The following is a 53,035-nucleotide window of genomic DNA, read 5'->3' on the forward strand; positions in this document are numbered from 1 at the left end:
GTCACCTGCGAGGCCGCCTTCGACAAGGTGCCCACAGGCAACGCCTGCTCGTACGCCCTGCTCTTCGGCTACCGCAGCGACACCGCCACCGACACCCACTACCGGGCCCGGCTCTCCTTCACCACCAAGGGCGAGGTCGACCTGCGCGTCGAGAAGGTGACGGGCGGCAAGGCCACAGTGCTGGCCACGGCCGGCCCGCTCGCCACCGGTGTGAAGGCCCACAGCACGTGGCGGATCCGGGTGCTCCGCAAGGGCGCGACGGCTCAGGTCAAGGCATGGCCGGCGGCCGAGCCGGAACCGGCGGACTTCACCGCCGGGTTCGAGGACGCCGACCCGGTCTTCCGCAGGGGCCGGGTCGGCGTCCGCGGGTTCGCCTCCCACGGCTGTACGAACCTCCCCGTCACCCTCACGGTCAGCCGCTTCGAGGTCACCGCGGCCACCTGGGAGAACCCGCCGGCCGTCACCCACCGCGACTGGGTCCGGATCCTGGACGCGCCCTTCGACGGGGAATGGACGCCGGCCCTCGAGGCCACCGTCCGCGGCTGGGCCGGGTCGATGGCCCCCGACGTCTTCTCGTACGCGGCCATGTTCCTGCCGGGCGCTCCGCACATGAGGGGCGCGGACCCGCGGGCGGCGGGTGCGGACGTGCTGGGCAAGGCGGGGTACGGGAAGCCCGACAGCCAGGGCCTGCGCCCCGTCGGCGCGGACTTCCACGACTACATGGGGCGGTCGTGGACCTTCCCCGACGGCACGAGGAAGCCGGAGGAGGGCCAGGGCGGGAACCTGGACTGCTCGGGCTACGTACGCATGGTCTACGGCTTTCACATGGGCGTGGAGATGTGCGCCGGAAAGGACACGTCGAAGAAGGCGCTGCCGCGCAAGTCCGGTGCCATGGTCGACTTCGCGCCCGGAGTCCGTATCGCCCAGCGGGCGCAGGACAGCACCACCGCGCCGGCCGCGCCCCTGCTCCAGCCGGGCGACCTGGTCCTGTTCGACGTCAACGACAAGGAGGAGGCTCCGGTGGAACCGGACGAGTACGCCGTCGACCACGTCGGCATCTACCTCGGCCTGGACACGGCGGGCAAGCGGCGCTTCCTCTCCAGCCGCAAAAGCTCCGACGGCCCGACGATGGCCGACGTCTCGGGCCCCTCCACCCTGGACGCCCCCGGCATCTACGCGGACTCCCTCCACACGGTCCACCGCGTCTGAACCCGCCCAGGCGGCAGGCTGGAGCATGTCACCGGGCCTGGGGCAGTGGGGCAGCCGGCGCGCGCCGCTTGTGCCCGCGAGTATCGTCGCGGGGTGTTCGAGCTGCTGCCCCGCACGGGGATCGTCCTGCCGCGCGGCGCCGGAACGCTGTCCTTCGCGATGGCCGAACGCCCGGCGCAGTGGGCGGTCGCCACGCTGTGCGATGTGCGTCAGACGTGGGTGTGCGGACTGGAATGGTCGTTCGCCGCCGAGTACGGGGGCGTCTCCCTGCTGGTCGGCGGCGGGCGCGAGGAGGGGATGAACCACGTCGCCCTCGACCGGATCGGCGACGCGCCGGGCACGTCGGCCACCACGCCGGTCGTCTGGCAGGACATCGACCTCTTCGGCTACCCGCACCAGGAGGTCACGCGGGCCCTGGGGGAGATACCCGCCGACATGCGGCTGGTCTTTCCCGCACCGCCCGGCACGCACCTCGTGGGAGTCCGGCTGCACGCCGCCACCGCGTGACCGGGGGCGGCGGGCGCATGTCTGTCCGACATGGGGGTACTCGGCAGCCCCCGCCGTGTCCGCGGCGGGTCGACGGATGTGCCGTACGAGCGGGAGGTGGGCGGAATGGCCCGGGACAAGCGCAAGAAGACCGGTTCCGATCCCTACGAGCGAGCGCGGAGCGACGAGGAACCCGGAGCGCACTCGGGCAAGGAGAGCCGCGCACGTGAGCGCTCCATTCCGGGAACGGCCAGCGCCCGTGAGGGCTACCAGAACGAGGGCGGCACCGCACGCGGAGACGCCCTCGGCGGCGTACAGGGACGAAGCCGGGACACGGAGGACAAGCGCCCCGGCAAGGGCAGGACCGGCAAGGACCGGTCGTCATGACGGACCGGCGCCGGGGCAGCATCCCCCGCGACATGCAGGACCAGCAGGAGCGTGGCGACCGCCGGGGCACGGCACCTGAGAGCGGCAAGAAGGCCGACGACCGGCGCGGAGCCAGGGCCGCCGGCACCAAGGACACCGACGAGAAGAAAACCCGGCGCCCCGACGACGCCACCGGCACGACGGCCCCGCCCCCGAGTGAGCCGCCCGACTGACGACTGGCATCAACGTCACCGCCGCTGTCTCGTGAGGCCGCTGGAGCACACCTCCTCCAGCGTCCGGTCCAGCAAGGCGACGCTCCGCTCATAGGGCGCACACCCGTTCGTCCGCAGGATGCCCGTGCCCGCCAGCAGGCGGGTCACCCTCGACGTGATCAGGCAGAACCGAAAGGCGGCGAAGACCTCGTAATAGGGCAGCTGCCGCATCGGGCGGCCGAGCAGGGACTCGTAGCGGGAGACGGTCTCCTGCCTGTCCGGCAGTCCGGGAAGCCTGGGCAGCTCACGTCCTTCGCTCAGATAGCGGTCGGTGTACAGGTACCAGGCAAGGTCGCTCTCCGGGGCACCGAGCGTGGCCATTTCCCAGTCCAACAGCGCGACAGGCGCTTGGCCCGTGTAGATGATGTTGCCGATGCGGGCGTCGCCCCACAGCAACCGCGGAGATTCCGGTTCCGCTGGGCGATGGGACCGCAACCAGTGCAGGGCTCGGGCGACGACGGAGCTGTCCTGGGCGCCGTAGAAACCCAGGTGGGCGGCGCACTCGCCCAGTTGGCGGCCGATGCCGACGGGACCGTGGCGGGGGTTGTCCAGGAAGGCCAGGCCCAGGGCGCCGGGGTCCAGGCGGTGGACTCTCGCCATCAGCTCCAGACCACCGTTCCACACGTGCGCACGTGCGGCGGGCTGGAGCTCCGCCAGCCACCCCGTCCGGTGGTACGACGGCAGGTCGGGCGGCACACGGCCCGGGATCCGCTCCATGACGATGAACGGAGCTCCCAGGAGTTCGCCGGACGGCTCGGCCCCGTGGGTCTTCGCCACCGGAACATCGGTACCGGCCAGGAGCATCTGCAGTCGGGTGTGGGCGTCCCAGTCGTACTCCGGCAGGAGTTGGTGCCCGGTAGGCGCCACCCTGATGGCGAGCGGGAGGATTCGGCGCGCGCCGTGGTGATTCCACTCCGCGTCGCACAGGAGCGTCTCTCCGCTGAATCCCGTTCCCGCGGGGATGCTGATGGGGCCGACCGTGGGGGTGCCCTCCCCGGGAAAGCGGTCCGCGAGCCATCGCGCGATCACTTCACGGGCCAGGCGCTGGTCGCGTTTCAGGGGTACGGGCATGACCTCTCCGGTCTCTTCAGGTGGACGGTGGGCCCTGTGCTCACGCGTGGCGTGATTCGTCTGCGGGGATCTCGGCGGGGAAGCGGCGGGGGGCCGCGCACAGGACGACGAGGAACCCCAGGGCAGCGGCGATCGAGGCACCGAGGTACACCTGATCGACGGCGCCGTCGATCGCCTGGTGGAGGTAGTGGACGCTCTGGGGGCTGAGCGAGGCGGGGTCCCGCAGAGCCTTGGTCACGGAGTCGAGCTCGCTCGGCACACCGGTGGTGATGCTGTCGGGTGCCTGATCGAGGCGTGTGCGCAGGGCGTTGTTGGCGAGGGCGCCGAAGACAGCGGCTCCGAGGCACTGGCCTGCCTTCCGGCAGAAGAGGAGGGAGGCGGTCGTCGTACCGCGCTCGAAGGGGGCGACGCTGGATTGCGCGCCCATGACGAGCGGCAGGTGGACGAGGCCGAGGGCACCACCGAGGAGCAGCATGGCCAGGGTCGGGCACCACACCCGGTCGGGGGAGGACAGCATGCCGAGGGCGAGCAGCGTCAGTGACGCCGCACCGATCCCGATGAGCGCGGTCCGCCGCAGGCCGATCCGGCTGTGGACGTGATGTGCCAGGTGCGCCGAGAAGGACCAGGCCAACAGCATGGCCGATACGCCCAGTCCGGCAGCCACCGGGCCGAGCCCGAGCACGGACTGTCCGTACATGGGCAGGAACACCACCGGCACGGAGATCAGGAGCCCCACCAGTCCGAGGGCCACGTTGACGACCACGATGACCCGCCGGCGCCACACCCAGCCGGGCATGACCGGATCGTCGGCGCGATGCTCGATGACGACCAGGGCGACGGCGAACAGCAGGCACGCGCCGAGCAGGGCCAGCGAGGGGAACGACAGCCAGGGCCAGGTGACGCCCCCTTGGACGAGAAAGGTGAGCAGCGCGGCACCGCAGGCGAAGACGGCGAGGGCCCCTCCCCAGTCGGTGTCCCGGGCCGACCGCCGCCGTACCCCCGGCACGGCCGGTCCGGTGCGGGCGGGATCAGGGAGGTGACGGGTGACCAGCCACAGCGCCGTGACGGCCACCGGCGCGTTCACCAGGAAGATCCAGCGCCAGCCGACGCAGGTCGCGAGGAACCCACCGAGAAGGGGGCCGCAGATGGCGCATACCGACCACACGGTGGAGAGCCGTGCCTGGATCCTGGGCCGGTCCTCGAGGGAGTACTGGTCGGCGATGATCGTCTGTACGGTCCCTTCGACGGCGGCGATGCCCAGGCCCTGGACCATGCGGAACGCGATGAGGCTGGTCATGTCGCCGGCACCGGCGCACAGCAGCGAGCCGGTCAGGAAGAGCACGATCCCCGCGATGAGGACGGGCCTGCGGCCCAGGTTGTCGGACAGCTTGCCGTAGACCGGCAGAGTGGCCGTGGTGGTGAGCAGGTAACCGGAGAACAGCCAGGTAAGGGCCGAGAAGCCGCCGAAATCAGCGACGATCAGGGGAATGGCGGTGGAGACGACGGTGCTGTTGAGGGCCCCGACCGCCGTGCCGAGCACCAGCGTCGCGGAGACCGGCCCGCGGCGCGCCGGGGCGCTCGGCTTTCCGGGAGCCGGGCTGCTGCCGTCGGTGAACGTGGCCTGGGCTCCGTGCGTCATCGTCCTCTCCCCCGTGGGACACCGGACCTCCTCCGTACCGCGGTTGTCGCGTGCCCGGAGGCGTTGCGGAGGACGTTGGCCGGCAGACCGCCGCTCGAAGCTGCGACATGCCGCTCGAATGGACTAACGCGACCGTAGGATCTTGGTTACGTACTACGGACGGATACGCCCGCGCCGCCTTGACGGTGCGGCTGCGCCGGTACGGAACCGGCGCGCTCGTCGCGGCGTCGCAGGCGGTCTGAGCAGGGCGCAAGCTGGAGGGTGGCCCACTTCGCCTGATGAGGACAAAGAGCCGAGGTGACGACGATGACGAACCTGCCCGACGTGGTGTCGCGCGAGGAGTGGCTCGCCGCCCGCAAGGAGCTGTTGGCCGAGGAGAAGGAGCTCACCCGGGCGCGCGACCGGGTCAACGCCGACCGGCGGCGGCTGCCGATGGTCCGCGTCGACAAGCCGTACACCTTCGAAGGCCCTGACGGGGAGGTGGGCCTGCTCGACCTGTTCGAGGGCCGTCCGCAGCTGGTCATGCATCACTTCATGTGGACCTACGACATCGACGCCGACGGCACCGAACACCCCCGCGACACCGGCTGCCCCAGCTGCTCCTCCGCGGCCGACGGGATCGGCAATCCGCGGCAGCTGCACGTCCGCAACACGACGCTGGTCGCGGTGACACGGGCGCCGTACGCGAAGCTCGCCGCGTACCGCGAGCGGATGGGGTGGACATTCCCCTGGTACTCCTCGGCCGGCAGCGACTTCAACTACGACTTCCACGCGACCGTCGACGACCGGGTCGCGCCGGTGCGGGTCAATCACCGCACGGAGGCCGAGCTCGCCGAGGCCGGAACGCCGTGGTCGGAGAGCATGCGCGGCGACTATCCGGGCATCAGCGCGTTCCTGCGCGTCGGGGACGAGGTCTTCCACACCTACTCCACGTTCGGCCGTGGCATCGAGGAGTTCCACTACGGCATTCCCTACCTCGACCTCACCGCGCTGGGCCGCCAGGAGGCGTGGGAGGAGCCGAAGGGCCGCGCGGTCCCGCTCGGCCTGCATGCCGGCGGCCCTGCCCTGCGCCTCCCCGACGAATACGACGCCTGACGATCCGACCCGGCGCGTACGACGCGTACGACGCGTACGACGCTCACGATCCGACCGTGCGTCGCCCGTCCCGTCCCCGAAAGTGGCCCACGTACAAGGCGCCCGATTGTCCCGGTCGACAGAGCCAATGTCTATGTACGGTCAAGACATGCCGCATCTGTTGCTCCCCGCCGGGCCTCAACGCACGCTCGCTCTCGCCCAGTTGAGCAACTCCGTGGGTGACGGCGCGTACTACGTCACCTCGGCTCTGTACTTCAGCCATGTCGTCGGTCTGGCACCCGCCAGGATCGGCCTCGGCCTGACGGTGGCCTGGGCGGTGGGCTCGGTCGTGGGGGTGCCGCTCGGCCGGATCGCGGACCGGCGTGGCCCGCGCGGCACGGCGGTGCTGCTGGCCCTCGCGACCAGCTTCGCCGTCGCGTCGTTCCTGGTCGTACGGGACTTCCTGCCGTTCCTCGTGGCGGCCTGCCTCTACGCCACCGCGCAGTCGGGCCTCGCCGCCGCCCGGCAGGCGCTGCTCGCGGGCCTGGTCGCCAAGGAGGAGCGCACCGGTGCGCTCGCCCACCTGCAGGCGACGCTCAACGCGGGCCTTGCCGTGGGCGCCGCACTCGGCGGGCTCGCACTGTCCTACGGGACGAGGTCGGCGTACCTCGGCGTCTTCGCGGTCGATGCCTTGAGCTTTGTCCTCTGCGCGCTGCTGCTGTCGCGGCTGCCGGCCGTCGCGCCCGTGCCCGCCGTGCGGGGCGCGAAACTCGAAGTCCTGCGGGATCGGCCGTACGCCGTCGTCACGCTCCTCAACGCCGTTCTGCTTCTTCGGATGCCGCTGCTCAGCCTCGGACTGCCGCTGTGGATCACTGAACGCACCGACGCTCCCGCGTGGCTGGTCTCCGCGCTCTTCGTTCTCAACACCGGCGCCGTGATGCTGTTCCAGGTCCGTACCGCCCGCTCGGTGACGGGGCTTCCCACGGCAGCCCGTGCCATCCGTCGCTCCGGCGCGCTCATGCTCGTGACCTGTGGTGTCTTCGCCCTGTCGGCCGGGCGTTCACCCTGGATCGCGGTCACGGTCCTGGTCGGCGGCTCGGTGCTCCTGGTCGCCGCCGAGATGCTCCAGTCGGCCGGCTCCTGGCAACTCGGCTTCGACCTGGCACCGGTGGGACGCGTCGGCGAGTACCAGGGCTTCTTCGGTACCGGCACCACGGTCGCCCGCACGCTCGGGCCGCTGGTGCTCACAGGGCTGCTGGTGGGGATGGGCGCGCTGGGCTGGGTGCTGCTCGGCGCGCTGTTCCTGGCGGCCTCGTACGCGCTGTCACCGGTGACCCGATGGGCGGCGCGGACGCGTCCCGAGCAGCACTCCCCTTCTCTAGGTCGGGTGACCTATATTTGCCTGCCATGAGCGACCAACTGAACTACGAAGCGGCTGGGCCGGTCCTGTTGGCAGGCGGCTACGGCACTGTCGGTGCCGAGCTGGCGCGGCTGGCCGCGCCGTCCTGGCCCTTGCTTCTGACGGGCCGCACCGTGGAGAACGGGCGGGCGGTGGCGGAGGAGACCGGGGCCCGGCTGCGGCGCTGGGATCTGTCGGACCCCCGGCCGTTCGAGGCCGGCGTGCGGGCGGTGGTGGGGGTGGTGAACGACCCGGACGACCGGGTGCTGCGGGCGGCGGTGCGCGGAGGCGTTCCGTATGTGGACATCACCCGGTGGACGGTACGGCTGCAGCGGGCCGCGACGCTGGCGGCGCTGCTGGACCCGGCGGCGCCGGTGCTGCTGTCCTCGGCGTGGATGGGGGGTGTGAGCAGTCTGGTGACGGCGGCCCTGGCGCACGGCCTGGGTGGCGCGGAGCGGGTCGAGACGGCGATCCGCTGGGATCTGCGGGACCGGGCCGGGGCGGACTCCGTGGAGTTCATGGACCGCCTCGGCCTGGACTTCGAGGTCGTCGAGGCCGGTCACCGGCGTACGGTCATGCCGCTCAGCGACGTCCGGCGGGTGCGCATCGGTACGGCGACCACGAAGGTGGCCCGGATCGACACGCCCGAGCAGTTCACCCTGCCCCTCACGCTCGGCTCCGCCTCCGCGATCACCCGGATCGGCTTCAGCTCGGCGGCGTCCACCTCGGCGCTCCTGGCCGCCAAGCGTCTGGGGTTCTTCCGCTGGGGGCGCGGCGAACGCTTCACCACCGCCCGGCGCGCGCTGCTCCACGCACCCGGCGAGGGCGGGATCGCCGAACTCCGCGTCGACGTCACCCACCGGGGACGCACGCGGACCGCGACCGTCACCGACACGGCGGGCCAGGCCCATCTCACGGCGGTGGGTGCCCTGCTGGCGCTGCACCGCGCCCTGGGAACGGACGGCGCGGCAGCCCCGCGCGGTGTGAGCTTCCCCGAGATGCCCCCCTACCCGGACCGGGTGCCGGCGCTGCTGGCCGAGCACGGTGTCCGCGTACGGATCGATGACAGCGAGGCTGATACCGCCGCTGACACCGGCGTCCACTCGCCCGCCCCGGACCGGGCCGCATGAGCGCCGCCACACCGCCCCCGAAGCGGCCCGCGGCAACCGGCAAGGGCGCCAGGAAGCGCGCCGAACTCCTCGACACCGCCGAGGAGATCCTGCTGGCCTCCGGCCATGCGGAGCTGTCCCTTCGAGCCGTCGCCACCGCTGCCGGAGTGCGCCTGGGCCACCTGCAGTACTACTTCCCCACCCGCGCCGACCTCGTCTCCGCCGTCCTGGGCCGCGCCCTGGACCGTTCACTGGAACGCCTGCGGCCGCTGCTGGCCGGGCGGGACACGGCTGCCGGCCCGGAGCCGGAACCGGTGGTACGAGCCCTGCTGGCCGAACACGACGACGTCCACCTGGTCCGGCTGTTCGCCGAACTGTGGGCGCTGGCCGCGCGAGACGAGGCCGTCGCGGCGGCCGTCCGCCGCTTCTACGGTGACTACCAGGACCAGGTCGCCGCATTCCTCCGCACACGGAACCCCGGCCTGACCGACGCGTTCTGTCAGGGCCGGGCCCGGGTGTTCGTGATGCTCATGGAGGGCGCCGCGCTGTTCCGTTCCGGCATCGCCGCAGACCGCACGGAGACGGCCGACACCCAACTCGTCGCCGTGGCCACCGCCCTGCTCCACGGCTGTGAGTGAGGGCGAATCCGGCCAACCGCCAATCCGATCAAGACAAAACCCTGCCCATGGATGTCGTGGTGAGCACGGGAACGCACGTGGCCTGTTGGGTTGGGTGACCGTCTGTCGTCCTGCGTACACAGACCTCAGACGAAGATCCCTTGAGAGAGGAATGACGCACGCCCATGAATCTCAGCACCATGGTGTCCCGTGCCGCGACCGCGACCGCGCTGGCCGTGGCACTCGGACTGGGCTCGGCCTCCGGTGTCCAAGCCGCACCCGTGACCGGCAAGGTCGGCACGGCCGGCGCGACCGGCCGTGCCGACGACGGCGGCTGGCAGGGCGAAGGCGGCCTGACCCTGAACGCCGCGGACAACGCGCGCGTCGACGCGTTCGCGGAGGAGGCCAGGAAGGCCGAGCGGTCCATCAGCCCGCAGGTGCGGGCCGCGGCCAGGTTGACTTCGGCGGAGCTGGTCGGCTTCGACCAGCGGCTGAAGTCACCGGACTCGCTCAAGCGCAAGGTCGCCACGTCCATGAAGGAACATCCCGGCCAGAAGGTCAACGAGGCTCTGGCCGGCATCAACGACTCCGTGCGCTACACGCTCCAGTGGCCGGACGGCCGCTACACCACAGGTGTCACCCTCGCCTCGCATGCCCTGTCCGTGTGGGGAAATGACAGCGTCAAGTGGTCCAACACCTGGGGCCGCGCCAAGGGCTACAAGGCGATCAACTCGGCCTGGCAGGCGCCGCGCTCCCAGCACCGCTTCGAGGTCCAGTTCCACACCCCGGCCGGCAAGCACGCCCAGGAGGTCACGCACAAGCTGTACGAGGAGCAGCGCCTGCCCGGCACCAGCCCGGAACGGGCCAGGGAACTCCAGGAACAGCAGGACGCGATCTTCGCCGCCGTCCCCGTCCCGGCCGGCGCCGACCGCCTCTCCGCCCCTGTCACACGGCGGCCCGCCCCTGTGGGCTGAGCGAAGACCGGACACGTATTCATCAGCGCTTGGGCCAGTACCACAACGGCTCGTCCAGCAGTCCTTCGCGCCCCGCCACCGTCGTCTGACCGCCCGCGTCCTTGACCAGGGCTATGGAGTTGACGTCGAGCCGGTGGCGGACGGCGTGGCGGGCGAGTTCTTCGGCCAGGACCGGGGCGTGGGTGACCACGACGATCTGGGTGTCCTTGGCCGCGGTGAGGATCAGATCGGCGAGGGGAGGCAGCAGGTCGGGGTGGAGGCTGGCCTCGGGCTCGTTGAGGACCAGGAGCTCGGGCGGCCGGGGGGTCAGCAGGGCCGCCGCCCACAGGAGGTAGCGCAGGGTGCCGTCGGAGAGTTCGCCGGCGCTCAGCGGGCGCACCAGGCCGTGCTGGTGCAGCTTCAGCTCGAAACGGCCGTCGTGGCTTTCGACCTGTACGCGGCTGCCGGGGAACGCCGCGTCCACGGCGCGGTTCAGTGCGTCACGATCGCCGATCTCCCTGATCGTCTCGAGAGCGGCGGCCAGGTCGCCGCCGTCGTGGCTGAGGACGGGGGTGCGGGTGCCGATCCGTGCGGTGCGGGCGGGGGCGTGGGCGTCGGTGCGCACGTGGTCGTAGAACCGCCAGGACCTGATGAGCTCGCGCAGTCGCAGCAGGTCGGGCGCGAGCTGTGGGTCGGCGAGTTCGCTGAGCATGCTGTCGTACGGGCGGATTCCGTTGACCGAGCGGTGCCAGCCGCCGTCGGCTGTGCGGGTGCGTACTGCGGGGCCTGAGCGGTCGCAGAGCAGCGCGGCGGGGCGCAGCACCGGGCCCGTCCACGTGCACTCGCGTTTGATCTCCGGGTCCAGGTCGAAGAGCGACCTGTCCGGGATGGGGTGCCCGAAGTCGACGGCGTAGCCGAAGTCGGTTCCGGCGAAGCCGAGCCGCAGGCCGGTGGGGTCGGCGCGGCCCGCGCCCCGTGCCGGCTTCTCCTCCCCGGCCCACAGGACGGAGGGCAGCCCGCCTTCGCGTGCCAGCGCCGCGACCGCGCCGCCCCTGGCCGCGTCGGCGAGCAGCCGCAGGGCGCGGTAGAGGCTGGACTTGCCGGTGCCGTTCGCACCCGTGACCACGTTGAGTCTGTCCAGCGGCACGATCAGGCGGCGCAGGGAGCGGTAATTCTCGACGGCGAGTGTGGTGATCATCAGTCTCACTGGGGCTCGATGGTTCTGTCCCGGTAAGTGTGCTGGGTGGGTCTGACAATCCGGCCGGGCCACCGGTGCCCCTACCAGCTCCGCCCCTCCGGAAGGTCGGCCAGGCCGGGTGCGGACAGGTGCAGGACCTCGTAGTGCTCGGTGGCCGTCTCGTCCGGTGCGGCGGCGTCCTTCCAGAGAACGAAACGCATCAGTTGCCAGTGGTGGGGGTCGACGGCCAGGGCGGCGGTGTGGACGTCGTCGCGGCGGGCGAGCTCGCGCAGGTCGCCGGTCTCCTGCTCGATCAGTGCGGACAGGCCCAGGCCGGTGCCGTCCGGGTCGGCGTCGGCGGGCAGCGGGGTGAGGCGGCGCGAGGCCGCTCGGGGGAACGCCGTGCGGGCGGGGCCGGCGTGGCAGGCGATGCCGGTCCAGTGGCGTGCGACCGGGCGCCCGAAGTCGCGGATGATGTTCTGGAACCCGGCGCCGCCCACGAGGAAGCGGGCCATCGCGCCCGTGTCGTTCCACAGGTAGAAGGGCGCGTACTGGTTGACGGGCGAGCCGTCGATGCCGCGTTCGCGGATCACGTACGCCTTCAGGCCGAGTCCGGCGCGGTCGTCGAGGACGTGGCCGCCGTCGGCCACCCGCTTACGGATGATCTTCATGTCGTAGTCGGCGGGCAGGGTGATCTCGTACTGCTTGGCGTACATGGAACGTGCTGCCTTTCTCAATGGCTCACTCGGTGGCACCGCGCTGGGCGGGCGCGTGCGCGGCCAGCAGGTCCAGCACGCCGGTGACGGCTTGGTCGAACGGGGCCGGGGAGTCGGCGGCGCGGGCCAGTACGTAGCCGCCCTGCATGACCGCGACGATGGTCGCGGCGGTGGCCCGGGGGTCCAGCGCGGCGGCCAGTTCGCCGCGCTCGCGCCCTTCGGCCAGTACCTCGGCGAGGCGTTCGCGCAGCCAGGCCATCGTCTCGGCGACCGGTGCGCGCAGTGCCGGGTCGGCCATGACGTCCGGGTCCTGGGTGAGGCGTCCGATCGGACAGCCCTTGAGGACTTCCCGTTCGCGGCGCAGGTACGCGGCGATCCGCTCGACGGCGGAGCCGGGGCCGGTGAACTGCGCCTCGGCCTTGGCGCGCATCTCTTCGGCGGTGCGGTTGATCGCGGCGAGCGCGAGATCCGACTTGCCGGTGAAGTGGTGGTACATGCTGCCCTGTCCGGCTCCGGCGCGCTGCTGGATCACCTTGGGGCTGGTGCCGGTGTAGCCGCGTTCCCACAGCAGTTCCCGGGTGCTCTCGATGAGGCGTTCCGCAGTGCTCATGCGAGCACTATACATACTAGTAGGTACAGATCCGTCGGAAGCTGTTCCGGGCAAGAATGCGGCAGCGGCCGCGAGGTGAATGGACGTCACCATCCCTCGCGAACCGCTGCCGTTGTCCCGCTGGGTGGACCGGTCAGGAAGAGGCGGCGAAGTTCTGCGTCCACCAGGGGCCGTTCGAGCTGAAGTTGATGCCCACTCCTATCTCCTTGTAGGCACAGTTGAGGATGTTGCTGCGGTGCCCCGGGCTCTTCATCCAGCCCTCCATCGCCGTCCGGGCGTCCTTGGGGCTCTTGAAGATGTTCTCGCCGTAGGTGCTCCAGCGGTATCCGGCAGCCGTGATCCGGTCGCCGGGCCCCTTGCCCTCGGGGCTGCGGTGGTCGTAGTAGTCGCGGGCGGCCATGTCGTCGGAATGCCCCTGGGCCGCGGCCTGCAGCTTGCTGTTGACGGTGACGGGTGAGCAGCCGTTCCGGGCTCGCTCCGCGTTGACCATCTCGACGACCTGCTGCACGTGTCCGCCGGCCGCACCGCCCGACGTGTTGCCGGTGCCGGGAGCCTTACGGGCGCTGTCGGCGCCCTTGTTACCGCCGCCGGCGCTGTTGCCGCTGCCCTTGCCGGTGTCCGTGGCCGGTTCGGTGCGGGTCTTGGCGGACGTCCGGGGAGTGGGCTTCCCGTCCTTCCCGGCCGGGGCCGCACTCGGAGAGGCGCTGCCGGCGGCAGCCGAAGCCGAAGGGGACGTCACCGCGGAGGGCGCGGCGGAGGCTCGCGCGGACGGCGCGGCGGCCCGGGGCGCGGCCTGGACCGACGTCCCGGTGGCGTCCGTGCGTGTGTCGCTTTCCTTGTGGTCGGTCAGCGACTGCGCCACGCCATAGCCGCCACCGACGACGACTATCAGCCCGACCGTGCCGCCCACGACGGCCGCCCGCCGGGGGCGCCTGTCCCGGCGCCGGCGCGATCGACGGGTCTCGTCCGACGTGGTGGCGTGGGCCTGCGTCTCGGGTTCACGGTTCATGTGGATCACTTCCGATGCGGGGCTGCTGAGTACTGGTCCGACACTCAGGAGACCCGCGGCGGGGACGCCGATAACAAAAACTTGCGCGCGCGTTCGTCCGCCGCCCGGACGGGCCGGCCGCCGGAGAACATGCCCTCATACCTCTCCTCGAAGGCCACACTCCGTGACACCATGTCAAGTTATGGCGACGGGAGAGGGCGGGTTACGCCACAACGTGCGCGTCTCCGCGACCGGACAAGTGCAGGAAAAGGACGTCCAGTCCCTGGAGACGTGGCTCAAGGGCGAACCGGAGTTGAAGGACCTCGTACAGGTGAAGCGAGGCGCCCGGCCGGCGGAAGCCGGCGTTCCGATGGGCCCTCTTCTCGACATCGTGCTTCAAATAGCCGAGTGGAGCGGTGCCGCGGCCACCGGCGAGGTCGTGCGGCGGACAACGGAATCGATCAAGGAGTGGCGGACGAGTCGGCGTGCCCTCGGGGATCCCAACCCTCCCGATTTCCGGGCACGGCCGGACGACGAGCAGGGCCGGCACGATGGCCGGAGCTGAGCAGCGCGAGGAAACCAACCGCGCTCTGCTCGTCGGCGTGGTGGACTACACCAGCAAAAGACCGCTGAGAATCGCCAAGGATCTGGGAGACATCACCGCCGTTCGGCACAACGTGGAAGGGCTGCGGAAGGCACTGTGCGAAGGCGGGGTCTTCGGCGACGACCCGATCAAGCCCCTCTACTCGCCCGGCGTCGAGCAGTTCGAGAATCGCCTGGGCTACGCACGGGACCATACGGACGGGCTGCTCCTGGTCTACTTCGCCGGTCACGGCATCGTGGACACGCGTACGGGCGGGCACGGCCGCCTGCTGCTGGGCCTGCGGGATGCCAAGGTGGAGCACGGTCCCGGCTTTCCCGGGTGGATCCGCTGGGACGACGTGCTCAACCGGCTGTGTTCCGGCGAGAAAAGACCCCGGCACACCGTGGTGGTTCTCGACTGTTGCTATGCGGGCAATGCTTCCGGCGCCTGGGAGGAGCTCGACGAACAGGACCAGAAGCGCATTTCCTTGCTGTTGGCGGTACAGAAGAACCAGCGGATCGACGCGGGGAACGCCGAGAGGCCGACCCCGTACACGGCACAGCTGATACGGCACCTCCGGCAGGGCGCCGGCGCGTCGGACGGTGCGGTGACGTTGGGCAGCCTGCACAAGGGTGTGTCGGAGGGCCTGCGGGGCTCGAAGACGGTGGGTGGCAGGGAGTGGAGCCCCCTGGCCTGCCGAAAGGACCCGGCGGACGACGAGATTCTGGCTCTGCCGGCCGGCGGGGACAGCGCGGGCGGAGACGGCGATGGCGGTGACCGGCCTTGTGACCTCGGCACCGACCCCCGTCCCGGCCCCGACGGCGGCCCCGGCGCCGGCCTCGGCCGTCCCCCCAACCGTCACCGCCTGATCGCCGCGATGCTGGCGGCGGCGGTCGCCCTCGCACTCGCCCTGTGGTGGGTCACCTCCCGCGGCCCGGGCTCCGTCCCCGCCGCCTCGTGTGCGAACCACCCGCCGCTCGAATTGCGCGTGCTCACCGACCCGGATCTGGAGCCGGTCGTCCGCAAGGCCGTCGACCGCTTTGTCGCCTCCGACGCGAACACGGACGACGACCACTGCCGCCGGACCGGTATCACCGTCTACAGCGCCGGTGCCGCCGAGACGGCGGAGGCGTTCCGTACCCAATACGGAGAATGGGCCCACGTCGGGCGGTCCGGGTTCAATCCGGTGGGCACGGTCGGGCCGCAGCCGGATGTGTGGATACCGGCCTCCTCGGCGAGCGCGCGCCGGGCACAGGACGACGGCAGCAACCAGTCCTCGGTCCTCAGCCTGGATTTCGACGACAAACGACCACTTGCCTATGCGCCTATGGTCTTGCTTCTGCCGGAACAGCTCGCCGAGACCGAGAGCGGGCGCACAGGTCGCCCGCTCGCCGAGTTGATGACCGCGATGAAGGGCAAGGACGCACAGGCGCGGGTCCGGCGGGCGGACCCGCGGTCCACCGATGGCGCGCTCGCCGCGGCCCGTGGGCTGTACCGGACGGACAGCCCGCGCACCATCGAGCTGGACCAGCGGCGCCAGGGGCGGCCCGCGCTGTCGGGCAAGGCCCTCGTCTGCGGACTGGCCAAGGGCAATACCGCCGAGGAGCGGGCGGTGGACCGGCGCACGGCGGTCCTGGTGGCGGAGCCCACCCTCGGCCGGCACCAGCACTGCGCGGGTGAGACCGGAGTGACACGGGTGGCCGAGTACCCCAATGACGTACCCGGGCTCGACCCGGTATTCGTCCATGTCCGCTGGAATGACGCCCGCCTGGACGAGGAGAAGCGGGAACGGGCCGTTCAGCGGTTCCGGGACTGGCTGGCGTCGAAAGACGGCCGGAAGGTCTTTCAGGAGGACGGATTCCGCGACGCGCCACAGGCCCCCTTTCCCTCGCCGTTGCCCGGCCGGCTGACGAGCCCCGGCCCGATGCCCCGCTCTCTCTCCGCGAGCGAGGCCACGGACACGCTGGAGAAGTACCGGCAGGCCAACGCCGCGAGCCGGGTCCGTTTCCTGCTGGACGGCTCGGGGTCCATGAGCCGGTGGTGGGACGGGGCGAACGGGGCACGAGAGATCGTCAAGCAGTCACTGAGCCGTTTCGGCCCCGACGACGTGTTCGGCGTGTGGAGCGTCGCCTCCGGAGGATCCGATACGCCGTACCGCGAACTGCTCGCCTTCGCCACCCATGGCTCATGGTCGAGGACCGCCGACAAGAAGGAACAGGAAAAGGCCGCCGAGGCGGGGAAGAAGGTGGACGATGCCACACCCGAATTGTCCATGGAGGCCGATATCGGCGGCGCGCTGAGGGCGGCGCTGAATCAGATGCCCCGTGGCGACGAGGACGACGGGCACCCCCAGCTGATCGTTCTCATCACCGACGACGAGGACAACGACCGCATGAACGCGGCCCAGCAGGACGATCTCGTGAAGTTCGTGAGCGATCGGAAAGTGCCCGTGGTGATGGTCTCGTTCGACTCCGGTGGCTGTCTCAAGGGCCGGTTGGGCCTGCGGGTGGCCGAAGCGAGCGGCGGTACGTGCCTGGACGCGCGGGGTGACCTGGGCAAGGGGCTCGACGCCGAGATCTCCCAGGTCGCGCAGGGCCATCAATAGCGGGGGCAGCAGCATGAAACGCTCGAGGATCGTTCAGTCGCTCATCTGGTGTGCCGTCTTTGTGCTGGCGGCGACCGCCTGTTCGGGGGACGGCGGGCCGGACGGGACCACCGGTACGGCCTCGGCGCGGCCGTTGACCGGGACGCAGTTGGTGGTGGCCACCGGCGTGGACGTCACCGGGAAGAACGGCATCCGCAAGCGTCTGGTCGACGCGTGGAACGAACTGCAGGAGAAGGAGAATTCGCCCTACCGCGCGCGTGCCGTCATCCTGCCGGGGTCGGCGGATCTGCAACGGAGCCAGCTGCTGGCGGCATTGCAATCGGGCAGCGCGAACTACGACATAGTGAACCTCGACGTCACATGGGTCGCCGAGTTCGCCGCGGCCGGCCTCATCCGGGAACTGCCCAGGGAATACGCCGACGACGGCGACATCCTCGACAAGGTCGCCACCACGGCTCGCTGGAAGGGGAAGGTCTATGCCGCGCCCTACAACAGCGACGTCGGCCTGCTCTACTTCCGCCGTGACTACCTGGTCGACGGCGCGGGGATCGACGAGAAGAAACTCGAGTCGCCGGCCGGCAAACGCACGTCATGGGGCGATGTGGCGTCACTGATGGACGCGGTCGACGCGTGGGCGCGCGTCGACAAGTCCGACAAGTCGAAGAACTACCGGAGCGCCTGGACGAGCCAGCTCAGCGCCTATGAAGGACTCACCGTCAACGGCACCGAAGCCTTCGCCTCCGCAGGAGTGCGGCTGACCGACGAGGACGGCCGCTATTCCGCCTCGCCGGAGCAACTGGAAAAGGGAGTGGCGGAGTTCCGGCGGCGCACCACGTCCTCGCACACGCTCGAGGACGCCTTCGAATCGGACGAGGCCGGCACCCTCAAGGACTTCGCGGAAGGCCGCACCGCCTTTCTCCGCCACTGGCCCTACGCGTACCGCACCCTCCACGCGGCCCTCGGCAATGGAAAACTGGGCGTCGCGCCCCTCCCCGGCGCCGTACTGGGCGGCCAGAACCTCGCGGTGGCCGCCAATCCGGCCATGCCCGAGGCCCGGGTGAAAAAGGCGCTCGAACTGGTCAGGTTCCTCACCGACAAGACCAGCGAGCGCTGCTTGCTGGACGCCGGCTTCGCGGCGACCCGCACGTCCGCCTACACGGACTCGGCCGTATCGTGCGACGACCGCCGCGCGGGCCCCACCGCGACCGCACGGTCGGAGGGGACAAGCGGCGACATGCCACGCGACAAGACCCAACGCCCTCTGTACGCCCGGGGGACGCTTCTGCCCGCTCTGGAGGCGGCGGCCTTGCGCCCACGCACACCGCTGTACGGTGCGTTCACCCACGCTTTCACCGCCGAGTTGAGCAGACTTCACACCTCGCCCACGTCCCGGTCGGTATCCGATAAAGATTTCGCGAAGGAACTGGACGCGGCACTGCGCAAGGTCCTGCCCAGCGGCTGAGGCAGTGCGACAGCGGCCGTTTCCACGGCGCTCTTGCGAAAAATTCGCACGTGGTCAGCGCTTGTACGACGGATATAGCCGCAATCGGATCCGGGTGTCACGATGGAATTCGTGGTCACACCGCACCGCCATGAGACGGCGGACAAGATCGACGCGGCGATGGAGAGCTCCCGCGAGGGCATGCGCACCCTGTGGATCTCTCTTCTCGTCCTGGGAGCGACCGCTGCTGTCCAGGCAGTGATCGTGGCCCTGTCGGGATCCGTGGCGCTGCTCGGCGACACGCTGCACAATGCCGTGGACGCCCTGACCGCGATCCCGCTGGGGATCGCGTTCGTGCTCGGGCGGCGGGCCGCGAACCGCCGCTACCCCTACGGCTACGGCCGTGCCGAGGACCTGGCCGGCATCGCCGTCGTGGCGACCATCGCGGCATCCGCCGCGCTGACCGCCTACGCGGCCGTCGACCGGCTGCTCGCACCCCGCGAGGTGACACACCTGTGGGCGGTGTCCGCCGCGGCGCTGGCCGGGTTCGCCGGCAACGAGTGGGTGGCCCGCTACCGCATCCGCACCGGACGCAGGATCGGCTCGGCCGCGCTGGTCGCCGACGGCCTGCACGCGCGTACCGACGGCTTCACCTCGCTGGCCGTCCTGCTGGGCGCCGGCGGTGCCGCGCTCGGCTGGCACGTGGCCGACCCCGTCGTCGGCCTGCTGATCACAGCCGCCATCCTGGTCGTCCTCAAGGACGCCGCCCGCGAGGTCTACCGACGCCTGATGGACTCCGTCGACCCCGCCCTCATCGACTCCGCCCACCTCGCCCTGCGCGGCGTGGCGGGGGTGCTCGGGACGGGGCAGGTGAGGATGCGGTGGATCGGGCACACCCTGCGCGCCGAGGCGGACATCGTCGTCGACGCGCGCCTGACCGTCGTGCAGGCCCACCGCCTGGCCGTCGCCGCCGAGCACGCCCTGATGCACGCCGTACCGAGGCTCACCGCCGCGACCGTCCACACCGACCACACACCGGCCGGCGTGGACCCGCACGCCGCCCTCGCCCACCACCACGTCCGGCCGTAGCCTCCCGCACGGCGGGTGGCGGCCGAACCGCCGATCCCGTCACAAGCGCCTCGCGGCGGCGCTAGAGTTCCGCGCATCACATCGCGCTACGTCGTGGAGTCGGGGGAGGACGCGATGCCCGAATTACTCAGGGTGCCGCTGGAGAGCGGCGGTTCCGTGCTGGTCGAGGTCGGCGACGGGCCGCAGGCGGTGGTCAGGGTGGCCAGGCCCGGGGGGATGGTGACGGAGGCGTCGCAGACGCTGGAGCGGGGGCTGGAGAGTGTGCGGGAGGCCGCGCACGCGGTGCTCGGCAAGGTGGCGGACCTGCCGCGGCAGCCGGACAGGATCACTTTGGAGCTCGGGCTGAAGCTGTCGGCGGAGGCGGGCGTCTTTCTCGCCAAGACCGCCGGTGAGGGCTCGCTCACCCTCACCCTGGAGTGGGACAGGCAACGGCCGGAGGCCGTGCCGGTCACCCGGGCCGTCGCCGCGCGCAACGGCGCCGTGGCGGGTTGAGGGCGCGAGGGGCGTAGCGGTGTCCGGACCCGTGCCCAACCCCGGCATCGCGCGCCTGTGGTCGCGCGGCCCGTGGGCCGCGCCGCAGGGCGCCGGCTTTCTGGCCGGCCCGAGGACCGTGCTCACCTGCGGGCATGTGGTGTCGGCCGTCGCCGGGGAACCGGAGCACAGCCCGCTCGCGGCGGGGCTGACCGTCGATCTGGACTTTCCGCTCGTCGGGCGTACGGCCCGTCGGCAGACCGCCCGGCTCGTCACGCACGTCCCCGTCGCGGAGGACGGCTCGGGCGACATCGCCGTCCTCACGCTCGACGAGGACCCGCCGCCCGGGGCCGGGCCCGTGCGGCTGCTGGACGTGGAGGCGGTGCGCGGTCACCCGTTCCGGGCCTTCGGCTTCCCGGAAGGTGACGACGAGGGCGTCTGGTCGCTCGGCACGATCGTGGACGACCGCGGCCGGGGCTGGCTGCAGATCGAGAGCACCGGCGCCTGCGAGATCCGGCAGGGCTTCAGTGGTACGCCGTTGTGGGACGAGCGGTTCCAGTGCGTGGTCGGCATGGTCGTCGCCACCGACGAGCGGTTCCTGCAGCGTGCGTCCTACGCCATCACCGCCGACGTCCTGTTCGAGGTCCACCCCGAACTGCGCCGCCATGCCGCGCTGCCGTCGCCGTTCCGCGGGCTCGAGTCGTTCCGGGAGCAGGACGCTTGCCACTACTTCGGGCGCTCCGAGCAGATCAAGGCGCTGACGGAGGCGGTCACCACGTCGTCGGTCGTCCCGGTCATCGGGGTGTCGGGAGTGGGCAAGTCCTCGCTCATCCATGCCGGTCTCGTCCCCGAGCTGCGCGGGCGCGGGGACTACAGCATCGCCTCGCTGGTGCCGGAGCCCGCCCTACGGGCGGAGGACATGCTGGCCTCCGCCCTGTTGCCGCTGCTCGGCACGCCGGGCGACGTCACCGACCGGGACGGCCGGCTCGCCGGGCGGCTGCGGGAGGGGCGGGAGGGACGGAAAGGAACAGCCGCGCCGGTCGTCAGGGAGCTGCTCACCCGTTCCGGAACGGCCCAGCTCCTCCTGATCGTCGATCAGTTCGAGGTGCTGTTCCGCTGTGCGCCGGACGCTGCCGACGCCCTGGTCGAGCAGTTGGTGGGCATGACCGGGTGGCGCACCGCGGACGGCGGGCCGCTGGTACGGCTGGTCTTCGCCCTGCGGCTGGACTTCCTGAAGGCCATGCGGCGCTTCCCGGCGCTGGAGCGGGTGTGCGAGGCATCGCCCGTGCTCGTCGACCGGCTGGCCGGGGAGCAGCTGCGTGACGTGGTGCTGGCCCCGGTCGCCTCGTTCCACGGGGCCGTACGGTTCGAGGACCGGCTCGCGGAGCGGCTGCTGTCGGACGCGGGCCGCAGCCCCGGCGCGCTCCCCCTGCTGGAGTTCGCCCTGACCCTGCTGTGGGAGCGGCAGCGCCACGGCGTCCTCGGCCATGCCGCCTACGAGGAGATCGGCCGCGTGGCGGGCGCCCTCGCGACGCACGCGGAGCGGGTGGTCAAGGAGCGGCTGGGCGACGTACGGGAGGAAGTGCGGCGGCTGTTCGTCCAGCTCGTCCGCCCGGGCGACGGCGGCGTCGACAACCCGGTCGACACCGGGCGCACCGCGCGCCGCCCGGAACTGCACCCCGCCTGCTGGGAGGCCGCCCAGCTGCTGGCCGTGCGGCGTCTGGTGCACCTCGACCGCGCGTCGGACGGCGTGGAGACGGTCTCGCTCGCCCACGAGGCGCTGCTGGAGCACTGGCCCGCGCTGCGCTCCTGGGTCGACGCCGACCGGGGCTTCCGGAGCTGGCAGGAGCATCTGCGCGAGCGGATGGCGCGCTGGGAGCAGAGCGGCCACGACCGGGCGCTGCTGATGCGCGGCTCCGAGTTGAAGCAGGCGCGGGAGCGGCTGCGGGAGCGGCCCGACGACGTTCCCGAGGGCGAACGCGCCTATCTGCGGGCGAGCATGGACTGGCGGCGGCGCCGGCGGTCCCGCAGGGCCGTCGTGGCGACGGCGGTCGCGGCGGCGATGGGCACCCTGGCCGGGACGGGTCTGTACTCGGTGCGCGGCAGCAAGGCCGCCGAGCTCTCGGCCGGCCTCGTACAGCAGGCGCAGCGTCAGGCGGACGCGCACCGGGAGACGGCCGCGCTGCTGTCCGTCGCCGCGTGGCGCACCGCGCCCACCCAGCAGGCGCGGGACAACCTGTTCGGCCGCTATCTGGCGGACGCCCCGTACGACGCCGTCCTGCCCGCCGGCGGGGCGGTCGCGGAGACGGCGCTGGACGACTCCGGCCGGGTCGTGGCGGTACGGACCGGCGCGGGCCAGCTGTCGGTGTGGCGTCTCGGGGCCGCCGGCGGGCCGTCGGCGATCGTGCGGATGGACGGTGTGACGGCCGTCGCGGTCAGTCCCGACGGCACCCGGCTGGCCCTGGGTGGCGCGGGCAACCGCGTCCGGATCTGGGACGTGCGCGATCGGCGGACGCTGCTGACGCTGCGGACCACGGCGAGCACCGCCAGCACGGAACAGGTTGTGGACGAGGTGCGCTTCGACCGCACGGGGCGCCGTCTGGTGACCCATCCCCATGCGGACGACGCGGCCCAGATGTGGGACCTCGACCGTCCCACGGCCCGGCCCGTCCGCCTGGAATCGCTCGGCGAGAGCAGTGCCGACGGGTTCGCCTTCACCGAGGACGGCGCGTACCTCGTGGCCGCGGGTCCGCTCTCCCGGCCGGTCTGGGACACCCGCACGGGCCGCCTCGTCCGCCCGGGTTTCCCCGATGTGGACACCGACGTGGCGCATGGTCCGCGCCCGGTGGCCGCGACCTGTGCGGACGGGGCGTGGCGGCTGGCCGGCGTGGCCACCGGCAGGGCGGAGGCGCGGCTGTCCCAGGGCATCCCCTGCGCCACCGGTGACGAGCTGGCCGGCGTCTCGGACCGGGTTGTGCTGGCCCGGCGGAAGGGCGCGGTGACCGTCCATGACGCGGCCACCGGGCAGCCGCTGTTCATGCTGCCCGAGGACGGGCCCGCGGGGCGCTTCACCCGGTACTCCCTGGCCGGCACGAGCCGTCGCGTCGTGTTCGCCCGCGGCACGGACGTGCTGGTCACCACCGCGCCCGAGCCCGGCTCGCTCGAGACGTCCGCCATGTTCGTCTGGGGCGAGGCGGCCTCCGGCCAGCACGACGAAGAGCTCGCGCGGTTCTCGCCGTCCGGCCGCTATCTGGTCACCCAGGGCGTCGGCGGAGCGCTCGCGGTGTGGGATCCGGCGACCGGGCGGCGGGTCGGCGCGAGGGGGACGGCCGGGATCGTGAGCCCCGCACGGCTGGCCTTCGACGCCGCGGAGAAGACGCTGGCCGTCAGTGAGGCCGCGGACCAGTCGGTGACGCTCTACAGCCTGCCCGAGCTCCAGGTGCGGCGGCGGGTACGGGTCGATCCGCCGCTCGGTACGCCGCCGGGAGCCGGCGGGATCGGCGGGCTGGGCTTCACCGGGCAGGGCCGGCTGGTCACCTTGACGGGTGGCGCCGTCTCGCAGTGGGACGTCAGCACCGGCCGCGAGGTGGGAGGGGCCCTGGTGTTCCGGGAGGACGCGGCGGTCGACCGGCGCCGTCACACCGCCACCCTGGCCGTCGACCCCACGTCGGAACGGATCGCCGTCCCGACGCCCGACCTGCGCGGCGTGGAGGTCTGGGACCTGCGCGGCCGGCGGCGGACGGCCGTGCTCGCCCGCGGGTTCAAGGCGCCGCTCGCCGATCAGGACGCCGTGCGGTTCAGCCCGGACGGCGGGCGTCTGCTGCTGCTCGGCAAGGACGGCAGCGCGGAGGTGTGGGACGCGGACGGCGCGCACCGGCGTATCACCGTCCCCGCCGCCGCCTCCCGCAGCACGGCCTTTCTCTCCGCGCCCGCCGCCTCCGGGCAGGTCGTCAGTGTGCGGCCGGGGGTCGTGGAGCGGTGGGGCCCCGGCGGATTGGCGGCCCAGACGCGGCTGCCGGCCGCCGCTCGGGTGCGGGCCGTTCTGCCGTCGCCCGACGGCCGGCGGCTGCTGCTGAGCACGGCCCGGGGTACGGAAGCGGTCTTCGTGCTCCGACGGGCCTCGGCAGGGGACTGGGCCGCCGAGCTGTGCTCACACGTCACACGCGACATCTCACGGGGGGATCTGGAAACCGTGCGGTACGGAATGCTGGAACGTGCTCTGTTGGGGGTGAGGGCATGTCGCGACCAGTAGGGATCCGCGTGGCCGTGGCGAGCCTCTGCCTGCTGCTGGTGACGGCGTGCGCGTCGGCGGCGGAGGGCGGCCGGCCGGCGGCGAGCCCGTCCGTCTCGTTGTGGAACCCCTCGGCCGGGCGCTCGCCGGTGGCCCGCGACGAGCCGTTCGACGTGGACCGCGCGATGCTGCGCGTCAAGCGCCTGGGCTTCACGGCCGACACGGAGCCCGCCACTTTGAAGAACCTCCGCGGGCCGCTGCGCGCGATCCACGGCCACTGCACGAACAGCGCCGACGGCACCTGCGTGTCCGTCTTCTTCTTCGTCGGCAACGAGTACGTGGGCTACGACGCGGCGGGCATCGCGCAGTCGACGATCGAGAGCCAGGACGGTACGACGGTCACCCTCGTGTATCCCGTCTACACGCCCACCGACCCACAGTGCTGCGCGTCCGGGGGCAAGCGCACGTACCGGGCTCGCTGGGAGGGTGGCAAGGTGACCTTCACGCCGCCGCTGCCGGAGAACCCCAACCGTCCCGGGACGTGACCGGGCGCGGGGCGACGGGGAAGGGGCCGTGTCCCCGCGCCCCGCGGTTCCTACGCCTTGCGGAGGCGGTCGATGATGCCGTCGATGTCGCGGATCATCATGTCCTTGCGGATGAAGTGACCGCCGGGCTGCTCATGCGCCTCGTACGGGATCCCGGCGCGGTCGAGGGCGCCGCGGAACTCCCGCTGGCCGACGAGCACCTGGGGCTCGTTGATCCGGCTGAACCAGTCCACCGGCTCGGGGCTGGTGCCGGCGACCAGGAAGATCCGCTTGTTGCGGTAGCTTTCGATGCGCTCCATCGGGTTGTCGGCGCTGACCCTGGCCTGGTCCCAGAACGGCGCGCCGTAGACCGTACCGCCGCCCAGGTCCAGGGCGGAGGTCACGTTCGCCCAGTGGACGACCAGGCCGCCGTCCCGGCGCAGGCTGGCCGGGCCGGAGTGGGAGCTCACCGAGGCGAAGTGGCCCCAGTACTTGGCCGCGTACTTCAGCGCGCCGAAGCCGCCCATCGAGAACCCGGAGACGGCCCGGCCGTCGTACTCGGCGTAGGTCCGGAAGTTGTCGTCGATCCACGGGATCAGCTGGGAGATGTGGAAGTGCTCCCAGTTCCGGGGGCCGACGTTGGAGCTGACCGGGTTGGAGTACCAGCCCGTCTGTCCGCCGTCGGGCATCACGACGATGATCGGCTTGCCGGCGGTCCACTCACGGACGCCCTCGCGGTCGAAGGTGATGAAGTCCTGCTTGCCGCCGTGGAGCAGGTACAGGACCGGATAGCGGCGTCCGCTGGTGTGGTAGCCGTCGGGGAGCAGGACGTTGACGGCAGGCTTCCAGCCGATCGCCGCGGTCTCGAAGCGGTAGTACCACATGCGGGGGTCCTGCTCGCCCGCTTCGACGATGTGCAGTCCGTGGCCGTCGCCGGCCGCGCTGGCCGACGCGGCCGTCGCGAGGACGGTACCGCCGCCCAGCGCCATCGCCGCGGACATTCCGCCGATGGTCTTCAAGACGCCTCTGCGGGTGGGGCGGTGCTCGCTCATCATGTCCTCCTGGTCGGGAAGTGAGTAGTGATCCGTCAGTTGTTGGGGGTGGTCCAGGTGCCCTTGGCGGGGCTCCAGTGGATAGTGACCTTCTGGAACTTCTGGGCCTTGCCGCCGCCCGCCTCGTCCATCTCGTCCGTCAGCGGATAGCCCAGCGCCTTCTCATGGCCGGCCTCGTGGAACGCCTTGTAGATCTCCCCATGGACAGGGTGCGAGCCCGTTTGCTGCGACCACAGGAACAGCCCGTGTTCGAAGAACTGGTAGCGGCCGCGCGTGCCGTCGGGCGCGGCCGACGCGTCGGCCTCGTCCATCGTCGGGAAGCCCCAGCGCCGCTCGGCGTCCGTCGCCCAGAACTTGTTCAGGATCTCGCCGTGGATCGCGTAGGCCGCGTCCGGGTGCCAGATGATGATCCCGTTCTGGAACTGCTGGAAGCGGCCGCCCATCATGGAGTCGCGTTCGCCTCTGACCGGCGGGCCCAGCACGCTGCCCAGGCCGCCCATGCTGTCGTACTTGGCCCTGATCGAGCCGTAGGGCATCAGGTCGTCCAGCCGGTTGTAGCGGCGGGGTGAGAATCCCCGGAGTCCGTTGCTCCACACCCGTTCCTCGGCCACGTGCCCGAAGTCGTAGGTCTCGCGCACCACCGGCTGGGTGTGGGCCGCGTCCGCCCACCGGGCGAACAGCGCCACGTGGTCCGTGCCGCCCGAGTCGCGCAGCAGGGCGTCACCGGGCTGGAGGTCTTCCGCGGGTATCTCGGAGGTGACGTTCCACAGTGCCCAGGTGGTCTGGGACGAGCCGAGGTGCCAGGCCATCGAAACGAAGCCCGAGCAGTCCGGGCGATAGCAGCCGAACTGGTTGCGGTAGCAGCCGCTCTGGCTGTACGGGACCTGCTCGGCGACCCACGACCACGCGCGGTCCATCACCTCGCCCCGTCCGATCGACCCGTCCGGTTCCGACGCGCCGGCGGCCGGTGCCGCGCAGAGCGTGGCCGCGATGACCGCCAGGGTCAGGGCCACCGCTCCCAGCACGCGCTGAATGATCGGCGATCTCATGGCTGTCCCCTGTTCAGTTGTTGGGGGTGGTCCAGGTGCCCTTGGCGGGGCTCCAGTGGATGGTGACCTTCTGGAACTTCTGGGCCTTACCGCCGCCCGCCTCGTCCATCTCGTCCGTCAGCGGATAGCCCAGCGCCTTCTCATGGCCGGCCTCGTGGAACGCCTTGTAGATCTCCCCGTGGACAGGGTGGGCGCCGGTCTGCTGGGACCACAGGAACAGCCCGCGTTCGAAGAACTGGTACCGGCCACGGGTTCCGTCGGGGGCCTGCGCGGCATCGGCCTCGTCCATCGTCGGGAAGCCCCAGCGCCGCTCGGCGTCCGTCGCCCAGAACTTGCTCAGGATGTCGCCGTAGATCGCGTAGGCCGCGTCCGGGTGCCAGATGACGATCCCGTTGCGGAACAGCTGGAAGCGGCCGCCCAAGGCGGAGGCTTCCTCGGCGCGTACCGGCGGGCCGAGCGGGCCGCCGTGCCCGCCCAGGCTGTCGTACTTCGCCCCGATCGTGCCGTACGGCTGGAACGCCTCGTCCCGCATCGCCCGGGCGTGACCCTCCACTTGGTCGTAGCGTTCGGGGTAGGCGGAGCGCTGGACCGCCTGGGCGAGCTGCCCGGCGGTGCTGCCCTCCATGCGGGGCTCCATCTGCAGGGCCACTTCGAAGAACTTGTTCGCCGCGTAGTCGACGTCCAGGATCTGCTCACGCGAACCCCAGCCCTGCGACGGACGCTGCTGGAAGACACCGAGCGAGTCGCGGTCCCCGCAGTTCAGGTTGTTCATGTGCGACTCGACCCAGCCCGTCTCGAAGCCGGCGAGCATCACCTTGTCGGACACGTTCAGGCGCTGGCCGACCTCGTAGACCTTCCGGGTCACCGCTATGTCCCGCTCGGAGGGGACACCGCAGAACGCCTCGGCCGTCCTGGGGTGCCCCAGAGGACCGGGCACTCCGTCCGCGCTCTGCGCCCATGCGGGGCTGCCCAGGGCGGACACGGCTGCCAGGGCCAGGAGAACCGCTGTTCCGCGTCTCGAGCGACGTGCAGCTGCACCACGCACGTTCTTGCTCCTTTGCATCGGAATCACCTTGGGGTGGGAAGGCTCGGGGTTACTCACCGGTCCGGGGACCGACGGCCCGCAAGGTAGCCGCGAAGCTCCGGGGCACGGCATCCGGAACGATCCGGGGTGACAGCGGCCGGCGATCTCCGGTAGACCTCTGTGTGCCGTGAACCCCGGCATCCACCGCCGACTCGGGAGACAGACGTGTGCCTCACGGCGGTGAGTTCAGCGCTCCGGGGGCTCCCCGCGCCCTCACCGTGCGGGTGTGGGACGCGGGCACTGCGGGACCGCGGGGCGGTCCTTCGTTCGCACGGCGGGCAGCCATGCGGTGGGCCGTGCGGAACCGGCCGGGAGACGGACGCGGTACCACTGGCCGGACCACGTGCCCAGCTCGTCGACGATGGACACCCCCTGGGGGAAGTGGCAGTCGACGGCGAGGACGTCCCCGTGCCATACGCGGGTCGGTACGACGTTGTCGATGGTGTAGGGCCGCAGAGGATCGATCGCCAGGCCGAGGCTGCACTCCGGGTCCCGGTCCGTGCGGTCGGTGCAGCGCTGTTCCGCGTTGAACACCCGGATCCGGCCGGCGGCTTCGGCCCGGGTGCCGGCCGATGCCTCGGCTGCGCTTTCGCCGGGTGCGGCCGCCGAGGCGGATCCGCCGTCGCGTACGGCGTACGACCAGCCCGCCACGAGGGCCCCGCACACCGCGAGGGCCACGAGGGCGGCACGGGTTCTTCGCCGCCGCCCTGCCGCCGGGCGCCCGCTCCCGCGGTCGCCGGCGGGCCGTCCCGCCTCCCCGTCGGCTGCTGTTTCCGTCTCCTGGCGGGCGGTGATGCGCGCCAGGAGACTTTTGGCGGTGTGCGCGGCACGCGCGGTGTGGGTGGGTGCCAGGCAGTCGGCGGCCAGCTCACGCCAGAACGGCGGTACCGCGTTGTCCATGCGCAGCGGGGCGCGCCCGTCGGCGTACTCCTGTGTCGCGGCGGCGCGCGCGACGGGGGTGGCGCCGGGAAACGGCGAGGTGCCGGACGCGAACACCTCGTGGATCATGATGCCCAGGGCCCAGATGTCGGCGCTCGGCCGGACCCGTACGCCGTGCTCGCCGAGCGGGGCCTTCCAGCGCTCGGGCGGGAGGTAGTCGAAGGTGCCCATCGGGGGTGCGTAGCCGTGGGTGCCGGTCAGTTCCGTGACGAGCCCGAAGTCCGAGAGTTTGACGGAGCCGTCGGCCATGAGCAGGACGTTGTCGGGTTTGAGGTCGCCGTGCACCCAGCCGGTGCCGTGCAGGTGTGCCAGGCCCTCGCAGACCTCGGTGATCAGCCGGGCGCCTTCGGCCGTGGTCACGGCGGCATCGAGCCGGTCGCGCAGACTGCACTGGGCACGCTCCATGACCAGCACGATCGCGCCGTCCAGGAACGGGTGGCCCGGTTCGCTGAGCACGATCGAGTCCAGCAGGCGGATCAGTCTCGGATGGCGGGTGCGGCGGCCGAATTCCACTTCGCGCCGGGCGGTTTCCGCGATCTTGCGTGCCTGGCGCGCCGCGAGCCCCTCGGTCAGGAGGAACTTCAGCGCGACGTCTTCGTCGTCCGTGGTCCGGCCGGCGCCGCCCGGGCCGTCGTCGACCGCGCGTCCCGCGTAGACCGTCGCCCAGCCGCCGGCCGCGATCGGCGCGGTGACCTCCCAGCGGCCGACGCGGTAGCCGCGCGGGAGCGGCTCCACGCCGTCACTTCCCGAGGTGTCGTACGGCTCTCGCACCGTCCCCTCCCCCGGTCCCCTGGCCGTACCCGGCTATGCCTCCGCTGCCCGCGATTCCGCGGCTCATCGCGCCGTCTCCCGCTCCTGGGTGCCCGCTTGGGCGCGGGGCGGCAGCAGCGCGAGGTGCTCCTCCCGTACGAGTCCGAACCGCAGCGCGAGTCCGACGATCGCCTCCCGCTTGCCGTTCCGGCGTGCTTCCCGGCGGGGTTCGGAGCCGGCGGGGGCGCTGATGCGCATCTTCTCGTCGGCGAGGTAGTCGATGTGCGCGCTGACGGCCCGGGCCGTCAGCGGGCCGCAGGCGGCGTGTCCCCTGAGCCGTTCGACGATCTGGGGGGTGGTCGGCACGGCGACCGGCGACTCGTCGCGCAGCCGCGGTTCGCAGAGCGCGACCAGTACGAGGAAGTACGTGGCCGTCTCGTCCAGGGAGTACGCGGTGACCGTGCGGCTTCCCCACTGGCCGCCCACGCCGTCCGGGTCCAGGTAGACGTGGTCGGGCGCGAACACCTGGAAGGCGACCGTGGTGCTGCCGCGGGTGGGCAGCACCACCCGGGAGAACTCGAAGGGGATGGGTGCTCCGGCGCGTCGTGGTGGCACCCTCAGGTACTCCCCCGCCCCTTCCGGGTTCTCCACCAGGTAGCTCTGGGTCGCGCTGTGGTTGCTGAGCTGCCAGTGATCGTCGGTCACGCGGATCTCGCCGGCCAGCCGGGAGATCGCCGCGTCGGCGAGGCGGAGTTCGACCGGGGTCGTGGCGGACCCTCTCCCGAAGCGTGCCACTTCACCCGGGCCCAGCCGTAACGTCACCGCGTCAGCGCACGGTTCCCCCTCCGCACCGGCGTCACCGCTCCCCTGCGGCAGATAGACCACTATCCCGCTCATTGCCCCCTCCTCGCACCCCCGTCAACGGCTGTCACGCACGCCGAACGTTACACATCCCCCATCCCGCACCGGAATGTGCTGCGTGGTCAGGTCCGGACCAATGAGGTCACAGGGCCCGTACGGCGGCCGGACGGGCGAGTTCCAGGAGGAGGCCGGGGACGTCCGTCGCGCGGTAGTTCTCGCGCGCGGTGGCCGCGCCGTCGGAGCAGAGCAGGACCGGCCCGTCGTCGGGGTCGTCGGGCAGCCGGCCGTGGCTGCCCCGTACGTACGTCGCGTCGAGCGGTACGACGGACAGGGTGTACCTCAGTCCGAGCCGCTTGCGGACCAGTGCGGCGGCGGCCCGCAGCCGCACCAGCCGGTCCGCGGGGTCGAGGAAGAGTTCCGCCGGGTCGTATCCGGGTTTGCGGTGGATGTCGACGCAGCGTGCGAAGTCCGGGGCCCGCGCGTCGTCCAGCCAGTAGTAGTACGTGAACCACGCGTCGCGTTCCGCGATCGCGACCAGTTCGCCGGAGCGGGGGTGGCCGATGCCGTGCCGGGCCTTGCCCGCCTCGTCCAGGACGTGTTCGACGCCCGGCAGGGTGCCGAGGATGTCCCGGACGCGGGGGAGGTCGGCCGGGTCGGCGACGTACACGTGCGCCACTTGGTGGTCGGCGACGGCGAAGGCGCGGGAGGTCCAGGTGTCGAGGTACTCCATGCCGGCCTGGGTGTGCACGGTCAGCAGGCCGGCCTCGCGCAGGGCGCGGTTGATGTGGACGGGGCGGCTGACGGGGGTGATGCCGTATTCGGACAGGGCGACGACGGTCATGCCGCGGTCGAGGGCGTCCCGCAGCAGTGGGTGGAGGGCGGTGTCCAGGTCCTTGGCCGCGGCGACGGCCTGGGGCGAGCGGGGTCCGTGGCGTTGCAGGTCGTAGTCGAGGTGCGGGATGTAGACCAGCGTCAGGTCCAGGTCGCGGGTGCGCAGGAGGTGCCGGGCGGCGCCGGCGATCCAGCGGGTCGAGGCGATCGAGGCGTTCGGGCCCCAGTAGTCGAAGAGGGGGAACGGGCCGGCCAGGTCGGTGAGTTCGTCGCGCAGGCCGGCCGGGACGGTGTAGCAGTCGGGGGACTTGCGGCCGTCGGCGTGGTAGACGGGGCGGGGGGTGACGGTGATGTCGGTGCTCGCGCCCATGGCGTACCACCAGCAGACGTTGGCCACGCGGTAGCCGGGGAAGGCGCGGCGTGCGGCCTCCCAGACCTTCTCGCCGGCGACCAGCCGGTTGTGCTGGCGCCACAGCAGGACGTCTCCCTGCTCACGGAAGTACCAGCCGTTGCCGACGATGCCGTGGCCGGCCGGTTCCAGGCCGGTCAGCAGGCTGGACTGCACGGAGCAGGTGACGGCGGGGAAGACGGGGCGCAGGGGTGCGATGTGGCCGCCGCCGGCGAGGGCGCGCAGGCGTGGCATGTGCCGGAGCAGCCGGGGGGTGAGGGCTGCCACGTCGAGGACGAGGAGGGGCCTGGGGCGGCCGGTCGCGGGGACTGTCATGGGGTTTCCTCCCGGAGTCCGTGGGTCCGCAACTGGCCGCGTACCCAGTCCAGTTCGGCGGCGATGCCCTCGGCCAGTCCGCGGGGGCCGGTGGGGCGGGCGGCGCCGGGCAGGACCGACCAGGTGTAGGTCTCGACCTCGAGGTGGTCGGTGACCGGTCGTGGGCCCGCGGCGAGGGCCCGCAGGGTGGCGGCGAGGACGGATCGGGTGGAGGTGAGCGGTGGTTCGGGTTCGGTGTGCACGGGGATGTGGAAGTGGACCCGCCAGGGGCCGGTGCCCTGCCCGGCGGGGTCGTCGAGGGCGTCCGCGAGGTCGTCCCAGCGGTGGGGGCGCGGTAGGGCGCGGGCCCGGGTCTGGTGCAGGAAGCGCGGTTCGCGGAAGGTCTCCAGTGCCCGGCGGACGGCCGGGTCGGCCGGGGCGTCGGCCTGGAGGGCGCTGGAGAGCTGGGCCTTGACGACGGGCAGGCCGGCGGCGTCGAGCCGGCGCAGGGCGGTGCGGGGTTCTTCGAAGTCGGCGGCCAGGTGGCAGACGTCCAGGCAGACGCCGATGTGCCGGGTGTCGACGCCGTCGAGGGCGTCGGGTCCGGTGCAGGCGTCCTCGACGGTGGCGATGGCGCAGCCCGGCTCGGGTTCGAGGCCGACGCGGATGTGGCGGCCGGTGCGGTGGGCGATGCCGGCCAGTCCCTCGGCGAGCCGGTCCAGGGCGTGCCGGGCTCTGTCGCGGTGCCGGGCCGTCCAGGGGGTGCGCCAGCCGAGCGGCAGGGTGGAGATGCTGGCGCGGGCGGCGTCGTCGGGCAGCAGGGCAGCGAGCACGCGGGCGAGCCGGAGGGTGTGCTCCAGCCGGCGGGGGTCGGTCCAGTCCGGTGCGTACACGGCGCGTTTGACGACCGGTTCGTGGAAGCCGCGGTACGGGAAGCCGTTGAGGGTCACCACCTCCAGCCCGCGTGCGGTGAGTTCGGCGCGCAGCCGGGCCACGGCGGCGGGGTCGGTGTCGAGGGTGCTCGCCGCGTCGTGGGGCAGCCACAGGCCCAGGCCCAGGCGGCCGGTGCCGAGCAGGTCGCGTACGGGTTCGCCGTACGCGGCGAGCTGGTGGTGGATGCCGGTGAGGTCCTCGGCGGGGTGGACGTTGGTGCAGTAGGCGAGGTGGACGGTGCTGCCGTCGGGGTGGCGCAGGCGCATCGGTGTCCGTTCTGCGGGTGGGTGCGGGCGGGGTCACCGGCCGCGCAGGATGGAGTTGCCGAGGTAGGTGGCGGCGGGGTCCTGGCCGGGTGGGGGGCTCGTGCTGTCGCCGGGGTCGTGGGTGTCGTCGGGCAGGACGAGGCGTCCGCTCTGGCCGTAGAAGGCGACGGGGTTGCGCCACAGGACCTGGTCGGTCTGGTCGGTGGTGAAGCCGGCGTCGAGCATGGCCTGTGCGGTGCGGCGGGTGGCCAGGGGGTCGCTGCGGCCCCAGTCCGCCGCGGAGTTGACGAGCATCCGGTCCGTTCCGTGTTCGGCGAGGATCCGGACCATGCGCCGCGCGTCCATTTTGGTGTCCGGGTAGATGGAGAAGCCCATCCAGCATCCGGTGTCGGCGACCTGGGCGACGGTGAGTTCGGTGAGGTGGTCGATGAGGACCATGCCGGGATCGATGCCGCTGTCGCGCAGGACGTCGAGTGTCCGCCGGGTGCCGGCTTCCTTGTCGCGGTGCGGTGTGTGGACGAGCACGGGCAGGCCGTGGTCGACGGCGAGCTGCAGCTGGGTTTCGAGGGCGTGGTCCTCCTGCGGGGTGAGGGAGTCGTAGCCGACTTCGCCGACCGCGACGACCTGGTCCTTGGCGAGGTGGCCGGGGAGCAGGTCGAGGACGGGGGTGCAGCGGGGGTCGTTGGCTTCCTTGGGGTTGAGGGCGAGCGTGCAGTGGTGCCGGATGCCGAACCGGGCGGCGCGGAAGGGTTCCCAGCCGATCAGGGAGTCGAAGTAGTCGGCGAAGCTGCCGGGGTTGGTCCGCGGCTGGCCGGTCCAGAAGGCGGGTTCGACCACCGCCAGGATGCCGGCGGCGCGCATGGCTTCGTAGTCGTCGGTGGTGCGTGAGGTCATGTGGATGTGCGGGTCGAAGATGCGCATGGGTTCCCTGAGGTGTGGGGCGGTCGGGTGAGGAGCCACAGGTCGGCGGGGACCGGGCGTCCGGCGCTCGCCAGCTCGCGGGCGTAGGCGCGGGCCATGCGGGCGAGCTCGGTGTCGGCCCGTCGGCCGGGCGCGGCGACGGCGTGCAGGGGGATCGCCAGGTGCAGGCACTTGAGGACGCCGTGGCGATAGGTGTGCGGATCGAGGTGGCGGGTTCCGTACGGGCCTAGGGCGGCGGCCACCAGCCGGTCGTCGTGGGTGCGCAGGGCGTCGGCGGCGAGGGCGACCGCCTGGTCCCCGGGGTCGAGCACGCCGAGCGCGCGGAGCACCGCGCGCCGTTCGGCGGCGTCCCCGCCGTGGTAGACGGCCGCGGCCCGGCCGGCGAGTGCGGCGCCGTCTTCGCGGACGGCGGCGAGGAGGAGGGTGCGGACGGCGTCGTCCAGGGTCCAGGAGAGGGCTTCGGGCGGTGTGCCGCCGGGTGCCGGCGCGTGGTCCCGCCGCAGGACGGTACGGCCGCAGCGCCGGGCGGCTTCGGGGAACCGCCGGTGCAGCGCCGCCGGCTGGGCGGCCACTTCCGCGAGGGCGGCGTCGAGCCAGGCGGTGGCGGTGGGGTCGAGGCGTACGGCCAGCTCGGCGCGGAGGTCGGTGAGAGCGACCGGGGCGGCGTTGCCGAAGTTCATCGCGTCTCCTGGGGGCTGCGTGCGGCCGCGTCCCGGAGGAAGGCCAGGCAGGTGGCGGCGAGCGTGGGCGCGGCGTGGCTGTGCCGGGGCAGCTCGACGCTGGTCAGGCCGCGGTATCCGGCGTCGGCCAGGGCGTCGAGGACGGGCGGGAAGTCGATCTCGCCCTGGCCGAACTCCAGGTGCTCGTGCGTGCCCCGGCGCATGTCCTCGATCTGGACGTTGACCAGGCGCGGCCCGGCCCGTCGTACGCAGTCGGGCACGGGGGTGTCCTCCAGGCACCGGCAGTGGCCGATGTCCAGGGTCAGCCCGAAGCGCGGCGGGTCGCCGAGCCTGCGGCTGAGCTCGAAGTAGGAGTCCAGGGTGTCGGCCAGCATGCCCGGTTCCGGCTCGAAGCCCAGGACCACGCCGGTGCGTTCGGCCTCGTCCACGGCCCAGGCGCAGCCCCGCAGCAGCCGCTCGCGGGCGACCCGCGGGGGCAGTCCGGGCGCGGGTGCGCCGCTCCAGAAGGAGACGGCCTCCGCGCCGAGGTCGGCGGCGACGCGCATGGCGAGCGAGAGGTAGTCCTTGCGGCGCTGCGGCTCGTCGTCGAGGAGGGTCGGGCTGTGCTTGTGCCAGGGGTCGAGCAGGTAGCGGGCGCCGGTTTCCACGACGGTGGCGAGAGCGAGCCGGTCCAGCTGCCGCGCGGTGGCGGCGACGCGCTGCGGGAGACCGGGCGCGAAGGGGTCCAGATGGCAGTGGTCGAGGGTGAGCGCCACACCGTCGTAGCCGAGTCCGGCGAGGACGGAGAGGGCGTCGGTCAGCCGGTGGCCCGCGAAGCCGTTGGTGCCGTAGCCGAAGCGGAGGCGGGGCTCGCTCATGTCGGTGACGCCTTCCGGAACAGGCGGCGCGTCAGTGGCAGGCCGGCGAGAAGGCCGGCGGCGACCGGCATGGCGCCCGCGCGTGCGGCGCATGCCGCCTGCAGCGGCAGCAGACCGGCGATGCCCGCGGCGACGGCGCGCCGTACCCGGCGCGGGTGCGTGCCCGCGGTGGCCTGGGCCCCGGCGAAGCCCGCCGCGTACAGGCCGAGCGCTCCGGCCCGCGTCACGCCCTGGAGGCCGCCGTGGTGCGGGCCGGGCGCGGCGGCCAGGGCGGTGACGCCCCCGGTCGCGGCGATCGTGGCGCACAGCAGCCCCGCCCCGGCACCGTGCACCTCGCGGCTGCTGAGCGCGCTGACGATCAGTGTGTGTGCCCCGATGACCGCCGCGGCGGGCAGGGCGCGCCGCAGTCCGCCGTATCCCGCGCCCGCGAGGACGTCCAGCGCCCGTGCGGTGGCCATCGTCACCGGGCCGGCCACGGGATGACGCTTGGCTCCGAGGTCGTACGTCCACACGGTGGCGGCCAGCGGCACGGCGACCACGAGCGCCCGCGGCCCGCCCGCCGCACCGGCCAGGGCGATACCCGCGCCGGTCAGCCCGGTGGCCAGGGCGAGCGCGGCGCCGGGGGTGATACGGCCGGAGGGGATCGGCCGGGCGGGGCGCTCGACGGCGTCGGTGTTCCGGTCGGCGTAGTCGTTGAGGGCCATGCCCGCCCAGTACAGGGCGACGCAGGACAGGGCCGTCAGCGGTGCCGCCGCGCCGAGCGGCCGGCCCGCGGCGGCGGCACCGGCCAGGCTGTCGCCGGGTACGGTCAGCGCGGCCGGCGCCCTGACCAGCTCGGCGGCCGTCCGTACGGCCCGCAGGGCCCGCTCCCCCGGCGCCGTCATGGTGTCCCGCCGGGTGCCGCGGCGAAACGGAGCAGTTCGGCGTACTGTGCGGCGAGGCCGTACTCCGTGCGGCCGGCCGGGTCCTTGAAGAAGAAGCCGAGCGCTCCGAGCGGCCCGGTGGCTCCCGCCGCGTGTCCGGCGGCCATCAGGCGGGCCAGGTCCAGCACGAGCGGGGCGGCCAGCGCCGAGTCGCAGCCGTGCCAGGTGAACTGTGCGCTCATCCGCGTGCCGAGGAAGCCCTCGAAGGCGATGTGGTCCCAGGCGGTCTTCCACTCGCCGAGCGCGGGCACGCAGTCGATGTGCACGGTCCCCTCGACGGCGTGCCCCAGCATGTGCCCGAGGCCGCGCCGCTTCGCGTCGGTCTTGCTGCGCGCCGTCTCTGGATCGGCGAGGGTCGCGCCGTCGCCCCCGCCCAGCAGGTTGGTGCCGGACCAGGCCCGTACGCGCAGTGCGCGCGCGGCGAACATGGGGGCCAGGGCGGACTGCACCAGCGTCTCCCCCGTCTTGCCGTCGCTGCCCGCGTACGGCAGCCGGGCGGCGCGGGCGAGCTCGTCCAGGGCGGGCAGCCGGGCACCGGGCGAGGGGGTGAAGTCGACGTAGGGGCAGCCCGCGGTGAAGGCCGCGTAGGCGTAGAGGGAGCTGGGTGGCAGCACGTCCGACCGGGTGCGCAGGGCGTGCCGGAGAGCGGCGAGGTCGTGGTGCGCGGGGTGCGGGGTGGCAGGCGGCTCGGTGGAGGCGACGTTCACGACGACGACGCGGTCGAGCTGTTCCCGGTCCCGGAAGGCGGCGATGTCGGCGGCCAGGGAGTTCGCCGCTTCCTCCTGGGGCGCCGTGCTCCCGGCCGGACAGCCGGGGCGGATCTCCCGGTCGGCGGCGGTCAGCTCGTCCTCCAGGGGCGCGAGCAGCTGCTCGGGGAAGACGCCGGCCGCGGCGAGTTCGGCGGCGCGTTTGGGGAGGGGTGTGTCGGTGATGTCGTGACCGGCGAAGACGAGGGAGTCGAGCGGGGGGAGGTGGTGGTGCGGGAAGTCCTGCTGTTCGGTGACGCAGCCGGTCGGCGCTATGAGCCCGGCGCGCAGCGCCGCGGCTCCGACCACGGCGGTGGTGGCCACGGAGCCTCTCGCGCCGACCAGCCACACGCCCGTCCTGGGGTGTGATGCGTGCACTGCTGCCTCGCTTCCTGCGATGGGGGCGGGTGCTAGTGGCTCGGGAGACGCACGAGCACGGTGCGGTACGGCTTGAGCTCGAAGGTCGGCGCCGCGTGGACCCCTTCGGCCAGTTGCTGGTCGAGCACGCGGTCGGCGAGCACCTCCAGCTGGTGCATGCGTCCGATGGCGGCGTCGATCTGTGGCGGGTGGCAGGTGAATCCCGCGTCCAGGTCGTCGAGGACATGTGCCAGATCCGCCGTTCTTCCGACATCCGAAGCTGAGAACGGACAGCTTCACGCCATCGCACGAGCGGACGAAAGTCCCCCGATCACGATTGAGCCGGAACCCCTTCGCGTGGAACAGGTCGTCGTGCCTTCTGGCGGCCGGGGATTTTCGGAAGAGCCGGCGGGGCGGACGCGGACGTCAGGAGCGGAAGGGAGGATTCGAGGGCACGTACGAGTCGGCGCCGTGTCCAGCCACGGCGCTGAGCGGAGGGAGCCGGTCCGTCACAGGAAACCCACACCGTCTCCCGGTTCTCCACCCGCGGGCCCACGCCGGCCACGGCGTGGACCGCACCCTGCCCCCGAAAACTTCAGGCCGCCCGGCCAGGCGCTCCCGGCCGGGCGATCTGGCGTGGAGTATCAGCTCTGCGCGATGCCGACGACGTCTCCCCTGCTCTTGCAGACACTGGACACGACTCCCGCGTACTGGCTCACCACCGGAACACCCCCGAGTTCTTGCTGACATACCGTGGACTCGGCGGTCCCGGTGAGATTCCAGGCAGGCGCCAGGATCGCGCCGGTGGGATCGGCAGGGGCGTGGGCTTGGGCTGGGGCTGTGGCATGGGCCGATGACGGCACGGCCAGCATCGCCGCACCGAGCACACCGAAAGTGACGAATTTCCTCATACCCACTCCAACGACCCATGCGCTCTCCTGGATGCGCACACAGTCGACCGGTCTCACCCGGCGGCCGACCGTATGAGCCGCAGGTACCGGTCCCAGTCCCAGTGCGGCCCGGGGTCGGTGTGATCCGTGCCCGGCACCTCGGAGTGGGCGACGATGTGGGTCCGGTCCACCGGGATCGCGTAGCGGGCGCAGATCCCGGCCGTGAGCCGGGCCGAGGCGGTGTACATCGCGTCCGTGAAGCCGCCGGGCCGGTCCACGTACCCTTCATGTTCGATCCCGACGCTGCGTTCGTTGAACGCGCGGTTGCCGGAGTGGAAGGCCACGTCCAGCTCGCGGACGGTCTGGGCGACGTACCCGTCCTTGCGCACCACGTAATGTGCGGCCGCCTTGTGCAGGGGGTCGCGGAACACCCGGAGGGCGTCGCCATAACTGCCCTGGACCACGTGGACGACGACCCGGTCGACGGCGTAGTCGAACGGTCGGTCCGCCCGTCGCCAGTTCGCCGACGACGCGGCGACCCACTCGGCACCCGCGTGATCGAGCTCACCGTCCGTACGCGGTCTCTCCCGCCCGGCGACGCGCCACCACCACCGTTCGAGTCCGTCCCGCCCCGCGTATCCCGCCGTGCCCGCGGCCACCAGGGCGGCGCCGCCCCCTATCAGCACCGCGCGCCGACCCATGGCGGGCGGCCGCTGCCCACTGCCCGTCCTCACAAGGCGATCGGCCGGTAGGCCAGCGCCTGATCGACCACCTCGTCGGCCGAGAGCTCCCGCCCCGCCGGCCAGAAGATCAAGTCGCCGACGTGACCGGTCGGGCATGCCAGCGCTCTGTCCAGCGCCTCCAGCCAGCCGTCCGCCTCCTCCTCGAAGGCGTAGTCCACATCCATGATCCGCTGGACAAGCGCAACCGCCTCGGCACGGCTCATGCCCACTGCAGCCATCGGGCCCCCTCACATCGTCGCCCGCCCTGACGGCGCCCGTCCTGCGGTACAGGACTCACGGCCGCGGGCAGGGCCTACGGCATTATGCGCGGCTGAGCCGCGCACCGTGACCTTCTCTTCCTGTCCGGGGGCCTGTTTGACCTTCAAGCCGCTTGAACGCCGACAATCGCCCGCATGGACGACACCGACGCGCTGATGACCATCGGCGCCTTCGCACGCCGGGTGGGGCTGGCGCCCAGCGCCCTGCGGTTCTACGACGACTGCGACGTGCTGCGCCCCGCCTACGTGGACGAGGCGACCGGCTACCGCTACTACGCCCCGCACCAGGAAACCCGTGCGGTCCTGACGCGGCGCCTGCGCGAAGCCGGGATACCGCTCACGGATGCCTCGGTCCTCCTCGACGGTACCCGCGAGGAGGCCCGCGCCCTTCTGGAAGCGCACGCAAGGAAGGCACGCGAGACCGCGGCGTCGGCCCAGTCGGCGATCGAGGACATCCTCCGCGAACTGCCGGGCGGTACGCACCGGGCCACGGTGCGGCTCGGTGGAGCAGAGCTGGCCAGCGCCGTACGCCAGGTCGCCCCGGCGGTGGCGTCCGCTTGTGTACGGGAGGAGTTCCCGGTACTCGGCTGTGTCCTGATCGAACTCGAACGCCAGGAAGTGCGGCTGGTCGCCACGGACCGCTACCGTCTGGCGGTCCGTGTCCTGCGGCCCTCCTTCTTCGAGGGCGACCCGTGCCGCCTCCTGGTCGCCGTCCCGGAGCTGAAGGACATCGCGTCCTGGGCCATGCGTCTGCCGGACGTCAGCATCGAGGTGGACCAGCGGGGCGTGCGGCTGCGCGGCGACGGTACCGCACGTGACCTGACCACCCTCGAGGAGACGTTTCCCGACTACCAGATGATCCTGGACAACCTGCCGGACGCCCGGCACCGGATCATCGCCGACCGTGCCGCCCTTCGCGCGGCGATCGCCGAGGCCGGACACGACGGGCCGATCACCCTGCGCACCGACGAACAGCGGCTCACCGTCGCGTCCCGCGGACCGGTCACATCCAGACCTTCCGCCGTCTGCACAGGGGCGCCTGTGCGCATCGCCTTCGACCCGGGAGTGCTTCTCCCCGCGCTCGACGCCGGCGTCGGCCCCGACGTCCTGCTGGAGATCTCGTCGGCAGCGCGACCCGTGGTCGTCCGCTCCGCCGACCAGGGAAGTTTCACCACTTTGGTCATGCCGGTCCGCGACACCCCGACCGACGCGTGACGCTGCACCGAATCGATCGAGAGAGCGAGACCATGGACCCCCACAACCCCGTCGTCCAGCTGTGCGCCCGGGGCATGCGGGCCGAGGCCGAAGGCCGGGGCACCGACGCCCGCGCCCTCTTCCAGCAGGCGTGGGAGAGCGCCGGCGACGACTACGAGGCGTGCGTCGCCGCCCACTACCTCGCGCGGCACCAGCCCACACCCCGTCAGACGCTGCACTGGAATCTGGAGTGCCTCGGCCGCGCGGACCTGGTCGGCGACGACCGGGTCACCGGCTTCTACCCGTCCCTGCATCTGAACATCGCCAAGGCGTACGGGGACCTCGACGAACCCGGCAAGGCGCGCGAGCACTTCGAGCTGGCCGCCGCCCACATCGACGCGGTGCCGCCAGGGCAGTACGCCGACTGGACCCGGATGGCGATCGCCGAGGGACTGCGCGCCACCGGGGCGACCGGGCCGCGAGCCGCCGACGCCCTCCTGACCGCCCTCTTGACCACGTTCCGCGAACGCGGCGACCTCAAGGCCCTGGGCCTGATACTGCCCGCCTACCTCGCGGATCTCGGAAGGGAGGAGGACCGGGTACGGCTTGCCACGGCCCTGCACATGGTCCACGCCGCCCGATGGCTGCCGGAGGACGAACAGCACACCCTCGGCAAGGCCATCAGCACGCTGACCGACAGCAGCGCCCGAGCAGCCTGACCCGGCCTCTCCGCCCTGCTCCCTGACCTTCCGGATACCGAACGCTCCCACGTCTACGGAGCGTGGACGGCGGGCCGCGGCGGTGATCCGGCTGGTGTGCGGAGGTAGGGGCGGTTCCGTGCGGTGACGGCACTGGCCGGTCCGGTGGCCTGGAGGATGACGTCGAGGGCTCGCCGCGGGTCGGCGGTGTACAGCCCGCTCGCCCAAGCGGCGTTGGCCTCGATCACCGCCCAGCGTCCGTCGGTCACTCCCACGTCGACGACGATGGCGGTAGGCAGCGTATGGCCGCAACCGGCCAGCAGCTCAGCGCCGAAGGCCAACGCCTCCGGTGACAGCGGCCCCAGGCGCGGCTTGCCCCTCTCGGCGTACTGGCTGCCGGTGTGCACGATGCCGTCGAGCAGGTGCAGCCGGTACTCGGCGGCGAATTCCACCACGTCGCTGACCAGCACCGGCGTCCGCGGGTCCACCTCGTCCGGGCCGGGCAACCGGGAGCCGTCGGTGTAGACCAACGCCGGTATGCCCTTGTCGTTGGGCGACTTGATGAACGCGGGCCGGCGCAGGGCGTACGCCTCGCGGATCGGCATGGCGAGGATCTCCCGCCGCGTGAACTCCCGCGGCAGGCGCGCCAGCCAGTCCGCGGGCGCCTGCAGCAGGGCGATGCCCAGTACGGGTGCCACCGCGTCCGCGAAACCCGGCCCGGCGTGCACGTACTGGGCACGCACGCCGTCGGGTACCGCGAACGTGGGCAGTTGCACCGTGCGCAGACCGCGATGACGGGCGGCATCGCGCACCAGCTCCGCCGAGGCGGTGAGCCGGGGCGGCAGGACGAGGGTCATAAGGACTCATCATGACGGAAGGCCGGTGGCCGCCCCACCGAATATCCGACGGCCTAGCGCATTGAGCTCAACACGCCTGTCTGGCGGCCCGCCACTGCGGCGCGAGCACCGACCAGATCTCCTCGTCGTGCCGCTTCCCCCGGTACAGGTAGCTCTCCCGCAGCACGCCGTCCTTCGTCATCCCGAGCCGGCGGGCCACCGCGATGCTGGGCTCGTTCGTCGCCGAGACCCACCACTCCACGCGGTGAACGCCGCGCTCTTCGACGGCCCAATCGATGATCACGCGCACGGCCCGGGTCACCAGCCCCTTGCCGACGGCCGACGGCTCCAGCCAGCAGCCCGCCTCGGCGGTGCCCTGCTCGACGTCCATCCTCCGGAAGAGGACAGCGCCGACCAGGGTGCCGTCCGTCCAGATGCCGTACAGCCGCCCGGTGTCGGCCGCGGTCTTCCGCGCGTAGGCCTGGAGGAACGCCCGGCTCGACTCCAGGTCCGTGACGACGTCGGGCAGCGCGTTGTGCTGCCCGATGAACTCCCGTCCCCGGTCGATGTGGGCCAGGAACTCCGCGGCCTGCCACGGCTCGAGCGGCCGCAGCTGCGCGCCGTCGTCGCCCAGGGATATCGCGTACATCGTCACCTTCCGTGGTGGGAACAGGGCACATCAGCGAAGGGATCTTCGCATGGGCGCCCGCGGCGGCGCAGCGCCGCGGCGGCCCGCTCTCCCCCGGCCCCGATCGCGGTGGCCCGCTCTCCCCGGCCCGGATCCTCGTCACATGGCGATGATCACCCCGGCCATGGCCACCCAGCAGAGGGCCACCAGCAGCGGCAGCATCACCATGATCGCGCCGGTCGGTGAGGACTTCAGCCAGCTGTTCTCCGCCGTCTCCGTCTGTCTGCCCACTATCCGCTGGCCACCGTGCCAGGCCATGTACTCCTCGAGGTCCATGACCGCGTTCTTGCGGGCCAGCAGATAGCGCCGGCCGAACCGCAGCATCTGCGAGAAGGCCACCGAACAGCCGAATCCGATCACCGTGATGATCAACGCGAGGCTGCGTGCCACCTCCTTCGACTCGGCGCCGTCCTTGCCGAGCGACACCGCCACGGCGGCCGCCATGCCGGCCGTGATGTAGAAGAAGTTGTTCAACTTGTGCCAGTTGGTGGTGTCCTCGTGCTTGTAGAGGTCCACCGCGACCGCGTACTGGCACTGGAGCATGGCCTCGCGCGGCTTGCGCCAGACCCACACCGTGCGCTGTCGCCCGTCGGGCGGGGTCAGCCGGGTGAGCTCCTCGAAGCCGAGCTTCCGGTGGAACTGCGACGACGCCTCGTTGTACGGCTCGCTCACCACCGCGGCGATCACCGGACTGGCAAGCCACTGCTCGAGTACGTGGTGGTAGAGCCGTGAGGCGACACCCTGACGAGCGGCGCGCCGCGAGACGCACACCTGCTTGATCACCAGGAACGAGCCGAGGGCCGTCTTGATGCGGTGATTCAGCCACTCCTCCGGCTCCAGCCGCTCATCGCTGTACGCGAGGAGGAAGCCGACCACCTCGCCGCCCTTTTTGGCGACCCAGAAGTGTTCGGCGCTGGTGAGCCGGCCCCGGTAGTCGTCCAGCGTGTAGTCGGAGACGAGAAATCCGTCACGGCCGGCGGCCGCGGCGTCGGATGCGTCCAGGCGGCGGGACTCGGCAAGCGCCACGACATCCGCCAGATGTGTCTCGTCCGCCCGGACGATCTCGATCTTCTCCGTGCTCACAACACCCATCCCCGTCTCCCTCGCCTCTTGGTTGTCACCGGACGACAACCGCCACAACCTAGTCCCATACGAGCCAAGTTGGGATGCCGAGGTGAAGCAGTGGCTTCAAAGCAGACAGAGGATGTCTTGTTCGCTGAACTGCGGGGCGGGTGGGTGTGGGTGCCGCCGGCGGGCGGCCGCATGGCCTTCCTCCGCCACTTTCACCGTAACCGAGGGGGAGCTGGGTGGCATCGGCCCCGAGGCCGATGTTGCGCGACCGCTCGTTCCCTAATCTGGGGGAACCTGACGTGACCCCGGCGCGATACGGAGGGGAAATGGACGAACTGGAGAACAAAGTCGCCGTCATCACCGGTGCGGCAAGCGGTATCGGTCGCGGAATGGCAGAGGCGTTCGCAGACGCGGGAATGCGTGTGGTGCTGAGCGATGTGGAGGAGGCCGCGCTTCATTCCACCACCGGCGACCTGCGCGACGCGGGTGCGAACGTACATGCGGTAGTGGCCGATGTCTCGGAAGCGGAAGATGTCACGTCGCTCGCCGATTCCGCGCTCAAGAAGTACGGCGCCGTCCATGTGTTGTGCAACAACGCGGGCGTCTATGCCGGCAGCAAGCCGAGCTGGGAAAGCACGCTCGACGACTGGGCCTGGATCCTCGGGGTGAACCTGATGGGCGTCGTGCACGGAATCCGTGCCTTTCTCCCCGCCATGATCGAGCAGGACGAGGAGGCGCACATCGTCAACACGGCGTCGGTAGCGGGCCTGATGACGGGTGGCTCGCTGTACGGCGCGACGAAGTCGGCCGTTGTCGCGCTGTCGGAGACCGTACATCTCGAACTCGTCGATGGTGGTTTCAAGCCGCGGGTATCCGTGCTGTGCCCCGGCCTGGTCGACACGAACATCTTCCATTCGCAGCGCAATCGGCCGGCCCGTTTCGCGGATGCGGGGCCGTGGCCGAGGGACTGGTCCGTCGAGGCAGCCCGGCGGGCATTCAAGCTCGGCCTCAGCCCGCGAAGCGTCGGCGAGGAGGTGGTGCGGGCGATGCGCGAGGAGCGCTTCTACGTCCTGACGCACCCGGAATGGACCGAACACCTCAAGCACCGAACGGCGCGGATTCTCAACGGCGAGAACCCCACGCTGTTGCCGCCGCCGGGCAGTTGACGGCTTTGACCGCTCCTCACAGCAGGCGGCCGGCTCCTCATCGGAGGCTGGGAAGCAGGTCCGTCAGATCGTCCATGGCTGTCAGAACGAGACCGAGCAGAGCCCCTGCCCCGACGGCCGCCCAGAGTCCGGCGGGCGCCGCGGCCCCGGCGCCGTCGGCGAGGGAGGCCGCCAGGCCGAGTCCTGACACGGCCAGCAGCAGGACGTTGCGGGTGACGTGAGCGCCGGAGACCGGACGCGTGGTCGTACTCCGGCGGATCCCGGCCGCGATGACATAGGTGAACACCATGAGCGCGGCGATGGCCAGAACGAGTCCGGCGACGCCCGCAGGCCCGCTGGGCTGGGCCAGTAAGAGGACCACTGTCCCTTCCACCACGGTCACCCCAGCCGCGAGAGCGTGAGCGGAGGTGCCGCGCGCACCGGGCACCAGTCCGGTCACCGTGGCGCGGAAGGCCGCGCGCCTGCGGCGGCCGATTCTGGATGCCGCCGCGAGAAGAAAAACCACAGCGACCGCTGCCCTCGAACCCACGGCGACATACGTCACCAGAGCGCCCATTCTCCTCTGGGGTCCCTTCCGTCGGCACTGCGTCATCACGGCCACTGTGATGGTGCGCTTTCAGACGGCATGGCGCAATACCGTTGACAGACAACGGCTGTCGCCGAGCCGGAAGGGACCGGAGTGACGAAGGAATGGACGATCACGCGGCCAGAAGTCGACGTCTGATCGCCGCCAGCGCGGGTCACCTTGGTTGATCACAGTGGCGGCATGACACCTTCATCCGAGACGGCCTCCGTGGCCGCCGTTCTCACCGGTATGTATGCGGCCGAGACGGAGTACCTGGCGGCGGGAGGGCCAGGCACAGCTTCATTCGGTCTGCTCGCTCCGTTCTTCGCGCCCGATGTCGTGCTGCATCAAGCCGAAGCGCTTCCCTATGGCGGGACCTGGCGCGGGCATTCGGGCATGGAACGGTTCTTCCTCGCGATGGCCCGGACGTGGGAGTCGTTCGACATGGCGGAGCAGGAGTTCCTCGCCATAGGTGAGACCACGGTGGTTCTCACGCGAGTCCGTGCCCGTGCTCGCGCCACCGGACGGGAACTCGACTTCCCGATCCTGCAGACGATCAAGGTCGAGCAGGGCCGGATCGTCGAGGTCCGTCCCTTCTACTGGGACACCCGGGCGATCGCCGATGCCTGCGGATCCGCCGGCATCGGCTGACCGCTACCGCCGCCGCTCCCCGAAGGCCGTACTACCCGCCGTACTCCTCGTCGTGAATCGGCGCGTCCGGCAGTTCGCTCGCCAGCGACTCCCGGTAGCGGACGCAGCCACGCATGAATCGCGGCCAAGGCGGCACCGCCACGTCCGGCTCCACCCGCTCCGGCAGCAGGCCCCACAGCTGCGGGTGGTGCCAGCACAAGTCGTGCCCCGAACTGTCCCGGTGCGCGCGAATGCCCGCGCGCAGCCGTCGCACCTCGGCCTCCAGTTGCTCACGGCTCAGCCGGCGCAGGTCGTCGTCCAGGTCCACAGCCCCACACCCTAAGCACCCCGGGAACCCATCAGCGGCAACCGCACCGCACCCAGCCGGACGCATCACCCCGCAAGCCGTTCCGCAGGCGTCATGGTCAAGTCAACGGAGCCCAGTCCAGCGCCCTCCGCCACTCCACGCCGCCCCGCGCCCAGTCGTTCATGATGCGGGCGAGTGGCTCGACGCCGTCGAGGGAGGACTGGGCGGGAAGGTGCCCCACGAAATGCCGTCCCGGGTCGCCCTCGCGGTACTCGACCGTGTAGCTACCGTCGTCGTTCAGGCAGGCCTGAATGTAGTGCTGGCCGGTAGGCTCCCGGTCGGTCCGCTCGACGACGAGGTAAGGGCAGTTCCCGGACAGGTCGGCCAGCAAGTCGTGCACGGCTGTTGCGGAAGGCTCGTCCACGACCACACCGCCCGCGTCCAGTGCCCGCACCAGGGGCATCACACGTCTCTCCATGGCGCCGACTGTAATGGGCGCGCCCTAGGTGCATCTGGTGGTGCGGGGTCGCTAACCTCTGCCTCCATGAACCAGCGGCGGCGGAAGAAGCTCTCCCGCCATCTCTTCGAAGCGATTTGGATGGGTGACACCGCCCGCGCCAAGACGCTTCTGCGGGCCGGAGTCGACCCGGAGCGACGGGACAGTGAGGGCACCACCCCTCTATATGAGGCATGCGTGAACGGGAAAGCCGGGATCGCCCGTCTGCTGTTGGCGGCCGGGGCCTTTCCCGACGCCGAGAGTGGCGGACCCGGCTCGGAGGGCACGCCGTTGTGCGCAGCCGCATGCTGGGGGCACACCGAAACGGTGCGTGAACTGTTGGCGCACGGCGCCGATCCGAACCTTCGTGAAGATCACGGTACGGGCTGGTCGCCCCTGGACTGGGCGAACAACGGCCCCCACCCTGAAACGGCCGATCTCCTCACCACAGCCGGAGCAACCCCCACGAGGGAACCGTGGAGATCGTAGGGGCATCCGTTTCAACGGTCCCGGTGGTGTCCGGGGGCGCCCAGGTGGGCGAGCCCCAGGTCGAGGGCGGCCTCCAGGTGGGCGGTGCTGCCCGTGGTGAGGAGGATCAGTACGCCGCCCTGGATGCCGGCCAGGAGGGCCGCGGCCTCGCGGTCGGCGTCCAGGTGGGGGGCGGTCTCGCCGCTGTCCCGCATGTGGCGGATGCCGGCGGCGAGTTGCTGCTGCCACTGGGCGAGTAGTTCGCCGGCCACGGTCCGCGCGGCGTCGGAGGCCGTGCCCAGCTGGGAGAGGGCCGCGTGCAGGGGGCAGTCGGTGCCCTGTTCGCGGTAGCGGGCGACGACCTTGTCGCGCCACTGGTACCAGGCCGTCCAGGAGGTGAGCGAGCCCAGCTCGGGCTGCTGGTCGTCCATCACCCGGGCCGCTTCGTGCCGGGCCACGGCGAGGAGCAGTTCGTCCTTCCCGCCGGGGAAGTAGTGGAAGAGCTGGCTCTTGCTGGTCGCCGTGCGGGCCATGACGTCCTCGAGCCGCAGCGAGAACACGCCCTGTTCCCTGATCTGCCCGGCGGCGCCCTCGACGATGCGCTGCCTGGTCGCGGCGCCCTTGCGGGTCAACGGCACGTGTCCTCCTGGTGCGAGTTGTGGCATCCCATGGCAGTCGGTCAGGGCAGGAGCAGCAGCTTGCCGGTGGTCCGGCGCGACTCGATGTCGGCGTGGGCCCGGGCCGCGTCCGCGAGGGCGTAGCGGCCGGTGACGCGCGGTGCGAGCCGCCCGTTCAGGACCAGGTCGAACACCTCGCCGGTCCGTCGCAGCAGGGCCTCGCGGGTGGCGACGTGGTGGTGCACCACGGGGTAGGTCAGCAGGATGCTGTTGGGCAGATCGGTGGGCCGCAGGGTCGGGACGCCCATGAAGGGGCCGTAGTAGGCGTGCACCCCGTGCGGGCGCAGGGCCAGCTGGGAGGAGCGGAACGTCCCCGTGCCGCCGCCGTCGTAGACGACGTCGGCTCCCCGTCCGCCGGTCAGCTCCCTGATCCGTTCCTCGAAGCCGCCGCCGGAGTGGACCAGCACGTGGTCGGCGCCGGCCTCCCTCGCGACAGGCGCCTTCTCCTCGCGGGAGACCAGGCCGATCACACGGCCGCCGCGTGCCCTGACCATCTGCGTCAGCAGCCGGCCCACTCCGCCCGCCGCCGCGTGCACCACGGCGGTGTCGCCGGGGGCGATCGGATAGGTCTCGGTGCTCAGGTGGCTGGCGGTCAGGCCCTGCATCATCACGGCGGCGGCCGTCTCGTCACTGACACCGTCGGCCACCTTGACCAGCGAGTCCGCCGGTATGGCGATCATCTCGGCGTAGCTGCCCGGGTGGTAGAACCAGGCCACCCGGTCGCCGACGGCCAGGTCCCGTACCCCTTCGCCGAGGGCGGTGACGTAGCCCATTCCCTCGGCGCCGAGGATCGCGGGGGCCGTCCAGCCCGGGCCGCCCTGCGCGCGGGCGCCGATGTCCATGTAGTTCACCCCGGCGGCGCCGAGCCGCACCAGCGCCTCACCGGGCCCGGGTGAGGGGTCCGGCAGCTCGGTCCAGCGCATGACCTCGGGACCGCCGTGCTCCTCGATACGGATCGCGTGCATGGATGACGCCTCTCTGCGCAAGCGGGCGCGTCGCCCGCGAATGGCAGCACGGTAGGTCGCCGGAATTGGACCGGCAAGTCCAACCTGCTGTCCCACGCAGCGAGTTGGCCGCTCCAGCACCTCCCCAGAGGATCATCAGTCGGACAGGCCCCAGGGGGCCGACGGCCGCGCGTGACCGGGCACCCAAGGGCCTGTCGGTCTGCCTGTAGAACTGCCTGTCGGTCTCCCCTATCGCAGGATGTTGAGCGCGCCGCGAAGCGGCAGTCGCCCCTTCGTCGGCTTGTCCGCCGAGCCGCAGAGCGCCTTGTCCAGCAGGGCTTCGAACACCGCGCCCCCCGAGGCGTCCTTGCCGTAGGGGGTGTTCGACAGTGCCAGGCTGCGGCTGCCGTTCTCGTTGCCGAGCATCACCGTCGAGTATCCGGCGATGCCTCCGAGGTGGCCCCATACAGGGCCGCAGGCCGTGTCGTAGCGGATCACGCCGAGGCCGTACTCGGCGCCCAGGTCGGGTGCGGGGACGGTCTTCTTCAGCTCGGCGAGCTGGGCTGCCGGCAGGAGCCGGCCGCCGAAGAGCGCCGCGTAGAAGCGGTTGAGGTCGTGGGTGGAGGAGATGCCGGCGCCGGCCGCGCCGGCGACGGTGGTGTTGATCCGGCTGACGTCGGCCGGGCCCTCCGGCAAGGGCAGGTACGCCTTGGCGTGCGGGCCGGGGATGCGCGTGGACGTGGTGGGCATGCTGGTGTCGTCCAGTCGCAGCGGGCGGATCACGCGCCGGTCCACCTCGCGCTGCCACGTACTGCCGGAGACCTTTTCGATCAGCATCCCCACCAGGATGTAGTTGGTGTTGGAGTACTTCCAGCCCTGCCCGGGCGCGAAGTAGGGGTCGTGCTGGTTGGCGACGTCGACCAGGTGCCGTGCGCTGTAGGTCGTCCACCGCCCCTCCGCCAGGTACCGGCGCACGCTCGCCTCGTCGTCGAGAGCGAATTCCGGGTCGTCGGTGTAGTCGAAGAGGCCGCTGGTGTGGTTGAGCAGCTGGCGCACGGTGATGTTCGCGCCGTTGGGTACGACGCCGGGCAGGTACCGCTGGATGGGATCGTCCAGACGGACCTTCTTCTCGGCGACCAATTGAAGCGTCACGGCGGCGGCGAAGGTCTTGGTGACGCTGCCGATCCTGAACCTGCCGTCGGCACGGGCCCGTTCGCCGGTCGTGAGGTCGGCCTTTCCGGCCGCTCCCCGCCATGCGATACGGCCGCGGTCGCGCAGCTCGGCGAGCGCGGCCGTCGCGCCGGCCTTGTCGACCAATGCTCTGAGGTCCGCCCCCAGGTCGACGGGCTGGTGACGACCGTCCGAGACCGGCGTCGACGGGGCCGGGGCGGCTGACGCCACCGGTGCGAGCGCGAGTACGGTCGCACCGGCGAGCGCGGCGGCGGCCGCCCTCAGAACCGCACGACGCCCGTGCCGGGCCCTTGGCTGGCTGTCGTTCATCTCTGTCCCCTCCCAGGGCCGGGGCGTTCCCACCAGCCCGCTGCGCAACAGCGTCGCAGCCCGGCCCCAGCGGGGCGTCCCCCGCAAGTACAGCGCGGCTCCCCCTCCGGGAGGGAGCGTCGACCCTGATGATTCTCAGGGCCGTGTGAGACCTGATGGCCCGTGAGAAGTACTCCACTGGGCGTACAGGGCGAGCCGCTCCCCCTCCCCCGGAGACGGCGTCAAGCGGGCTGGACGAGTTCGGCGCGGCCGAACAAGAGCGCGTAGCCGGAGGGGAGTTGGGCGAGGATACGGTTGAGGAGTGCGTCACCGGCGAGCTGCGCCACGAGGTGGAAGACGGTGCCGGTGTCCCAACGGGTCGTGGCGAGGGTGCCACCGGTGCGGGTGGCGAGGTCCTTCACGAAGCCCCAGCCGGTGAGGGGCTCGGGGCGGGGAATCTGACCGGTGAAGGTGAGGGCGGCCTCGAGGGGCAGCCGGGACGCGAGCTCGACGCGTTCGTCGCCGGTGAGCTGCCGGCCCAGCGCGGCCAGCACGGCGTGCACGGCCTGCGCGGCTCGTTCGCGGGTGGGGTACGCGCCCTCGTACCTCACCCTCTCCAGCATCTGGTCGAACGTCATGCCCTCCGTGGACCGGCACGGCTCGTACGGGGAGATCATCGGTGGCGAAGTTACCTTTCTCGTCCATGGGTCTTCGGGATATGAGCCGCTATCCGCGCTGGGGGCGGCCGAAGAGCAGGTCGTAGCCCGGCGGGAGCTGCAGCAGGACACGGCGGGTGAGGTCTTCGCCCGCGGCGTCCGCGGTCACGCTGAGCACGGCGCCGACGTCCCACGTCGCGGTCTGTTCGGTGGCTCCCTCGATCCACGCCGCGGTGGCGCGCACGAATCGCTCGGGAGGCAGCGGTTCACTCGCCTGCAGCGGGTTGAGCAGGATGAGCGCGAACGCTTCGGGCAGGCGGGCGGCCAGTTCGGCCCGTACCTCGCCCACGAGGTGCGCGCCCAGCAGCGCCAGAACCGTACGCGCGGCTCGTTCTGCTTCCTGGTGCGTGTCGTACTCGCCGCGTTCCCGCACCTGATCGAGGAACGCCTCCCATCGCATGGCCATGACTGTCCCCTTGCTGTCCCCCCTGCTGTCCGCTCTTGACTGCGGCGGTGCGAGGGGGACGGGCCGGCGGGGCCCGTCCCCCCGCCTGCGCCGGCACGCGGCGGGGAAGCGCCTCAGCCGGTGATCTGCTGCTTCCCGCCGCCCCCGCCGATGGCGATCTTGCGGGGCTTGGCGCGCTCGCTGATCGGAATGCGCAGGGTCAGAACACCCGCCTCGTAGTCGGCCTTGACGTGCTCGGTGTCCAGGGTGTCGGCCAGCATCAGCTGGCGGGAGAAGACGCCCACGGGACGCTCGGAGAGCTCCATCTGCACCTCGTCGGCCTTGACCGTCGGCCGGCGCTCGGCCTTGACCGTCAGCATGTTCCGCTCGACGTCGATGTCGATCGCGTCCGGGAAGACACCGGGCAGGTCGAGGGCGATGACGTAGTCATCACCTTCACGATAGGCGTCCATCGGCATCGCCGAGGGCCTCGACCAGGTGCCGCTCTGGTTCAGCAGCTGCTGGGCGAGCCGGTCGAGATCGCGGAAGGGGTCGGTGCGCATCAACATCACGAAACACCTCCAGCTGTCACGCACTGTGTGCTCATGCGCTTCACCTCCCACCCGTTGTAACATGTCATCCAAGTGATGACAAGGAGGATGTCGTCGGGAGAGCGACACGCCACTCGACGCACGACTCGACACCCCGCGGAGGAGCTCCATGACCGCTGCCGACCAGCCGACCGAGCCCCGCGCCCCCGGCCCGACGCCGACGTCGTTCCTCGCCGCGAAGACAGCGCTGAGCACGATCGAGGAGGCGCTGCGCGCCGCCCGGACCCCGCAGGACGGGCAGCGGCCGGAGTCCTCCCCCGCCAGCTCCGAGCAGGCACTGGCCGCGCTGCTGCTGCTGCGCGAGGTGCGCGACCAGCTCGCCGGGTGGGAGCCGGGGCTGATCGAAGCGGCCCGGGAGGCGGGGGCGAGCTGGGCCGACCTGGCTCACCCCCTCGGCGTCGCGAGCCGCCAGGCCGCCGAACGCCGCTACCTTCGCGTCCGCCCGGGGACCCCCGGCACCACCGGCGAACAGCGCGTGCAGGCCACCCGTGACCGCCGTGCCGCCGACCGGACCGTCAGCGCGTGGGCCCGCGACAACGCCGCCGGCCTGCGCCAGCTCGCCGGTCAGATCACCGCGCTCACCGACCTCCCCGCCGACGCCCGCGTCCCCCTGGCCCACCTCACCCGCGCCC

At 71.7% G+C, this 53,035-nt stretch carries 57 protein-coding genes (2 of these 57 only partly in view); 22 read left to right on the forward strand and 35 right to left on the reverse strand.

The annotated features are described in order from the left end of the window. From ABZ956_RS21050 to ABZ956_RS21065, 4 genes are all read left to right on the forward strand, one after another. A protein-coding gene (locus ABZ956_RS21050; protein WP_361895636.1) for an NlpC/P60 family protein crosses the window boundary here: on the forward strand, positions 1–1,209 show its 3' portion. Its footprint begins 609 nt before the window's first position; the window shows 1,209 of its 1,818 coding nt (coding positions 610–1,818); the start codon falls outside the window, past its left edge; its stop codon occupies positions 1,207–1,209. Between the two features lie 93 nt (positions 1,210–1,302). Beyond that, positions 1,303–1,716 (forward strand): hypothetical protein, encoded by a 414-nt coding sequence (locus tag ABZ956_RS21055; RefSeq protein ID WP_361895638.1) that lies wholly within the window; start codon positions 1,303–1,305, stop codon positions 1,714–1,716. A gap of 105 nt (positions 1,717–1,821) precedes the next feature. Beyond that, positions 1,822–2,082, forward strand: a complete 261-nt coding sequence (locus tag ABZ956_RS21060) for a hypothetical protein (protein ID WP_361895641.1) — start codon at positions 1,822–1,824, stop codon at positions 2,080–2,082. Next, positions 2,079–2,294 (forward strand): hypothetical protein, encoded by a 216-nt coding sequence (locus tag ABZ956_RS21065; RefSeq protein ID WP_361895644.1) that lies wholly within the window; start codon positions 2,079–2,081, stop codon positions 2,292–2,294. The genes ABZ956_RS21060 and ABZ956_RS21065 overlap by 4 nt, the downstream gene beginning before the upstream one ends. Before the next feature lie 15 nt (positions 2,295–2,309). Here the strand turns inward: ABZ956_RS21065 and ABZ956_RS21070 are convergent, their stop codons facing one another. Together ABZ956_RS21070 and ABZ956_RS21075 are read right to left on the reverse strand one after the other, a co-directional pair. Further along, positions 2,310–3,404: a phosphotransferase family protein gene (locus ABZ956_RS21070; RefSeq protein WP_361895647.1), complete on the reverse strand. Its 1,095-nt coding sequence runs from the start codon at positions 3,402–3,404 to the stop codon at positions 2,310–2,312. Positions 3,405–3,444: 40 nt separating this feature from the next. After that, positions 3,445–5,043, reverse strand: a complete 1,599-nt coding sequence (locus tag ABZ956_RS21075; protein WP_361895650.1) for an MFS transporter — start codon at positions 5,041–5,043, stop codon at positions 3,445–3,447. 306 nt (positions 5,044–5,349) lie between these two features. Between ABZ956_RS21075 and ABZ956_RS21080 the strand changes: the two genes are divergently transcribed. The 5 genes from ABZ956_RS21080 to ABZ956_RS21100 all read left to right on the forward strand — a co-directional run bounded on the left by ABZ956_RS21080 (position 5,350) and on the right by ABZ956_RS21100 (position 10,216). After that, on the forward strand, positions 5,350–6,138 hold the full coding sequence (locus tag ABZ956_RS21080; RefSeq protein ID WP_361895653.1) for a DUF899 domain-containing protein: 789 nt from the start codon (positions 5,350–5,352) through the stop codon (positions 6,136–6,138). 148 nt (positions 6,139–6,286) lie between these two features. Continuing rightward, entirely contained in the window at positions 6,287–7,528 is a 1,242-nt protein-coding gene (locus ABZ956_RS21085; RefSeq protein WP_361895655.1) for an MFS transporter, read from the forward strand. Further along, positions 7,525–8,646: a saccharopine dehydrogenase gene (locus ABZ956_RS21090; protein WP_361895658.1), complete on the forward strand. Its 1,122-nt coding sequence runs from the start codon at positions 7,525–7,527 to the stop codon at positions 8,644–8,646. The genes ABZ956_RS21085 and ABZ956_RS21090 overlap by 4 nt, the downstream gene beginning before the upstream one ends. Then, positions 8,643–9,263: a TetR/AcrR family transcriptional regulator gene (locus tag ABZ956_RS21095; RefSeq protein WP_361895660.1), complete on the forward strand. Its 621-nt coding sequence runs from the start codon at positions 8,643–8,645 to the stop codon at positions 9,261–9,263. The genes ABZ956_RS21090 and ABZ956_RS21095 overlap by 4 nt, the downstream gene beginning before the upstream one ends. A 164-nt stretch (positions 9,264–9,427) precedes the next feature. Beyond that, positions 9,428–10,216, forward strand: coding sequence for an ATP nucleotide 3'-pyrophosphokinase (locus tag ABZ956_RS21100; RefSeq protein ID WP_361895663.1), 789 nt, complete (start codon positions 9,428–9,430; stop codon positions 10,214–10,216). A 22-nt stretch (positions 10,217–10,238) separates the two neighbouring features. Here ABZ956_RS21100 and ABZ956_RS21105 read toward each other — a convergent pair whose 3' ends face one another. The 4 genes from ABZ956_RS21105 to ABZ956_RS21120 form a co-directional block, all read right to left on the reverse strand. Beyond that, positions 10,239–11,393: an AAA family ATPase gene (locus tag ABZ956_RS21105; RefSeq protein ID WP_361895666.1), complete on the reverse strand. Its 1,155-nt coding sequence runs from the start codon at positions 11,391–11,393 to the stop codon at positions 10,239–10,241. Between the two features lie 80 nt (positions 11,394–11,473). Beyond that, positions 11,474–12,088, reverse strand: coding sequence for a DUF4865 family protein (locus ABZ956_RS21110; RefSeq protein ID WP_361895668.1), 615 nt, complete (start codon positions 12,086–12,088; stop codon positions 11,474–11,476). Between the two features lie 25 nt (positions 12,089–12,113). Next, positions 12,114–12,698 carry a TetR/AcrR family transcriptional regulator gene (locus ABZ956_RS21115; RefSeq protein ID WP_361895671.1) on the reverse strand — a complete coding sequence of 195 codons (585 nt, stop codon included), beginning with the start codon at positions 12,696–12,698 and terminating at the stop codon, positions 12,114–12,116. 133 nt (positions 12,699–12,831) lie between these two features. Continuing rightward, positions 12,832–13,707, reverse strand: a complete 876-nt coding sequence (locus tag ABZ956_RS21120) for a CAP domain-containing protein (RefSeq protein WP_361895674.1) — start codon at positions 13,705–13,707, stop codon at positions 12,832–12,834. A gap of 181 nt (positions 13,708–13,888) precedes the next feature. On the opposite strand from ABZ956_RS21120, the gene ABZ956_RS21125 reads away from it, so the two are divergent. After that, positions 13,889–14,251: a hypothetical protein gene (locus ABZ956_RS21125; protein WP_361895677.1), complete on the forward strand. Its 363-nt coding sequence runs from the start codon at positions 13,889–13,891 to the stop codon at positions 14,249–14,251. Then, positions 14,238–16,874 (forward strand): substrate-binding domain-containing protein, encoded by a 2,637-nt coding sequence (locus tag ABZ956_RS21130; protein ID WP_361895680.1) that lies wholly within the window; start codon positions 14,238–14,240, stop codon positions 16,872–16,874. Before ABZ956_RS21125 ends, ABZ956_RS21130 begins: the two co-directional genes overlap by 14 nt. Before the next feature lie 33 nt (positions 16,875–16,907). On the opposite strand, the gene ABZ956_RS21135 is transcribed toward ABZ956_RS21130, so the two are convergent. After that, a complete protein-coding gene (locus ABZ956_RS21135) occupies positions 16,908–17,051 on the reverse strand; it encodes a hypothetical protein (RefSeq protein ID WP_361895683.1) in 144 nt (47 codons plus the stop codon). On the opposite strand from ABZ956_RS21135, the gene ABZ956_RS21140 reads away from it, so the two are divergent. The 5 genes from ABZ956_RS21140 (at position 17,041) to ABZ956_RS21160 (ending at position 24,651) form a co-directional block, all read left to right on the forward strand. Further along, a complete protein-coding gene (locus ABZ956_RS21140; RefSeq protein ID WP_361895686.1) occupies positions 17,041–18,336 on the forward strand; it encodes an extracellular solute-binding protein in 1,296 nt (431 codons plus the stop codon). The two genes, ABZ956_RS21135 and ABZ956_RS21140, sit on opposite strands and share 11 nt — an antisense overlap. A 159-nt stretch (positions 18,337–18,495) precedes the next feature. Then, the gene (locus tag ABZ956_RS21145) at positions 18,496–19,404 is read left to right on the forward strand and encodes a cation diffusion facilitator family transporter (RefSeq protein WP_361895986.1); all 909 of its coding nucleotides are present in this window, start codon (positions 18,496–18,498) and stop codon (positions 19,402–19,404) included. Positions 19,405–19,518: 114 nt separating this feature from the next. Next, on the forward strand, positions 19,519–19,896 hold the full coding sequence (locus tag ABZ956_RS21150) for a CU044_2847 family protein (protein ID WP_361895689.1): 378 nt from the start codon (positions 19,519–19,521) through the stop codon (positions 19,894–19,896). Between the two features lie 19 nt (positions 19,897–19,915). Next, positions 19,916–24,127 carry a trypsin-like peptidase domain-containing protein gene (locus tag ABZ956_RS21155; RefSeq protein WP_361895692.1) on the forward strand — a complete coding sequence of 1,404 codons (4,212 nt, stop codon included), beginning with the start codon at positions 19,916–19,918 and terminating at the stop codon, positions 24,125–24,127. Continuing rightward, positions 24,112–24,651, forward strand: coding sequence for an LppP/LprE family lipoprotein (locus ABZ956_RS21160; protein ID WP_361895694.1), 540 nt, complete (start codon positions 24,112–24,114; stop codon positions 24,649–24,651). The genes ABZ956_RS21155 and ABZ956_RS21160 overlap by 16 nt, the downstream gene beginning before the upstream one ends. 50 nt (positions 24,652–24,701) lie before the next feature. On the opposite strand, the gene ABZ956_RS21165 is transcribed toward ABZ956_RS21160, so the two are convergent. The 16 genes from ABZ956_RS21165 to ABZ956_RS21240 all read right to left on the reverse strand — a co-directional run bounded on the left by ABZ956_RS21165 (position 24,702) and on the right by ABZ956_RS21240 (position 39,433). Beyond that, entirely contained in the window at positions 24,702–25,682 is a 981-nt protein-coding gene (locus ABZ956_RS21165) for an esterase family protein (RefSeq protein WP_361895696.1), read from the reverse strand. A gap of 35 nt (positions 25,683–25,717) precedes the next feature. After that, positions 25,718–26,731, reverse strand: coding sequence for a hypothetical protein (locus ABZ956_RS21170; protein WP_361895699.1), 1,014 nt, complete (start codon positions 26,729–26,731; stop codon positions 25,718–25,720). Between the two features lie 13 nt (positions 26,732–26,744). After that, positions 26,745–27,794: a hypothetical protein gene (locus tag ABZ956_RS21175; protein ID WP_361895702.1), complete on the reverse strand. Its 1,050-nt coding sequence runs from the start codon at positions 27,792–27,794 to the stop codon at positions 26,745–26,747. Between the two features lie 234 nt (positions 27,795–28,028). Beyond that, complete coding sequence (locus tag ABZ956_RS21180; protein WP_361895705.1) at positions 28,029–29,525, reverse strand: serine/threonine-protein kinase; 1,497 nt, start codon at positions 29,523–29,525, stop codon at positions 28,029–28,031. 63 nt (positions 29,526–29,588) lie between these two features. Beyond that, the gene (locus ABZ956_RS21185) at positions 29,589–30,401 is read right to left on the reverse strand and encodes a serine/threonine protein kinase (RefSeq protein WP_361895708.1); all 813 of its coding nucleotides are present in this window, start codon (positions 30,399–30,401) and stop codon (positions 29,589–29,591) included. A gap of 106 nt (positions 30,402–30,507) precedes the next feature. Then, positions 30,508–31,920, reverse strand: coding sequence for a nucleotide pyrophosphatase/phosphodiesterase family protein (locus ABZ956_RS21190; RefSeq protein ID WP_361895711.1), 1,413 nt, complete (start codon positions 31,918–31,920; stop codon positions 30,508–30,510). Next, a complete protein-coding gene (gene eboE / locus ABZ956_RS21195; RefSeq protein ID WP_361895714.1) occupies positions 31,917–33,098 on the reverse strand; it encodes a metabolite traffic protein EboE in 1,182 nt (393 codons plus the stop codon). The genes ABZ956_RS21190 and eboE overlap by 4 nt, the downstream gene beginning before the upstream one ends. A 33-nt stretch (positions 33,099–33,131) precedes the next feature. Next, the gene (locus ABZ956_RS21200; protein WP_361895717.1) at positions 33,132–34,019 is read right to left on the reverse strand and encodes a TatD family hydrolase; all 888 of its coding nucleotides are present in this window, start codon (positions 34,017–34,019) and stop codon (positions 33,132–33,134) included. Beyond that, on the reverse strand, positions 33,989–34,699 hold the full coding sequence (locus tag ABZ956_RS21205) for an EboA domain-containing protein (RefSeq protein WP_361895720.1): 711 nt from the start codon (positions 34,697–34,699) through the stop codon (positions 33,989–33,991). The genes ABZ956_RS21200 and ABZ956_RS21205 overlap by 31 nt, the downstream gene beginning before the upstream one ends. Further along, complete coding sequence (locus ABZ956_RS21210) at positions 34,696–35,556, reverse strand: sugar phosphate isomerase/epimerase family protein (protein WP_361895724.1); 861 nt, start codon at positions 35,554–35,556, stop codon at positions 34,696–34,698. Before ABZ956_RS21210 ends, ABZ956_RS21205 begins: the two co-directional genes overlap by 4 nt. Further along, positions 35,553–36,440 (reverse strand): SCO3242 family prenyltransferase, encoded by an 888-nt coding sequence (locus tag ABZ956_RS21215; protein ID WP_361895727.1) that lies wholly within the window; start codon positions 36,438–36,440, stop codon positions 35,553–35,555. The genes ABZ956_RS21210 and ABZ956_RS21215 overlap by 4 nt, the downstream gene beginning before the upstream one ends. Continuing rightward, positions 36,437–37,603 carry an inositol-3-phosphate synthase gene (locus ABZ956_RS21220; RefSeq protein WP_361895730.1) on the reverse strand — a complete coding sequence of 389 codons (1,167 nt, stop codon included), beginning with the start codon at positions 37,601–37,603 and terminating at the stop codon, positions 36,437–36,439. The genes ABZ956_RS21215 and ABZ956_RS21220 overlap by 4 nt, the downstream gene beginning before the upstream one ends. Positions 37,604–37,635: 32 nt before the next feature. Next, positions 37,636–37,761 carry a hypothetical protein gene (locus ABZ956_RS21225; protein WP_361895733.1) on the reverse strand — a complete coding sequence of 42 codons (126 nt, stop codon included), beginning with the start codon at positions 37,759–37,761 and terminating at the stop codon, positions 37,636–37,638. A gap of 465 nt (positions 37,762–38,226) precedes the next feature. Further along, positions 38,227–38,493 carry a hypothetical protein gene (locus ABZ956_RS21230; RefSeq protein ID WP_361895736.1) on the reverse strand — a complete coding sequence of 89 codons (267 nt, stop codon included), beginning with the start codon at positions 38,491–38,493 and terminating at the stop codon, positions 38,227–38,229. A 53-nt stretch (positions 38,494–38,546) separates the two neighbouring features. Further along, a complete protein-coding gene (locus ABZ956_RS21235) occupies positions 38,547–39,173 on the reverse strand; it encodes an N-acetylmuramoyl-L-alanine amidase (RefSeq protein ID WP_361895989.1) in 627 nt (208 codons plus the stop codon). A gap of 29 nt (positions 39,174–39,202) precedes the next feature. After that, entirely contained in the window at positions 39,203–39,433 is a 231-nt protein-coding gene (locus ABZ956_RS21240; RefSeq protein WP_361895739.1) for an e9imm peptide, read from the reverse strand. Positions 39,434–39,607: 174 nt separating this feature from the next. Here ABZ956_RS21240 and ABZ956_RS21245 point away from each other — a divergent pair, with 174 nt between their 5' ends. Together ABZ956_RS21245 and ABZ956_RS21250 are read left to right on the forward strand one after the other, a co-directional pair. Then, positions 39,608–40,687, forward strand: a complete 1,080-nt coding sequence (locus ABZ956_RS21245) for a MerR family transcriptional regulator (RefSeq protein WP_361895742.1) — start codon at positions 39,608–39,610, stop codon at positions 40,685–40,687. A gap of 32 nt (positions 40,688–40,719) precedes the next feature. Then, positions 40,720–41,385, forward strand: coding sequence for a hypothetical protein (locus ABZ956_RS21250; RefSeq protein WP_361895745.1), 666 nt, complete (start codon positions 40,720–40,722; stop codon positions 41,383–41,385). 53 nt (positions 41,386–41,438) lie between these two features. On the opposite strand, the gene ABZ956_RS21255 is transcribed toward ABZ956_RS21250, so the two are convergent. From ABZ956_RS21255 to ABZ956_RS21265, 3 genes are all read right to left on the reverse strand, one after another. Then, entirely contained in the window at positions 41,439–42,221 is a 783-nt protein-coding gene (locus ABZ956_RS21255) for an ATP-grasp domain-containing protein (RefSeq protein ID WP_361895748.1), read from the reverse strand. Positions 42,222–42,288: 67 nt separating this feature from the next. Then, entirely contained in the window at positions 42,289–42,849 is a 561-nt protein-coding gene (locus tag ABZ956_RS21260) for a GNAT family protein (protein ID WP_361895751.1), read from the reverse strand. Between the two features lie 138 nt (positions 42,850–42,987). Beyond that, positions 42,988–43,980, reverse strand: coding sequence for a GNAT family N-acetyltransferase (locus ABZ956_RS21265; RefSeq protein ID WP_361895754.1), 993 nt, complete (start codon positions 43,978–43,980; stop codon positions 42,988–42,990). A gap of 305 nt (positions 43,981–44,285) precedes the next feature. On the opposite strand from ABZ956_RS21265, the gene ABZ956_RS21270 reads away from it, so the two are divergent. Further along, positions 44,286–45,125 (forward strand): SDR family NAD(P)-dependent oxidoreductase, encoded by an 840-nt coding sequence (locus tag ABZ956_RS21270; protein WP_361895757.1) that lies wholly within the window; start codon positions 44,286–44,288, stop codon positions 45,123–45,125. 37 nt (positions 45,126–45,162) lie between these two features. Here the strand turns inward: ABZ956_RS21270 and ABZ956_RS21275 are convergent, their stop codons facing one another. Next, positions 45,163–45,717 carry a MauE/DoxX family redox-associated membrane protein gene (locus ABZ956_RS21275; RefSeq protein ID WP_361895760.1) on the reverse strand — a complete coding sequence of 185 codons (555 nt, stop codon included), beginning with the start codon at positions 45,715–45,717 and terminating at the stop codon, positions 45,163–45,165. A 174-nt stretch (positions 45,718–45,891) separates the two neighbouring features. On the opposite strand from ABZ956_RS21275, the gene ABZ956_RS21280 reads away from it, so the two are divergent. Continuing rightward, positions 45,892–46,341 (forward strand): nuclear transport factor 2 family protein, encoded by a 450-nt coding sequence (locus ABZ956_RS21280; RefSeq protein ID WP_361895763.1) that lies wholly within the window; start codon positions 45,892–45,894, stop codon positions 46,339–46,341. 31 nt (positions 46,342–46,372) lie between these two features. Here the strand turns inward: ABZ956_RS21280 and ABZ956_RS21285 are convergent, their stop codons facing one another. Together ABZ956_RS21285 and ABZ956_RS21290 are read right to left on the reverse strand one after the other, a co-directional pair. Then, positions 46,373–46,648: a hypothetical protein gene (locus ABZ956_RS21285; protein WP_361895766.1), complete on the reverse strand. Its 276-nt coding sequence runs from the start codon at positions 46,646–46,648 to the stop codon at positions 46,373–46,375. A 97-nt stretch (positions 46,649–46,745) separates the two neighbouring features. After that, positions 46,746–47,105 (reverse strand): hypothetical protein, encoded by a 360-nt coding sequence (locus ABZ956_RS21290; protein WP_361895769.1) that lies wholly within the window; start codon positions 47,103–47,105, stop codon positions 46,746–46,748. Between the two features lie 66 nt (positions 47,106–47,171). On the opposite strand from ABZ956_RS21290, the gene ABZ956_RS21295 reads away from it, so the two are divergent. Then, the gene (locus ABZ956_RS21295) at positions 47,172–47,612 is read left to right on the forward strand and encodes an ankyrin repeat domain-containing protein (protein WP_361895772.1); all 441 of its coding nucleotides are present in this window, start codon (positions 47,172–47,174) and stop codon (positions 47,610–47,612) included. A gap of 11 nt (positions 47,613–47,623) precedes the next feature. Here ABZ956_RS21295 and ABZ956_RS21300 read toward each other — a convergent pair whose 3' ends face one another. From ABZ956_RS21300 to ABZ956_RS21325, 6 genes are all read right to left on the reverse strand, one after another. Next, positions 47,624–48,229 (reverse strand): TetR/AcrR family transcriptional regulator, encoded by a 606-nt coding sequence (locus ABZ956_RS21300; RefSeq protein ID WP_361895775.1) that lies wholly within the window; start codon positions 48,227–48,229, stop codon positions 47,624–47,626. A 41-nt stretch (positions 48,230–48,270) separates the two neighbouring features. Next, positions 48,271–49,233, reverse strand: a complete 963-nt coding sequence (locus ABZ956_RS21305) for a quinone oxidoreductase (RefSeq protein ID WP_361895778.1) — start codon at positions 49,231–49,233, stop codon at positions 48,271–48,273. Between the two features lie 228 nt (positions 49,234–49,461). Next, positions 49,462–50,712 carry a serine hydrolase domain-containing protein gene (locus ABZ956_RS21310; RefSeq protein ID WP_361895781.1) on the reverse strand — a complete coding sequence of 417 codons (1,251 nt, stop codon included), beginning with the start codon at positions 50,710–50,712 and terminating at the stop codon, positions 49,462–49,464. Positions 50,713–50,933: 221 nt separating this feature from the next. Next, a complete protein-coding gene (locus ABZ956_RS21315; RefSeq protein ID WP_361895784.1) occupies positions 50,934–51,368 on the reverse strand; it encodes a DUF2267 domain-containing protein in 435 nt (144 codons plus the stop codon). 49 nt (positions 51,369–51,417) lie between these two features. Continuing rightward, the gene (locus ABZ956_RS21320; protein WP_361895787.1) at positions 51,418–51,813 is read right to left on the reverse strand and encodes a DUF2267 domain-containing protein; all 396 of its coding nucleotides are present in this window, start codon (positions 51,811–51,813) and stop codon (positions 51,418–51,420) included. 113 nt (positions 51,814–51,926) lie between these two features. Further along, entirely contained in the window at positions 51,927–52,361 is a 435-nt protein-coding gene (locus ABZ956_RS21325; RefSeq protein ID WP_361895790.1) for an Hsp20/alpha crystallin family protein, read from the reverse strand. Between the two features lie 151 nt (positions 52,362–52,512). On the opposite strand from ABZ956_RS21325, the gene ABZ956_RS21330 reads away from it, so the two are divergent. Beyond that, positions 52,513–53,035: the 5' portion of a type III effector protein gene (locus tag ABZ956_RS21330; RefSeq protein ID WP_361895793.1), read on the forward strand. It continues 161 nt past the right edge of the window; only the first 523 of its 684 coding nucleotides appear in the window; it begins with the start codon at positions 52,513–52,515; its stop codon lies off the right edge, out of view.

Origin of the sequence: Streptomyces sp. NPDC046261, from assembly GCF_040646235.1 — a bacterium.
Lineage (GTDB): Bacteria > Actinomycetota > Actinomycetes > Streptomycetales > Streptomycetaceae > Streptomyces.

What these genes read in the sequence shown, in the direction of transcription:
- ABZ956_RS21060 (WP_361895641.1), top strand. Translation starts at nt 1,822, where the DNA reads ATGGCCCGGGACAAGCGCAAGAAGACCGGTTCCGATCCCTACGAGCGA.
- ABZ956_RS21065 (WP_361895644.1), top strand. Translation starts at nt 2,079, where the DNA reads ATGACGGACCGGCGCCGGGGCAGCATCCCCCGCGACATGCAGGACCAG.
- ABZ956_RS21070 (WP_361895647.1), bottom strand. Translation starts at nt 3,404, where the DNA reads ATGCCCGTACCCCTGAAACGCGACCAGCGCCTGGCCCGTGAAGTGATC.
- ABZ956_RS21075 (WP_361895650.1), bottom strand. Translation starts at nt 5,043, where the DNA reads ATGACGCACGGAGCCCAGGCCACGTTCACCGACGGCAGCAGCCCGGCT.
- ABZ956_RS21080 (WP_361895653.1), top strand. Translation starts at nt 5,350, where the DNA reads ATGACGAACCTGCCCGACGTGGTGTCGCGCGAGGAGTGGCTCGCCGCC.
- ABZ956_RS21085 (WP_361895655.1), top strand. Translation starts at nt 6,287, where the DNA reads ATGCCGCATCTGTTGCTCCCCGCCGGGCCTCAACGCACGCTCGCTCTC.
- ABZ956_RS21090 (WP_361895658.1), top strand. Translation starts at nt 7,525, where the DNA reads ATGAGCGACCAACTGAACTACGAAGCGGCTGGGCCGGTCCTGTTGGCA.
- ABZ956_RS21095 (WP_361895660.1), top strand. Translation starts at nt 8,643, where the DNA reads ATGAGCGCCGCCACACCGCCCCCGAAGCGGCCCGCGGCAACCGGCAAG.
- ABZ956_RS21100 (WP_361895663.1), top strand. Translation starts at nt 9,428, where the DNA reads ATGAATCTCAGCACCATGGTGTCCCGTGCCGCGACCGCGACCGCGCTG.
- ABZ956_RS21105 (WP_361895666.1), bottom strand. Translation starts at nt 11,393, where the DNA reads ATGATCACCACACTCGCCGTCGAGAATTACCGCTCCCTGCGCCGCCTG.
- ABZ956_RS21110 (WP_361895668.1), bottom strand. Translation starts at nt 12,088, where the DNA reads ATGTACGCCAAGCAGTACGAGATCACCCTGCCCGCCGACTACGACATG.
- ABZ956_RS21115 (WP_361895671.1), bottom strand. Translation starts at nt 12,698, where the DNA reads ATGAGCACTGCGGAACGCCTCATCGAGAGCACCCGGGAACTGCTGTGG.
- ABZ956_RS21120 (WP_361895674.1), bottom strand. Translation starts at nt 13,707, where the DNA reads ATGAACCGTGAACCCGAGACGCAGGCCCACGCCACCACGTCGGACGAG.
- ABZ956_RS21125 (WP_361895677.1), top strand. Translation starts at nt 13,889, where the DNA reads ATGGCGACGGGAGAGGGCGGGTTACGCCACAACGTGCGCGTCTCCGCG.
- ABZ956_RS21130 (WP_361895680.1), top strand. Translation starts at nt 14,238, where the DNA reads ATGGCCGGAGCTGAGCAGCGCGAGGAAACCAACCGCGCTCTGCTCGTC.
- ABZ956_RS21145 (WP_361895986.1), top strand. Translation starts at nt 18,496, where the DNA reads ATGGAGAGCTCCCGCGAGGGCATGCGCACCCTGTGGATCTCTCTTCTC.
- ABZ956_RS21150 (WP_361895689.1), top strand. Translation starts at nt 19,519, where the DNA reads ATGCCCGAATTACTCAGGGTGCCGCTGGAGAGCGGCGGTTCCGTGCTG.
- ABZ956_RS21160 (WP_361895694.1), top strand. Translation starts at nt 24,112, where the DNA reads ATGTCGCGACCAGTAGGGATCCGCGTGGCCGTGGCGAGCCTCTGCCTG.
- ABZ956_RS21165 (WP_361895696.1), bottom strand. Translation starts at nt 25,682, where the DNA reads ATGAGCGAGCACCGCCCCACCCGCAGAGGCGTCTTGAAGACCATCGGC.
- ABZ956_RS21170 (WP_361895699.1), bottom strand. Translation starts at nt 26,731, where the DNA reads ATGAGATCGCCGATCATTCAGCGCGTGCTGGGAGCGGTGGCCCTGACC.
- ABZ956_RS21175 (WP_361895702.1), bottom strand. Translation starts at nt 27,794, where the DNA reads ATGCAAAGGAGCAAGAACGTGCGTGGTGCAGCTGCACGTCGCTCGAGA.
- ABZ956_RS21185 (WP_361895708.1), bottom strand. Translation starts at nt 30,401, where the DNA reads ATGAGCGGGATAGTGGTCTATCTGCCGCAGGGGAGCGGTGACGCCGGT.
- ABZ956_RS21190 (WP_361895711.1), bottom strand. Translation starts at nt 31,920, where the DNA reads ATGACAGTCCCCGCGACCGGCCGCCCCAGGCCCCTCCTCGTCCTCGAC.
- eboE (WP_361895714.1), bottom strand. Translation starts at nt 33,098, where the DNA reads ATGCGCCTGCGCCACCCCGACGGCAGCACCGTCCACCTCGCCTACTGC.
- ABZ956_RS21200 (WP_361895717.1), bottom strand. Translation starts at nt 34,019, where the DNA reads ATGCGCATCTTCGACCCGCACATCCACATGACCTCACGCACCACCGAC.
- ABZ956_RS21205 (WP_361895720.1), bottom strand. Translation starts at nt 34,699, where the DNA reads ATGAACTTCGGCAACGCCGCCCCGGTCGCTCTCACCGACCTCCGCGCC.
- ABZ956_RS21210 (WP_361895724.1), bottom strand. Translation starts at nt 35,556, where the DNA reads ATGAGCGAGCCCCGCCTCCGCTTCGGCTACGGCACCAACGGCTTCGCG.
- ABZ956_RS21215 (WP_361895727.1), bottom strand. Translation starts at nt 36,440, where the DNA reads ATGACGGCGCCGGGGGAGCGGGCCCTGCGGGCCGTACGGACGGCCGCC.
- ABZ956_RS21225 (WP_361895733.1), bottom strand. Translation starts at nt 37,761, where the DNA reads ATGCACCAGCTGGAGGTGCTCGCCGACCGCGTGCTCGACCAGCAACTG.
- ABZ956_RS21230 (WP_361895736.1), bottom strand. Translation starts at nt 38,493, where the DNA reads ATGAGGAAATTCGTCACTTTCGGTGTGCTCGGTGCGGCGATGCTGGCC.
- ABZ956_RS21235 (WP_361895989.1), bottom strand. Translation starts at nt 39,173, where the DNA reads ATGGGTCGGCGCGCGGTGCTGATAGGGGGCGGCGCCGCCCTGGTGGCC.
- ABZ956_RS21240 (WP_361895739.1), bottom strand. Translation starts at nt 39,433, where the DNA reads ATGGCTGCAGTGGGCATGAGCCGTGCCGAGGCGGTTGCGCTTGTCCAG.
- ABZ956_RS21245 (WP_361895742.1), top strand. Translation starts at nt 39,608, where the DNA reads ATGGACGACACCGACGCGCTGATGACCATCGGCGCCTTCGCACGCCGG.
- ABZ956_RS21250 (WP_361895745.1), top strand. Translation starts at nt 40,720, where the DNA reads ATGGACCCCCACAACCCCGTCGTCCAGCTGTGCGCCCGGGGCATGCGG.
- ABZ956_RS21255 (WP_361895748.1), bottom strand. Translation starts at nt 42,221, where the DNA reads ATGACCCTCGTCCTGCCGCCCCGGCTCACCGCCTCGGCGGAGCTGGTG.
- ABZ956_RS21260 (WP_361895751.1), bottom strand. Translation starts at nt 42,849, where the DNA reads ATGTACGCGATATCCCTGGGCGACGACGGCGCGCAGCTGCGGCCGCTC.
- ABZ956_RS21265 (WP_361895754.1), bottom strand. Translation starts at nt 43,980, where the DNA reads ATGGGTGTTGTGAGCACGGAGAAGATCGAGATCGTCCGGGCGGACGAG.
- ABZ956_RS21270 (WP_361895757.1), top strand. Translation starts at nt 44,286, where the DNA reads ATGGACGAACTGGAGAACAAAGTCGCCGTCATCACCGGTGCGGCAAGC.
- ABZ956_RS21275 (WP_361895760.1), bottom strand. Translation starts at nt 45,717, where the DNA reads ATGACGCAGTGCCGACGGAAGGGACCCCAGAGGAGAATGGGCGCTCTG.
- ABZ956_RS21280 (WP_361895763.1), top strand. Translation starts at nt 45,892, where the DNA reads ATGACACCTTCATCCGAGACGGCCTCCGTGGCCGCCGTTCTCACCGGT.
- ABZ956_RS21290 (WP_361895769.1), bottom strand. Translation starts at nt 47,105, where the DNA reads ATGGAGAGACGTGTGATGCCCCTGGTGCGGGCACTGGACGCGGGCGGT.
- ABZ956_RS21295 (WP_361895772.1), top strand. Translation starts at nt 47,172, where the DNA reads ATGAACCAGCGGCGGCGGAAGAAGCTCTCCCGCCATCTCTTCGAAGCG.
- ABZ956_RS21305 (WP_361895778.1), bottom strand. Translation starts at nt 49,233, where the DNA reads ATGCACGCGATCCGTATCGAGGAGCACGGCGGTCCCGAGGTCATGCGC.
- ABZ956_RS21310 (WP_361895781.1), bottom strand. Translation starts at nt 50,712, where the DNA reads ATGAACGACAGCCAGCCAAGGGCCCGGCACGGGCGTCGTGCGGTTCTG.
- ABZ956_RS21315 (WP_361895784.1), bottom strand. Translation starts at nt 51,368, where the DNA reads ATGATCTCCCCGTACGAGCCGTGCCGGTCCACGGAGGGCATGACGTTC.
- ABZ956_RS21320 (WP_361895787.1), bottom strand. Translation starts at nt 51,813, where the DNA reads ATGGCCATGCGATGGGAGGCGTTCCTCGATCAGGTGCGGGAACGCGGC.
- ABZ956_RS21325 (WP_361895790.1), bottom strand. Translation starts at nt 52,361, where the DNA reads ATGTTGATGCGCACCGACCCCTTCCGCGATCTCGACCGGCTCGCCCAG.